This window comes from Pseudomonas sp. B16(2017) (assembly GCF_002113205.1).
Taxonomy (GTDB): Bacteria; Pseudomonadota; Gammaproteobacteria; order Pseudomonadales; family Pseudomonadaceae; genus Aquipseudomonas; species Aquipseudomonas pharyngis.
Genome location: NZ_NEKA01000009.1, coordinates 113,145 through 167,660, shown reverse-complemented (window position 1 = coordinate 167,660; position 54,516 = coordinate 113,145). Strand labels below are relative to the sequence as shown.

Annotated in this window: 59 protein-coding genes and 2 tRNA genes (2 of these 61 running past the window's edge); 26 read left to right on the top strand and 35 right to left on the bottom strand. The window is 61.2% G+C overall.

Annotated elements, in window-relative coordinates:
- The 7 genes in view from CAG25_RS17535 to pdeM are tightly spaced (at most 59 nt apart) and all read left to right on the top strand, a layout consistent with a single transcriptional unit that may run on beyond the window.
- Nucleotides 1–592, top strand: the 3' portion of a protein-coding gene (locus CAG25_RS17535) for a transporter substrate-binding domain-containing protein (protein ID WP_011332769.1). Its footprint begins 191 nt before the window's first position; the window shows 592 of its 783 coding nt (coding positions 192–783); its start codon lies off the left edge, out of view; the stop codon is at nucleotides 590–592.
- 56 nt (nucleotides 593–648) lie between these two features.
- Nucleotides 649–1,377, top strand: coding sequence for an ABC transporter permease (locus CAG25_RS17530; protein WP_064593908.1), 729 nt, complete (start codon nucleotides 649–651; stop codon nucleotides 1,375–1,377).
- Nucleotides 1,374–2,084, top strand: coding sequence for an ABC transporter permease (locus CAG25_RS17525; protein ID WP_085612349.1), 711 nt, complete (start codon nucleotides 1,374–1,376; stop codon nucleotides 2,082–2,084). The genes CAG25_RS17530 and CAG25_RS17525 overlap by 4 nt, the downstream gene beginning before the upstream one ends.
- A 12-nt stretch (nucleotides 2,085–2,096) precedes the next feature.
- A complete protein-coding gene (locus tag CAG25_RS17520) occupies nucleotides 2,097–3,215 on the top strand; it encodes a succinylglutamate desuccinylase/aspartoacylase family protein (RefSeq protein WP_085612348.1) in 1,119 nt (372 codons plus the stop codon).
- A 13-nt stretch (nucleotides 3,216–3,228) separates the two neighbouring features.
- A complete protein-coding gene (locus tag CAG25_RS17515) occupies nucleotides 3,229–3,993 on the top strand; it encodes an ABC transporter ATP-binding protein (RefSeq protein WP_039771333.1) in 765 nt (254 codons plus the stop codon).
- 59 nt (nucleotides 3,994–4,052) lie between these two features.
- Nucleotides 4,053–6,539: a ligase-associated DNA damage response DEXH box helicase gene (locus CAG25_RS17510; RefSeq protein ID WP_085612347.1), complete on the top strand. Its 2,487-nt coding sequence runs from the start codon at nucleotides 4,053–4,055 to the stop codon at nucleotides 6,537–6,539.
- Nucleotides 6,539–7,195: a ligase-associated DNA damage response endonuclease PdeM gene (gene pdeM, locus CAG25_RS17505; protein WP_085612346.1), complete on the top strand. Its 657-nt coding sequence runs from the start codon at nucleotides 6,539–6,541 to the stop codon at nucleotides 7,193–7,195. The genes CAG25_RS17510 and pdeM overlap by 1 nt, the downstream gene beginning before the upstream one ends.
- A 39-nt stretch (nucleotides 7,196–7,234) precedes the next feature.
- Here the strand turns inward: pdeM and CAG25_RS17500 are convergent, their stop codons facing one another.
- Together CAG25_RS17500 and dcd are read right to left on the bottom strand one after the other, a co-directional pair.
- The gene (locus tag CAG25_RS17500; protein ID WP_085612345.1) at nucleotides 7,235–7,444 is read right to left on the bottom strand and encodes a hypothetical protein; all 210 of its coding nucleotides are present in this window, start codon (nucleotides 7,442–7,444) and stop codon (nucleotides 7,235–7,237) included.
- 106 nt (nucleotides 7,445–7,550) lie between these two features.
- A complete protein-coding gene (dcd, locus tag CAG25_RS17495) occupies nucleotides 7,551–8,117 on the bottom strand; it encodes a dCTP deaminase (protein ID WP_007954988.1) in 567 nt (188 codons plus the stop codon).
- Nucleotides 8,118–8,469: 352 nt separating this feature from the next.
- Between dcd and CAG25_RS17490 the strand changes: the two genes are divergently transcribed.
- Nucleotides 8,470–8,679 carry a cold-shock protein gene (locus CAG25_RS17490; RefSeq protein WP_002554837.1) on the top strand — a complete coding sequence of 70 codons (210 nt, stop codon included), beginning with the start codon at nucleotides 8,470–8,472 and terminating at the stop codon, nucleotides 8,677–8,679.
- 118 nt (nucleotides 8,680–8,797) lie between these two features.
- Here the strand turns inward: CAG25_RS17490 and CAG25_RS17485 are convergent, their stop codons facing one another.
- Nucleotides 8,798–9,805, bottom strand: a complete 1,008-nt coding sequence (locus tag CAG25_RS17485; RefSeq protein WP_074691375.1) for a DUF481 domain-containing protein — start codon at nucleotides 9,803–9,805, stop codon at nucleotides 8,798–8,800.
- Nucleotides 9,806–9,982: 177 nt separating this feature from the next.
- On the opposite strand from CAG25_RS17485, the gene CAG25_RS17480 reads away from it, so the two are divergent.
- The 4 genes from CAG25_RS17480 to CAG25_RS17465 all read left to right on the top strand — a co-directional run bounded on the left by CAG25_RS17480 (nucleotide 9,983) and on the right by CAG25_RS17465 (nucleotide 14,729).
- Nucleotides 9,983–10,324, top strand: coding sequence for an MGMT family protein (locus tag CAG25_RS17480; RefSeq protein ID WP_011332761.1), 342 nt, complete (start codon nucleotides 9,983–9,985; stop codon nucleotides 10,322–10,324).
- Nucleotides 10,325–10,367: 43 nt separating this feature from the next.
- Nucleotides 10,368–11,927, top strand: a complete 1,560-nt coding sequence (locus tag CAG25_RS17475) for an AmpG family muropeptide MFS transporter (protein WP_011332760.1) — start codon at nucleotides 10,368–10,370, stop codon at nucleotides 11,925–11,927.
- A 115-nt stretch (nucleotides 11,928–12,042) separates the two neighbouring features.
- Nucleotides 12,043–13,758, top strand: a complete 1,716-nt coding sequence (locus tag CAG25_RS17470) for a proline--tRNA ligase (RefSeq protein WP_039771325.1) — start codon at nucleotides 12,043–12,045, stop codon at nucleotides 13,756–13,758.
- 17 nt (nucleotides 13,759–13,775) lie between these two features.
- On the top strand, nucleotides 13,776–14,729 hold the full coding sequence (locus tag CAG25_RS17465) for a hypothetical protein (protein ID WP_039771323.1): 954 nt from the start codon (nucleotides 13,776–13,778) through the stop codon (nucleotides 14,727–14,729).
- Nucleotides 14,730–14,776: 47 nt separating this feature from the next.
- Here the strand turns inward: CAG25_RS17465 and dinB are convergent, their stop codons facing one another.
- Nucleotides 14,777–15,838, bottom strand: coding sequence for a DNA polymerase IV (gene dinB / locus CAG25_RS17460; RefSeq protein WP_085612344.1), 1,062 nt, complete (start codon nucleotides 15,836–15,838; stop codon nucleotides 14,777–14,779).
- A 280-nt stretch (nucleotides 15,839–16,118) separates the two neighbouring features.
- On the opposite strand from dinB, the gene CAG25_RS17455 reads away from it, so the two are divergent.
- The 5 genes from CAG25_RS17455 (at nucleotide 16,119) to CAG25_RS17435 (ending at nucleotide 21,578) form a co-directional block, all read left to right on the top strand.
- A tRNA-Met gene (locus CAG25_RS17455) sits at nucleotides 16,119–16,195 on the top strand.
- A 204-nt stretch (nucleotides 16,196–16,399) separates the two neighbouring features.
- Nucleotides 16,400–16,476 (top strand) — tRNA-Met (locus CAG25_RS17450).
- Between the two features lie 279 nt (nucleotides 16,477–16,755).
- Nucleotides 16,756–19,395, top strand: coding sequence for a bifunctional lysylphosphatidylglycerol flippase/synthetase MprF (gene mprF / locus CAG25_RS17445; RefSeq protein WP_085612343.1), 2,640 nt, complete (start codon nucleotides 16,756–16,758; stop codon nucleotides 19,393–19,395).
- Nucleotides 19,395–20,690: a virulence factor family protein gene (locus CAG25_RS17440; protein ID WP_064593891.1), complete on the top strand. Its 1,296-nt coding sequence runs from the start codon at nucleotides 19,395–19,397 to the stop codon at nucleotides 20,688–20,690. Before mprF ends, CAG25_RS17440 begins: the two co-directional genes overlap by 1 nt.
- 561 nt (nucleotides 20,691–21,251) lie before the next feature.
- On the top strand, nucleotides 21,252–21,578 hold the full coding sequence (locus tag CAG25_RS17435; RefSeq protein ID WP_085612342.1) for a DUF3077 domain-containing protein: 327 nt from the start codon (nucleotides 21,252–21,254) through the stop codon (nucleotides 21,576–21,578).
- 65 nt (nucleotides 21,579–21,643) lie between these two features.
- On the opposite strand, the gene CAG25_RS17430 is transcribed toward CAG25_RS17435, so the two are convergent.
- On the bottom strand, nucleotides 21,644–23,485 hold the full coding sequence (locus CAG25_RS17430) for a potassium transporter Kup (RefSeq protein WP_371857728.1): 1,842 nt from the start codon (nucleotides 23,483–23,485) through the stop codon (nucleotides 21,644–21,646).
- 347 nt (nucleotides 23,486–23,832) lie between these two features.
- Between CAG25_RS17430 and rimO the strand changes: the two genes are divergently transcribed.
- From rimO to tsaA, 6 genes are all read left to right on the top strand, one after another.
- Complete coding sequence (rimO, locus tag CAG25_RS17420) at nucleotides 23,833–25,170, top strand: 30S ribosomal protein S12 methylthiotransferase RimO (RefSeq protein WP_085612340.1); 1,338 nt, start codon at nucleotides 23,833–23,835, stop codon at nucleotides 25,168–25,170.
- Between the two features lie 111 nt (nucleotides 25,171–25,281).
- Nucleotides 25,282–25,755 (top strand): GNAT family N-acetyltransferase, encoded by a 474-nt coding sequence (locus CAG25_RS17415; protein ID WP_085612339.1) that lies wholly within the window; start codon nucleotides 25,282–25,284, stop codon nucleotides 25,753–25,755.
- Nucleotides 25,756–25,838: 83 nt separating this feature from the next.
- On the top strand, nucleotides 25,839–26,549 hold the full coding sequence (locus CAG25_RS17410; protein WP_011332751.1) for an rRNA pseudouridine synthase: 711 nt from the start codon (nucleotides 25,839–25,841) through the stop codon (nucleotides 26,547–26,549).
- A 74-nt stretch (nucleotides 26,550–26,623) separates the two neighbouring features.
- Nucleotides 26,624–27,091, top strand: coding sequence for a DUF1456 family protein (locus tag CAG25_RS17405; protein WP_085612338.1), 468 nt, complete (start codon nucleotides 26,624–26,626; stop codon nucleotides 27,089–27,091).
- A 127-nt stretch (nucleotides 27,092–27,218) separates the two neighbouring features.
- Entirely contained in the window at nucleotides 27,219–27,989 is a 771-nt protein-coding gene (locus CAG25_RS17400; protein ID WP_085612337.1) for an SDR family oxidoreductase, read from the top strand.
- 158 nt (nucleotides 27,990–28,147) lie between these two features.
- Entirely contained in the window at nucleotides 28,148–28,846 is a 699-nt protein-coding gene (gene tsaA, locus CAG25_RS17395) for a tRNA (N6-threonylcarbamoyladenosine(37)-N6)-methyltransferase TrmO (protein ID WP_178076478.1), read from the top strand.
- A 69-nt stretch (nucleotides 28,847–28,915) separates the two neighbouring features.
- Here tsaA and fpr read toward each other — a convergent pair whose 3' ends face one another.
- Nucleotides 28,916–29,695, bottom strand: a complete 780-nt coding sequence (gene fpr, locus CAG25_RS17390; protein ID WP_007908723.1) for a ferredoxin-NADP reductase — start codon at nucleotides 29,693–29,695, stop codon at nucleotides 28,916–28,918.
- Between the two features lie 144 nt (nucleotides 29,696–29,839).
- Here fpr and CAG25_RS17385 point away from each other — a divergent pair, with 144 nt between their 5' ends.
- The gene (locus tag CAG25_RS17385) at nucleotides 29,840–30,766 is read left to right on the top strand and encodes a LysR family transcriptional regulator (RefSeq protein ID WP_011332748.1); all 927 of its coding nucleotides are present in this window, start codon (nucleotides 29,840–29,842) and stop codon (nucleotides 30,764–30,766) included.
- Here CAG25_RS17385 and CAG25_RS17380 read toward each other — a convergent pair.
- From CAG25_RS17380 to CAG25_RS17370, 3 genes are all read right to left on the bottom strand, one after another.
- Complete coding sequence (locus tag CAG25_RS17380) at nucleotides 30,763–31,125, bottom strand: diacylglycerol kinase (RefSeq protein ID WP_003222276.1); 363 nt, start codon at nucleotides 31,123–31,125, stop codon at nucleotides 30,763–30,765. The genes CAG25_RS17385 and CAG25_RS17380 overlap by 4 nt on opposite strands.
- A gap of 75 nt (nucleotides 31,126–31,200) precedes the next feature.
- The gene (gene erdR / locus CAG25_RS17375) at nucleotides 31,201–31,851 is read right to left on the bottom strand and encodes a response regulator transcription factor ErdR (protein ID WP_007954938.1); all 651 of its coding nucleotides are present in this window, start codon (nucleotides 31,849–31,851) and stop codon (nucleotides 31,201–31,203) included.
- A gap of 224 nt (nucleotides 31,852–32,075) precedes the next feature.
- On the bottom strand, nucleotides 32,076–32,819 hold the full coding sequence (locus tag CAG25_RS17370) for a tRNA-uridine aminocarboxypropyltransferase (RefSeq protein ID WP_085612335.1): 744 nt from the start codon (nucleotides 32,817–32,819) through the stop codon (nucleotides 32,076–32,078).
- A 189-nt stretch (nucleotides 32,820–33,008) separates the two neighbouring features.
- On the opposite strand from CAG25_RS17370, the gene CAG25_RS17365 reads away from it, so the two are divergent.
- Nucleotides 33,009–33,434: a PA3611 family quorum-sensing-regulated virulence factor gene (locus CAG25_RS17365; RefSeq protein WP_011332746.1), complete on the top strand. Its 426-nt coding sequence runs from the start codon at nucleotides 33,009–33,011 to the stop codon at nucleotides 33,432–33,434.
- On the opposite strand, the gene CAG25_RS17360 is transcribed toward CAG25_RS17365, so the two are convergent.
- Nucleotides 33,435–33,629 carry a hypothetical protein gene (locus CAG25_RS17360; RefSeq protein WP_011332745.1) on the bottom strand — a complete coding sequence of 65 codons (195 nt, stop codon included), beginning with the start codon at nucleotides 33,627–33,629 and terminating at the stop codon, nucleotides 33,435–33,437.
- A gap of 352 nt (nucleotides 33,630–33,981) precedes the next feature.
- On the opposite strand from CAG25_RS17360, the gene CAG25_RS17355 reads away from it, so the two are divergent.
- Nucleotides 33,982–35,100, top strand: a complete 1,119-nt coding sequence (locus CAG25_RS17355; protein WP_085612334.1) for a TIGR00730 family Rossman fold protein — start codon at nucleotides 33,982–33,984, stop codon at nucleotides 35,098–35,100.
- A 78-nt stretch (nucleotides 35,101–35,178) separates the two neighbouring features.
- Here CAG25_RS17355 and recX read toward each other — a convergent pair whose 3' ends face one another.
- The 25 genes from recX to CAG25_RS17230 all read right to left on the bottom strand — a co-directional run.
- A complete protein-coding gene (gene recX, locus CAG25_RS17350; protein WP_039771298.1) occupies nucleotides 35,179–35,649 on the bottom strand; it encodes a recombination regulator RecX in 471 nt (156 codons plus the stop codon).
- 8 nt (nucleotides 35,650–35,657) lie between these two features.
- Nucleotides 35,658–36,716, bottom strand: coding sequence for a recombinase RecA (recA, locus tag CAG25_RS17345; protein ID WP_003222269.1), 1,059 nt, complete (start codon nucleotides 36,714–36,716; stop codon nucleotides 35,658–35,660).
- A gap of 83 nt (nucleotides 36,717–36,799) precedes the next feature.
- Nucleotides 36,800–37,300, bottom strand: a complete 501-nt coding sequence (locus tag CAG25_RS17340; RefSeq protein ID WP_085612333.1) for a CinA family protein — start codon at nucleotides 37,298–37,300, stop codon at nucleotides 36,800–36,802.
- 68 nt (nucleotides 37,301–37,368) lie between these two features.
- Complete coding sequence (locus CAG25_RS17335; RefSeq protein ID WP_085612332.1) at nucleotides 37,369–37,899, bottom strand: lysis system i-spanin subunit Rz; 531 nt, start codon at nucleotides 37,897–37,899, stop codon at nucleotides 37,369–37,371.
- Nucleotides 37,881–38,444 carry a glycoside hydrolase family 19 protein gene (locus tag CAG25_RS17330; protein ID WP_085612331.1) on the bottom strand — a complete coding sequence of 188 codons (564 nt, stop codon included), beginning with the start codon at nucleotides 38,442–38,444 and terminating at the stop codon, nucleotides 37,881–37,883. The genes CAG25_RS17335 and CAG25_RS17330 overlap by 19 nt, the downstream gene beginning before the upstream one ends.
- Before the next feature lie 33 nt (nucleotides 38,445–38,477).
- A complete protein-coding gene (locus CAG25_RS17325; protein ID WP_085612330.1) occupies nucleotides 38,478–38,732 on the bottom strand; it encodes a hypothetical protein in 255 nt (84 codons plus the stop codon).
- On the bottom strand, nucleotides 38,732–39,892 hold the full coding sequence (locus tag CAG25_RS17320; RefSeq protein ID WP_085612329.1) for a hypothetical protein: 1,161 nt from the start codon (nucleotides 39,890–39,892) through the stop codon (nucleotides 38,732–38,734). The genes CAG25_RS17325 and CAG25_RS17320 overlap by 1 nt, the downstream gene beginning before the upstream one ends.
- 18 nt (nucleotides 39,893–39,910) lie before the next feature.
- Nucleotides 39,911–40,357, bottom strand: a complete 447-nt coding sequence (locus tag CAG25_RS17315) for a phage tail assembly chaperone (protein ID WP_085612328.1) — start codon at nucleotides 40,355–40,357, stop codon at nucleotides 39,911–39,913.
- A complete protein-coding gene (locus tag CAG25_RS17310; RefSeq protein WP_085612327.1) occupies nucleotides 40,358–41,254 on the bottom strand; it encodes a phage tail protein in 897 nt (298 codons plus the stop codon).
- Between the two features lie 40 nt (nucleotides 41,255–41,294).
- Complete coding sequence (locus CAG25_RS17305) at nucleotides 41,295–41,762, bottom strand: phage tail assembly chaperone (RefSeq protein WP_085612326.1); 468 nt, start codon at nucleotides 41,760–41,762, stop codon at nucleotides 41,295–41,297.
- Nucleotides 41,762–42,688, bottom strand: coding sequence for a hypothetical protein (locus CAG25_RS17300; RefSeq protein WP_085612325.1), 927 nt, complete (start codon nucleotides 42,686–42,688; stop codon nucleotides 41,762–41,764). The genes CAG25_RS17305 and CAG25_RS17300 overlap by 1 nt, the downstream gene beginning before the upstream one ends.
- 22 nt (nucleotides 42,689–42,710) lie before the next feature.
- Nucleotides 42,711–43,277 (bottom strand): tail fiber assembly protein, encoded by a 567-nt coding sequence (locus CAG25_RS17295; protein WP_085612324.1) that lies wholly within the window; start codon nucleotides 43,275–43,277, stop codon nucleotides 42,711–42,713.
- Between the two features lie 7 nt (nucleotides 43,278–43,284).
- Nucleotides 43,285–44,379, bottom strand: a complete 1,095-nt coding sequence (locus tag CAG25_RS17290; protein WP_085612323.1) for a phage tail protein — start codon at nucleotides 44,377–44,379, stop codon at nucleotides 43,285–43,287.
- A 127-nt stretch (nucleotides 44,380–44,506) separates the two neighbouring features.
- Nucleotides 44,507–45,022: a phage tail protein gene (locus CAG25_RS17285; protein WP_085612322.1), complete on the bottom strand. Its 516-nt coding sequence runs from the start codon at nucleotides 45,020–45,022 to the stop codon at nucleotides 44,507–44,509.
- Entirely contained in the window at nucleotides 45,019–46,170 is a 1,152-nt protein-coding gene (locus CAG25_RS17280) for a phage tail protein (protein ID WP_085612321.1), read from the bottom strand. Before CAG25_RS17280 ends, CAG25_RS17285 begins: the two co-directional genes overlap by 4 nt.
- Nucleotides 46,171–46,184: 14 nt before the next feature.
- Complete coding sequence (locus tag CAG25_RS17275; RefSeq protein ID WP_011332730.1) at nucleotides 46,185–46,784, bottom strand: YmfQ family protein; 600 nt, start codon at nucleotides 46,782–46,784, stop codon at nucleotides 46,185–46,187.
- Entirely contained in the window at nucleotides 46,772–47,815 is a 1,044-nt protein-coding gene (locus CAG25_RS17270; protein WP_085612320.1) for a baseplate J/gp47 family protein, read from the bottom strand. The genes CAG25_RS17275 and CAG25_RS17270 overlap by 13 nt, the downstream gene beginning before the upstream one ends.
- The gene (locus tag CAG25_RS17265; RefSeq protein WP_007954906.1) at nucleotides 47,805–48,203 is read right to left on the bottom strand and encodes a phage GP46 family protein; all 399 of its coding nucleotides are present in this window, start codon (nucleotides 48,201–48,203) and stop codon (nucleotides 47,805–47,807) included. The genes CAG25_RS17270 and CAG25_RS17265 overlap by 11 nt, the downstream gene beginning before the upstream one ends.
- Nucleotides 48,203–48,712 (bottom strand): phage baseplate assembly protein V, encoded by a 510-nt coding sequence (locus CAG25_RS17260; protein ID WP_085612319.1) that lies wholly within the window; start codon nucleotides 48,710–48,712, stop codon nucleotides 48,203–48,205. The genes CAG25_RS17265 and CAG25_RS17260 overlap by 1 nt, the downstream gene beginning before the upstream one ends.
- Before the next feature lie 158 nt (nucleotides 48,713–48,870).
- Nucleotides 48,871–49,914, bottom strand: coding sequence for a phage baseplate assembly protein (locus CAG25_RS17255; protein ID WP_085612318.1), 1,044 nt, complete (start codon nucleotides 49,912–49,914; stop codon nucleotides 48,871–48,873).
- Nucleotides 49,915–49,917: 3 nt separating this feature from the next.
- Nucleotides 49,918–51,153, bottom strand: coding sequence for a DNA circularization protein (locus tag CAG25_RS17250; protein WP_039771262.1), 1,236 nt, complete (start codon nucleotides 51,151–51,153; stop codon nucleotides 49,918–49,920).
- Nucleotides 51,140–53,035, bottom strand: a complete 1,896-nt coding sequence (locus CAG25_RS17245; RefSeq protein WP_143492949.1) for a phage tail protein — start codon at nucleotides 53,033–53,035, stop codon at nucleotides 51,140–51,142. Before CAG25_RS17245 ends, CAG25_RS17250 begins: the two co-directional genes overlap by 14 nt.
- Before the next feature lie 130 nt (nucleotides 53,036–53,165).
- Nucleotides 53,166–53,462, bottom strand: coding sequence for a phage tail assembly protein (locus CAG25_RS17240; RefSeq protein WP_003222226.1), 297 nt, complete (start codon nucleotides 53,460–53,462; stop codon nucleotides 53,166–53,168).
- Complete coding sequence (locus CAG25_RS17235; RefSeq protein WP_085612317.1) at nucleotides 53,459–53,806, bottom strand: phage tail tube protein; 348 nt, start codon at nucleotides 53,804–53,806, stop codon at nucleotides 53,459–53,461. The genes CAG25_RS17240 and CAG25_RS17235 overlap by 4 nt, the downstream gene beginning before the upstream one ends.
- A 67-nt stretch (nucleotides 53,807–53,873) precedes the next feature.
- Nucleotides 53,874–54,516: the 3' portion of a phage tail sheath subtilisin-like domain-containing protein gene (locus CAG25_RS17230; RefSeq protein ID WP_064593835.1), read on the bottom strand. It continues 854 nt past the right edge of the window; 643 of the gene's 1,497 nt are visible here — the last part of the coding sequence; its start codon lies off the right edge, out of view; it ends in the stop codon at nucleotides 53,874–53,876.

Genomic DNA, 54,516 nt, shown 5'->3' with positions numbered 1-54,516 from the left:
GGTCAAGTGCAAATGGGTCGAAAGCGACTTCGACGGCATGATTCCGGGCCTCAAGGCCAATAAATTCGACGGCGTGATCTCGTCGATGACCGTTACCGAAGCCCGTGAAAAAGTCATCGACTTCTCCAGCGAGCTGTTCTCCGGCCCGACGGCCTACGTGTCGAAAAAAGGTTCGGGTATCACCGACGACGTCGCTTCCCTGAAAGGCAAAACCGTCGGCTACGAACAAGGCACCATCCAGGAAGCCTATGCCAAAGCCGTGCTGGACAAGGCCGGTGTGAAAACCCAGGCCTATCAGAACCAGGACCAGGTGTATTCCGACCTGACTTCCGGCCGTCTCGATGCGGGCATTCAGGACATGTTGCAGGCCGAACTGGGCTTTCTGAAGTCGCCGCAGGGCGCCGATTATGAAGTCAGCAAGCCGGTCGACAACCACTTGCTGCCAGCCAAGACCGCTGTCGGTATTAAGAAAGGTAACACCGAGCTGAAAGCGCTTTTGGATAAAGGTATCAAAGCGTTACACGATGATGGCAAATACGCCGAGATTCAAAAGAAACACTTTGGCGATCTGAATCTGTACAGCGGCAAATAATGCCCCGGCGCCCATCCTCGATGGGCGCCTTTTTCATTCAGTCAGGTTGCTGATTTATGTTCGAAAACCTCTTACAAAATCTGGGGCTCTCCGCCTTCAGCCTCAAGGGTTTTGGCCCTTTGCTGTTGGAGGGCACCTGGATGACCATCAAATTGTCGGCGTTGTCGCTGCTGGTGGCCGTGTTGCTCGGCCTGCTCGGCGCCAGCGCCAAGCTGTCAAAAGTCAAACTGCTGCGCCTGCCCGCCCAGCTCTACACCACGCTGATTCGCGGGGTGCCGGACCTGGTGCTGATGCTGCTGATCTTCTACAGCCTGCAAACCTGGCTGACGACGCTCACCGATTACCTGGAATGGGAATACATCGAGATCGACCCGTTCAGCGCCGGGGTCCTGACCCTGGGCTTCATTTACGGCGCGTACTTCACTGAAACCTTTCGCGGGGCGATTCTCGCCGTGCCGCGCGGTCAGGTCGAAGCCGCCACCGCCTATGGTCTCAAGCGTGGCCAGCGCTTTCGCTTCGTGGTATTTCCGCAAATGATGCGCTTCGCCCTGCCGGGCATCGGCAACAACTGGATGGTGATGCTCAAGGCCACCGCGCTGGTTTCGATCATCGGCCTGGCCGATCTGGTCAAGGCCGCGCAGGATGCCGGCAAGAGCACCTATCAACTGTTTTACTTCCTGGTCCTCGCCGCGTTGATCTACCTGCTGATCACCAGTGCCTCGAATTTCATCCTGCGCTGGCTCGAACGCCGTTACGCCGCCGGTGCCCGGGAGGCCGTACGATGATCGAACTCCTGCAGGAATACTGGAAAGCCTTCCTTTATACCGACGGTCAGAACATCACTGGCCTTGCGATGACGATGTGGCTGCTCAGCGCCTCGATCTTCTTCGGTTTCATCGTGTCGATTCCGCTGTCGATTGCCCGTGTTTCCTCGCACTTCTACATTCGCTGGCCGGTGCAGTTCTACACCTACCTGTTCCGTGGCACGCCGCTCTATATCCAGCTGCTGATCTGCTACACCGGGATCTACAGCCTGGCCGCCGTGCGCGCGCAGCCGCTGCTCGACAGTTTCTTTCGCGATGCGATGAACTGCACGATCCTGGCCTTCGCCCTCAACACCTGCGCCTACACCACGGAGATTTTCGCCGGGGCGATCCGCAGCATGAACCACGGCGAAGTCGAAGCGGCCAAGGCCTACGGCCTGACCGGCTGGAAGTTGTATGCCTACGTGATCATGCCGTCGGCGCTGCGCCGTTCGTTGCCGTACTACAGCAACGAAGTGATCCTGATGCTGCATTCGACCACCGTGGCCTTCACCGCGACCATCCCCGACATCCTGAAAGTCGCGCGGGACGCCAACTCGGCGACCTTCCTGACCTTCCAGTCGTTCGGCATCGCCGCGCTGATCTACCTGACCATCACCTTTGCGCTGGTCGGCCTGTTCCGCCTTGCCGAACGCCGATGGCTGGCGTTCCTCGGCCCGACCCACTAGGACCCTTTAGAGATGCGTCATCAGATACACGACCTGCTGACCCCGCTGCCGGGGACCGCACGACAGATCCACAGCTTTCACTTCGGCCCGGACAAGGCCCAGGGCAAGATCTACATCCAGTCCTCGCTGCACGCCGACGAACTGCCCGGCATGCTCGTGGCCTGGCACCTCAAGCAGCGTCTGGCGGAGCTGGAAGCCGCCGGCCGCCTGCGCAGCGAAATCGTGCTGGTGCCGGTAGCCAACCCGGTCGGCCTCGAACAGGTGCTGATGGACGTGCCGCTGGGCCGCTACGAGCTGGAGAGCGGGCAGAACTTCAACCGCTGGTTCGTCGACCTCAGCGAAGAAATCGGCAACGAAATCGAAGCGCAACTGAGCGATGAGCCGCAGCGCAACCTCGAGCTGATCCGCGCCAGCCTGCGCAACGCCCTCGCCCGCCACACCGCCACGACTCAGCTGCAATCCCAGCGCCTGACCCTGCAACGGCTGGCCTGCGATGCGGACATGGTGCTCGACCTGCACTGCGATTTCGAGTCCGTGGTTCACCTCTACACCACGCCCGAGGCCTGGCCGCAGGTCGAGCCGCTGGCGCGCTATATCGAATCCCAGGCGAGCCTGCTGGCCACCGACTCCGGCGGCCAGTCGTTCGACGAGTGCTTCACCCTGCTGTGGTGGCAATTGAAGGAGCGCTTCGGCGAACACTTCGAGATACCGCTGGGCAGTTTCTCGGTCACCGTCGAGCTGCGCGGTCAGGGGGATGTCACCCATCCGCTGGCCAGTCGCGATTGCCAGGCGCTGATCGATTACCTGATCCACTTCGGCGCCATTGTCGGCGAACCCAAAGCCTTGCCGGCCCTGCCACATCCGGCCACACCGCTGGCCGGTGTGGAACCGGTGGCCACTCCTGTCGGCGGGCTGCTGGTCTTCAGCGCCACGCCCGGCCAGTTTCTGGAAGCCGGGCAGAAAATCGCCGAAATCATCGACCCGATCAACGACCGGGTTACGCCAGTCCATTGCACCGCTTCCGGTCTGCTCTATGCCCGCTCGCTGCGGCGCATGGCCACCGCCGGGATGGTGATCGCCCACGTCGCGGGCGCCGAAGCCTATCGCAGCGGCTATCTACTTTCGCCTTGAGGATGCCTGTCCCATGTACAAATTGACCGTTGAAGGCCTGCACAAAAGCTATGGCGACCATCAGGTGCTCAAAGGCGTGTCGCTCAAGGCCAGGACCGGCGACGTGATCAGCCTGATCGGCGCCAGCGGCTCGGGCAAAAGCACCTTTTTGCGCTGCATCAACTTTCTCGAACAACCCAACGACGGCGCGATGAGCCTCGACGGCCAGGCGATCCGCATGGTCACCGACCGCCACGGCATGCACGTCGCCGACGCCGATGAACTGCAACGCCTGCGCACGCGGCTGGCGATGGTGTTCCAGCATTTCAACCTGTGGAGCCACATGACCGTGCTGGAAAACATCACCATGGCCCCGCGCCGGGTGCTGGGTTGCAGCAAGCAGGAAGCCGACGACCGCGCGCGACGTTATCTGGAAAAAGTCGGTCTGCCGGCACGGGTGGCCGATCAGTACCCGGCGTTTCTCTCCGGCGGTCAGCAACAGCGCGTGGCCATCGCCCGGGCTCTGGCGATGGAGCCGGAAGTCATGCTGTTCGACGAACCGACCTCGGCGCTCGATCCGGAGCTGGTCGGCGAAGTGCTCAAGGTGATTCAGGGCCTGGCCGAGGAAGGCCGGACCATGATCATGGTCACCCACGAAATGAGCTTTGCGCGCAAGGTGTCGAGCCAGGTGCTGTTCCTGCATCAAGGGCTGGTGGAGGAAGAAGGCGCGCCGGAAGAGGTGCTGGGCAATCCGAAGAGCGAACGCCTGAAGCAATTTCTCAGCGGCAATCTCAAGTAAAACTATTGCCCGGTCGGCGCGGTCATTGAAGGAACATCTTCAGAGCACACGTCGCCGGCATGGGCACTTCCACCGACTTCGCCAAACACTGGTTCAGCGCCCGCGACTGGAAGCCGTTCGCCTTTCAGAAACAGGTGTGGGCCGCGGTCAAACGTGGCGAGTCCGGCCTGCTGCACGCCAGCACCGGTGCCGGTAAAACCTACGCGGTGTGGTTTGCCGCGCTCAATCGCTTTGCCCGCTCCGGGCCTGTTGCTGAAACCACCCGTAAACGCAAGCCGCCCGCCGAACCGCTGACCGTGTTGTGGATCACCCCGATGCGGGCGCTGGCCGCCGACACCGCGCGCGCCCTGCAAGCGCCGCTGGACGACCTGCAGATTCCCTGGAGCGTCGGCCTGCGCACCGGCGACACCGGCAGCAGCGAGCGCGCCCGGCAGAACCGACGCCTGCCCACCACGCTGATCACCACCCCGGAGAGCCTGACCCTGATGCTCGCCCGGGCGGACGCACAAACGGCGCTGTCGACGCTACGCATGGTCGTGGTGGATGAGTGGCACGAATTGCTCGGCAACAAGCGCGGCGTGCAATTGCAACTGGCCCTCGCCCGCCTGCGGCGCTGGCACCCGGGGCTGATCGTCTGGGGCGTTTCCGCAACGCTCGGCAATCAGTCCCACGCCGAACAGGTGCTGATCCCACAGGGCGGTGGCGTCAGTATTCAGGGGCAAAGCGAAAAGTCGCTCAAGGTCGACACGCTGCTCCCACCGGCGATCGAACGCTTTCCCTGGGCCGGGCACATCGGTCTGAAGATGTTGCCGCAGGTGGTCGCCGAACTGGACGTTTGCGCCAGCAGCCTGGTGTTCACCAACACCCGGGCGCAATCGGAAATCTGGTATCAGGCCTTGCTGGAAGCGCGGCCGGACTGGGCCGGATTGATCGCCCTGCACCACAGCTCGCTGTCCCGTGACACTCGCGACTGGGTCGAACAAGCGCTGAAGAACGGCCAACTCAAAGCCGTGGTCTGCACTTCCAGTCTGGATCTGGGGGTGGATTTCCTGCCGGTGGAGCGGGTGCTGCAGATTGGCTCCGCCAAAGGCGTGGCGCGGCTGATGCAGCGTGCCGGACGTTCGGGGCATGCGCCCGGCAGAACGTCGCGGGTCACCCTGGTGCCGACCCACAGCCTGGAGCTGATCGAAGCTGCAGCCGCCGGCGATGCCGTAGCGCAGCGGCGGATCGAACCGCGACTGTCCCCGCACAAACCGCTGGATGTGCTGGTGCAGCATCTGGTCAGCATGGCCCTGGGCGGTGGCTTTGTTCCCGATGAGCTGTACGAAGAAGTCCGTGGTGCCTGGGCCTATCGTGACCTGACGCTCGCGGACTGGGCCTGGGCGCTGGCGTTCGTACGCCACGGCGGGATGTCGCTGACGGCGTATCCGGATTACCGCCGGGTCGAGCCGGATGAACACGGGATCTGGCGCGTCCCCGACGCCCGCCTGGCGCGCCGTCATCGGATGAGCATCGGCACCATCGTCAGCGATGCCAGCATTCATCTGAAGTTCTGGAGCAAGGGCGGTGGCGGCAAACAACTGGGCAGCGTTGAAGAAGGCTTTATCGCACGCCTCAAACCCGGCGATGGGTTTCTGTTCGCCGGTCGCTTGCTGGAGCTGGTGCGGGTGGAAAACATGACCGCCTATGTCAAACGCAGCACGGCGAAAAAAGCCGCGGTGCCGCGCTGGAACGGCGGGCGCATGCCGCTCTCCAATGAATTGGCCGAAGCGGTGGTCAGCCGTTTCAGCGCGGCGGCGCACGGTGAGTTTGCCGGACCGGAAATGCAGGCATTGCAACCGTTGCTGCAAACGCAGATGCGCTGGTCAGGCCTGCCGACCGTCAACAATCTGCTGGCCGAAGTGTTGAAATCCCGCGAAGGCTGGCACCTTTTCCTCTATCCGTTTGCCGGACGTCAGGTGCATCTGGGGCTGGCCAGCCTGCTGGCGTGGCGGGTCAGTCAGCGCGTGCCTGTGACCTTCTCGATTGCGGTCAACGATTACGGACTGGAATTGCTCAGCGCCACGCCCATCGACTGGTCCTCGCAACTGGATCGCGCCCTGCTCAGTCCCGAGGGTTTGTTGAGGGATGTGCTGGCCAGCCTCAACGCAGGCGAACTGGCGCTGCGCAGGTTTCGGGAAATTGCGCGGATTGCCGGACTGGTGTTTGCCGGCTATCCCGGTGCGCCAAAAAGCACTCGTCAGGTCCAGGCTTCCAGCGGGCTGTTCTTCGAAGTGTTCAAACAATACGACGCCGACAATCTGCTGTTGGCGCAGGCTGGGGAAGAAGTCCTGCGGGAAGAACTGGATATTCGTCGACTGGAACAGACACTGGAGCGAATCAACCGGATGAAACTCGATATGCACTTGATCAAACGTCCGACACCGCTCGGCTTTCCATTGCTGGTGGAACGCATGCGCGAAAGCATGAGCTCGGAAAAACTCGCTGACCGGATCCGGCGTATGGTCGGCGATCTGGAGAACACCGCCGACAAGGGTCAATCCTGATGAACGCGCCTTACCCCGTGCGTCTGGCAGGCGAAGACCTCTGGTTGCTGCCGGAAAAGGCGCTGTACTGGCCGGCGCAGCAGACGCTGCTGATTGCCGATGTGCATTTCGGCAAAGCGGCCGCTTATCGTCGCCTGGGACAGCCGGTGCCGCAGGGCACTACGACCAGCAACATTGCCGTGATCGAGCAGTTGCTGGCGAAACTGCCATGTCGGCAATTGATCTTTCTTGGGGACTTTCTGCACGGGCCCGGCTCCCACGCCACGGGCACCTTGAACGAATTGGCTCGGTGGCGCGAACGGCATAAGGATCTGCCCATCACGCTGATTCGCGGCAATCATGACAAGCGGGCGGGCGATCCACCGCAGTCGCTGAATATCCGGGTGGTGCCGGAGCCCATGCTGCTGGGCCCCTTCTCGCTGCAGCACGAGCCGGATCCGCACCCTGAACGGCATGTCCTCGCAGGGCACATACACCCGGTTTATCGATTGATCGGCAAGGGGCGCCAGCGTTTGCGGCTGGCGTGTTTCAGGCTGGGGGAACGCATCAGCCTGTTGCCGGCGTTCGGCGCCTTCACCGGCGGTTATCCGGTAGAGAAGGAAGACAGCAGTCGGATCTTCGTCATTGGCGACAACGAAATATGGCCCGTCGGCTGACGTCCTGTTCAGGATTCAGCCGACGGGCCATACGTTCAATCAGGCGACGGGCGCGGGGGGCGGTTTGTCCGGCAACGTAGGTTCGCCGGGCTCGGTCGGTTCTTCGTTGGGGGTATCGGGATCGGGCTGGTGAGGGATTCCGCCGGCCGTGGTGATGGGGGGGGGTGCCAACAACGACCAGGCCATTACGCCAACCTGATTGGGCTCGAGCCTTGCCAGTTCGGCAGTGATTTGCGGATCGATCTTCATGGAGCACTCCTCGGCGAAGGCCCGTCCCGCTGTTCGCGAAACGGGCAGTACACCCCATAGAGTGTCTACCCGCCGAAGAATTCCCGGTAACTGCCGGATGGACGGATCAGGTGCGCGGCAGGGTCACGCCACGCTGGCCCTGGTACTTGCCCGCACGGTCCTTGTAGGAGACTTCGCATTCCTCGTCGGATTCGAGGAACAGCATCTGCGCCACGCCTTCGTTGGCGTAGATCTTCGCCGGCAGGTTGGTGGTGTTGGAGAACTCCAGGGTCACCTGGCCTTCCCACTCGGGTTCGAGCGGAGTGACGTTGACGATGATGCCGCAGCGAGCGTAGGTGCTCTTGCCCAGGCAGATGGTCAGGACGTTGCGTGGAATACGGAAGTATTCAACGGTCGTGGCCAGGGCGAAGGAGTTCGGCGGAATGATGCAGACGTCGCTGTGGACATCAACGAAGCTGCCGGCGTCGAAGTTTTTTGGATCGACGATGGCCGAATTGATGTTGGTGAACACCTTGAAATGATTGGTGCAACGCACATCGTAGCCGTAGCTCGACACACCGTAGGAGATCACACGGCTGTCGTCGCTGCCACGTACCTGACGCTCGACGAACGGCTCGATCATGCCGTGTTCCTGCGCCATGCGGCGAATCCACTTGTCCGATTTGATGCTCATGGCGGGTGTCCTGAATAGCGAGGTGGAAAAATCTGTCCGGCATCTTACCGGGCGCGCCGCCGGGTTCAAAGTGCGGGGTGCAATTCTCGCCGAACGTGCGGGATTTACGCGGCTTCGCGACGAACCGTCACACCGTCGATCCCTAAAACAGAGAAACCTTCGCAAGAAGCATTGGCACGTTCCGGAAAAAGGGTTAAGGTGGCGCCACTGTGCTGCTTGTGTCACTGAGAATCTCTACACGATATGTTGAATTTCGATCCAACCATCTACAAGAATTTTTCCTGCTCTTTGCACTCAGTCTCGGCCAGGGTTCTTCCTGAGTCGCAGTTATCTTTGTTCAAGGAGTTACACCATGTCTAATCGCCAAACCGGTACCGTTAAGTGGTTCAACGATGAAAAAGGCTTCGGCTTCATCACTCCACAATCCGGTGACGACCTGTTCGTTCACTTCAAAGCTATCCAATCCGACGGCTTCAAAAGCCTGAAAGAAGGCCAACAGGTTTCTTTCATCGCTACCCGCGGTCAGAAAGGCATGCAAGCTGAAGAAGTACAAGTTATCTAACTTGTAGCTTCTTTAGAAAAAGGCCCCGCCCTCAAAAGCGGGGCTTTTTTGTGGGCGTCTGTTTTTCCGGGCGCAAAAAAAGATCGCAGCCCGTGAAGGCTGCGATCTTTTGCGTTGCTTACCAGGCCACGCCGAAACCGGCGGTGTAGCGGGTCTTGCTCAGGTCCGCATCCTCGGTGCCGCTGATGATGTCGCGTTCGGCCTTGAGGTTGAGCGAGGCCCACTCGGTGACTTTGTAGCGCAGGCCCATTTCCGCATCCAGCGCATAATCGGCTACGCCGGAGAGTGGCTTGCCGACTTCGCCATTGGTGAAGAACTCGACCTTCTTGCCGATCAGGTAGCGGTTGTAGTCCCACTTCATGGCGACCGAATAGAAGTTGTCCTTGCTGCCATCGCGGTACTCGTAATCGGTTCGGTTGAGCAGCGAACCCAGGGAGAACGCTCCCAGCTCGTCATCCCAGAACTGGTAACCCGGGCCGGTACCCACCACGCGCTGGCGCGCCAGCTCTTCGATGTGATCGCGCTTGTAGTTCAACCGCCCCTGCCAGAACCATTGATCAGTGAGGAAGCGGTCGAGCGAGTACTCGGCGCGCCAGTTGTCGGTGGTGGTCACGTCGTCCTGCACTTCGCGGTTGTATTCGCCCTCGGCGATATGGCGCCAGCGGCCGTGACGAGCAGTGGTCTTGAAGCCGACATCGTAGTCGTCGGTATCTTTCTCGGCGCGCTGGTAGTCGAGCGCCAGATCGACGTTGCCCTTCCACACCAGATCCTCGACCACCGGCTTCGGCTTGAGAATCTGCTGAATGCTCGCCAGCTCCACGGTTTTCGGCGCCTCGCCGTTGGCCAATGTGACCTTGCCCTCTTCGGCAGCACTCAGGGACTTGGCCTTCTCGCCGTTGTAGGCGTCCTGCTTGACCAGCAATTCCTGATCGCTCTCCAGGGTCTTGACCTGCTTCCAGTCGATGGTGACGGCCCCGGCGTACTGGGTCTGGACCAGCAACTTGCCGCCGTCGAACAGCGTGATTTTACCGCTCAGCTTGTCACCGTTCTTCAACCAGACGGTGTCGGCAAGCAAAGGTGTGGACGCACTGAAGACAGCAAGGCACAGCAGGGTTCTGGACAACATAAGCGAATCGAAGACTCAAGTTTGCGAAAAAAGGGTCGGCATTATCCGTAGGAATAATTCCCTGACAAGGAGTGACCCGGCTAATTCTGTTGAGTTCATTTCTCAATTGCCCATCCACCGATTACGCTTAAGCACATAACGCGATCAAGTTCAGGAACCGCGCACGTGACAGACCCGATGCATGCCTGCGAAAACGATCCGCAAATCCGACGCACGGCACTCTATTCCACCCTCGCCCAAGTGCCTGAGGGCAAAGTCGTCAGCTATGGTCAGTTGGCCGAACTGGCGGGGTTGGGGCGCGCCGCCCGCTGGGTCGGTCGGACCCTGAGCCAATTGCCCGGCGACACCAAACTGCCCTGGCACCGCGTGCTCGGCGCCGGCGGTCGGATCAGCCTGCCGGCGGGCAGCCCGTCCGGGGACGAACAGCGGGCGCGATTGCGTATGGAAGGCATCACCGTCCTGAACAATCGTGTGGATATTCGGCGCCATGGCTGGCGTCCGGTAGAGCACAGCGGTTAGAGTGCGCGCTTTGTTTTCGCAATCTTGAGGCAGACTTCAGCCCATGCCCCGTAAAACCTGGCGCGCCGCGCTCGCCGCCTATGCCAGTCCTTCGACGCTCGTGCTGTTGTTGCTGGGTTTCGCCGCCGGCCTGCCGTACATGCTGGTGTTCTCGACACTTTCGGTCTGGCTGCGTGAAGCCGGTGTAGCCCGCGAGACGATCGGCTACGCCAGCCTGATCGGTCTGGCTTATGCCTTCAAATGGGTCTGGTCGCCCCTGCTCGACCAGTGGCGCCTGCCGCTGCTGGGCAAGCTGGGGCGCCGTCGTTCGTGGCTGGTGCTCTCGCAGACGCTGGTAATCCTCGGCCTGATCGGCATGGGCTTTTGCGACCCGCAGAAACACCTGTCCTGGCTGATAGCCATCGCCGTGGTCGTGGCGTTCGCTTCCGCCACCCAGGATATCGCGGTCGACGCCTATCGCCTGGAAATCGCCGAAGACAGCCGTCAGGCCGCGCTGGCCGCCAGCTATATGTCCGGCTATCGGATCGCCGCCCTGCTCGCGACCGCGGGTGCGCTGTTCTTCGCCGAGGGCTTCGGCTCTACAGGCTTCAAGTACCAGCATTCGGCCTGGACCGGCACCTACGTGCTGTTCGGTGCCCTGATGGTGCCTGCCCTGCTCACCACCCTGCTGATGCGCGAGCCGCCGGTGCCGTTGCGCACCCAATTGCAGGCGGGGCGTTACACCTTCATGCATCAGTTGATGTCGGTGTTCGTGCTGATCATTTTGCTGGTCTCCGTGCCGGCCATGTTCACCCAGCTCTACAACACCGATTTCGCCAGCGTGCTGTTTGGCGACATGAGCCCGCTGGACCTGCTGCTGGAAGACCGGGCGTTCCTGCGCGCAATTCTCTACACCACGCTGACCTGCCTGTGCCTCTCGGCCATGGGACGTCGCGGTCTGGCGCCAGTGCTGACGCCGGTCAACGACTTCATCCTGCGCTACCGCTGGCAGGCGTTGCTGCTGCTTGGCCTGATCGCCACCTATCGGATGTCCGACACGGTGATGGGCGTGATGGCCAACGTGTTCTATATCGACCAGGGTTTCACCAAGGACCAGATCGCCAGCGTCAGCAAGATCTTCGGCCTGATCATGACCCTCGTCGGCGCCGGCATGGGCGGTCTGCTGATCGTGCGCTTCGGCATCCTGCCGATCCTGTTCATCGGCGGCGCCGCGTCGGCGGGCACCAATCTGCTGTTCCTGATGCTGGCCGACATGGGCCCGAACCTGCAGATGCTGGTGGTGACGATCTCCCTCGACAACTTCAGCTCCGGCCTGGCCACCTCAGCGTTCGTCGCCTACCTGTCGAGCTTGACCAACCTGAAGTTCTCCGCCACCCAGTACGCGCTGCTCAGCTCGATCATGCTCCTGCTGCCACGCCTGATCGGCGGCTACTCCGGGGTGATGGTGGAGAAGTTCGGTTATCACAACTTCTTCCTGATCACCGCGCTGCTCGGCGTTCCGACCCTGGTGCTGATCGCCCTGCACTGGTTCCAGGAAAGCCGCCGCGAAGGCCCGACGCCGACCCCGGAACCTGCACCGACCTCCGTCGTGGAAGAATCGTAAGACATCTCGCACCCGGCGAGAGGGTTTGCGCCGGGGCTGCACTTCTGTACGCCGGCGGATCTCGCCGTTACACTGCTCCGTCATTTCCAGTCATAGCAACCGACAACGGCCAACCATGCGCACCAGTCAATTTTTGCTCGCCACACAGAAAGAAACGCCTTCCGACGCGGTCGTGATCAGCCATCAGCTGATGCTGCGCGCCGGCATGATCCGCAAACTCGCCTCGGGCCTGTACACCTGGCTGCCGATGGGCTTGCGAGTGATGCGCAAGGTGGAAGCCATCGTTCGTGAAGAAATGGACGCCGCCGGCTCTCTGGAAGTGTTGATGCCGAGCACCCAACCGGCCGAGCTGTGGCAGGAATCGGGGCGCTGGGAAGAATACGGCCCTGAGCTGCTGCGCATCAAAGACCGCCACGGTCGTGATTTCTGCGCGGGCCCGACCCACGAAGAAGTGATCACCGATCTGATGCGCAACGAATTGAGCAGCTACAAACAGCTGCCTATCAACCTGTACCAGATCCAGACCAAATTCCGTGACGAAATCCGTCCACGCTTCGGCCTGATGCGCGGTCGGGAATTCATCATGAAGGACTCCTACTCGTTCCATGCGGATCAGGCGTCGCTGCAGATCACCTATGACCGCATGCACGAAGCGTACTGCAACATCTTCACCCGCCTGGGCCTGAAATTCCGTCCGGTGGAAGCCGACAACGGTTCGATCGGTGGTGCCGGCTCCCACGAATTCCACGTACTGGCCGAGTCCGGCGAAGACGATATCGTCTTCAGCAACGGTTCCGACTACGCAGCGAACATCGAGAAAGCCGAAGCCGTGCCGCGTGAAACCTCGCGCGCCGCGCCAAGCGAAGAGCTGCGTCTGGTCGATACGCCAGACACCAAGACCATCGCGGCCCTGGTGGAAAAATTCAATCTGCCGATTGAAAAGACCATCAAGACCCTGATCGTGCACGCCGAAGAAGAAGGCAAGCTGATCGCCCTGATCATTCGCGGCGACCACGAGCTGAACGAAATCAAGGCTGCCAACCAGCCAGGCGTTGCCAGCCCGCTGGTCATGGCCTCCGATGCCGAACTGCGTGACGCCATCGGCGCCGGCGCCGGCTCCCTCGGCCCGCTGAACCTGCCGCTGCCGATCATCATCGACCGTTCGGTGGAGCTGATGAGCGACTTCGCCATCGGTGCCAACATCGACGACAAGCACTACTTCGGCGTGAACTGGGAGCGTGATCTGCCGGTTCCGACCGTGGCCGACCTGCGCAACGTCGTGGCCGGCGACCCGAGCCCGGACGGCAAGGGCACCCTGGAAATCAAGCGCGGCATCGAAGTCGGGCACATCTTCCAGCTGGGCAACAAGTACAGCAAGGCGATGAAGTGCGAAGTGCTGGGCGAGAACGGCAAGCCGGTGACCCTGGAAATGGGTTGCTACGGTATCGGCGTGTCCCGCGTGGTGGCTGCCGCCATCGAGCAGAACAACGACGAAAACGGCATCATCTGGAGCGACGCCCTGGCACCGTTCCAGATCGCTCTGGTGCCACTGCGCTATGAAACCGAGCTGGTGCGCGAAGCCACCGACAAGCTGTACGCGGAACTGACCGCGGCCGGCTTCGAAGTGCTGCTGGACGACCGCGACAAGAAAACCAGCCCGGGCATCAAGTTCGCGGACATGGAGCTGATCGGCATTCCGCACCGGATCGTGGTCAGCGACCGCGGCCTCGCCGAAGGCAACCTGGAATACAAGAGCCGTACCGAAGGCCAGGCGCAAGCGCTGCCGGTTGCCGACGTGCTGTCCTTCCTTCAGGCCCGTATCCGCCGCTGAAACCAGATAGAGACGTCATGTTCAAGCGAAACACCTTAGGCCTCGGTGGTGCCGCCCTGTGCGGCACCCTGCTGGTCAGCGGCTGTGCCAATCACATGTCACAACGCAGCGAGCACGAGGAACGTGTCGAGCGCAAACTGCTCGATCACAGCCTGCAGATCGATGTCGGCGAGCCCAAGGTGCTTGAGCTGCCGCAACGGCGCGTGAAGATCAACGAACAGAAGACTTTCGAAGTCACCGAGTTCGAGGTCACCCGCCATTACGACCGTTACACGCCTTACCAGCCATGGCGGGAGATCTACGAGATTCCGCTGGGCGCGGTGGCGGTGGTCGGCGGCGTCGGCGCGAACGTGGTCAACGTGTTTGCCCTCGGCAATCTGCCCGACAGCGTGACACGGGACTGGCTCAGCTACGGTTTCGCCGGGCTCAACCCGTTCATGAACGTGCAATCCAATGGTCGCGCGCAACAGAACCTGGCCGGCATCGATGAAGTCCAGCGCGACAAGCGCACGGAATATTCGAGCCTGCCGTGGAGCGAGCGCCCGGTTCAGGTCAAGGCCGGCAAGCAGACCTTCGACATGACCACCGATCGCAACGGCGTGTTGCGTCTGAACCTGCTGGACAGCCCGTTCGCCGAAAACGACCTCAATCATGTAGGCAAACTGCAGATCAGCGTCGAAGACGGCAAGGATGACGTGCATTCCGACTCGTCTCTGGCGATCAGCAGTCACCTGCGCGGCAAGCTGCTGGAAGCTCACGGGCTGATCTACGACGATCTGGAAGACGACGAAGTGAGCCAGTGGGTGCACCGGGTCAAGCGTCTGTCGGAACTGGGTCTGGAAGAAGAAGCCAGTGAACTGGAACAAAGCCTGATTGAACTGACCCGCAACGATCCTGAGTTGCAGGCCGAATTCCTCAAGTCCCTGACCCGGGATGCGGGGCGTCTGGTGGCGGATCCGGGGCCGAACTGAACCCCTGAAAAAATGCCCGAACCTGCTTCGGGCATTTTTTTGTCCGCTTATCGCTCGAACAGCTCCATTTGTTCGAACCCGCCGCGTAAATCCTCCAGCCGCACGCCTACTCCCAATAGCCGCACCGGTTTGCCACCTCGGTTGAACGCCTGGGTCAGCATCAACTGGTAACTGCCCAGATCCCGCCCTGCCCCGGCCTGCTCCAGTGTGGTCTGGGTGAAATCGTGAAACTTCACTTTGACGAACGGCTTGCCCGGCCGGTAGCTGCTGTCGATCCGCGCCATGCGGGTTTTCAGGGTTTCCAACAGTTCCGGAAGCTTGTCGAGGCAACTGCGCAGATCCGGCAGATCGACGTCGTAGGTGTTTTCGACACTGATTGACTGACGACGACTGTCGTTGTGCACCAGCCGCTCATCGATCCCACGGGCCAGACTCCACAAACGCTCGCCGAAACTGCCGAATTCCCGCACCAGCGCCAGCTTGTCCCACTCGCGCAATTGCAGACAGTCACTGATACCGAGCTTGCTCAACTTGTCGGCCGTGACCTTGCCCACCCCGTGCAGCTTGCTCACCGGCAGGCCACTGACGAAGTCTTCGACCTGATCCGGGGTAATCACGAACAAGCCGTTGGGCTTTTTCCAGTCGCTGGCGATCTTGGCCAGAAACTTGTTCGGCGCCACGCCGGCGGAGACGGTGATGTGCAACTGATTGGAAACCCGGCGGCGAATGTCCTGGGCGATCCGCGTGGCGCTGCCGCCGAAGTGCGCGCTGTCCGAGACGTCGAGATAGGCTTCGTCCAGGGAAAGCGGCTCGATAAGGTCGGTGTAGTCGCTGAAGATCGTATGAATTTCCTTCGACGCCTCGTGATAGGCGTCCATTCGCGGCTTGACGATGGTCAGGTCCGGGCACAGCTTCAAGGCATGTCCGGACGACATCGCCGAGCGAACGCCATAGGCCCGCGCCTCATAGTTGCAGGTGGCGATCACCCCGCGCCTGTCCGCCGAGCCACCCACCGCCAACGGCTTGCCGGCGAGGCTCGGGTCATCCCGCATCTCGATGGCGGCGTAGAAACAGTCACAGTCGACGTGGATGATTTTTCGCTGAGTCATGACAGAAAAGGAAACATGGCGAGCCGGACCGGCAGTATCTCACTGACACCTGTATATAGCACCAGTGGTATGAATGTTCTTTTCAGTTTGTAGGAAACCGCCTTTGAATTTATTTTCTCAATCGAAAAGCAACCTCCAATAGAGCTAAAACCCTTGTCCTGCCTGACCTGCAGCCGAGCAAAAGACCGTCCGTCAGCGCTAACCAATTGAAGCTGAACAGGTTTTATCCGAATTGAAGGTTGACACTCCGGCGTTCCTCTGTAGAATGCCGCCACACAGACGCGGGATGGAGCAGTCTGGTAGCTCGTCGGGCTCATAACCCGAAGGTCGTCGGTTCAAATCCGGCTCCCGCAACCAAACATCAAAAAAGGCCAATCGAAAGATTGGCCTTTTTTGTGCGCGTCGGTTTTTCGGATCCAGTCGCGCCAAGCGGAAATCGTTCGGATTCCGAAACTTAGCGCTCCCCCTGCGACCGTTTGCCGCGATTGCACACTTATTTGACCCATCACGGGATTATCGGTTGACACCTCGCCGTTCGCCTGTAGAATGCCGCCACACAGACGCGGGATGGAGCAGTCTGGTAGCTCGTCGGGCTCATAACCCGAAGGTCGTCGGTTCAAATCCGGCTCCCGCAACCAAACATCAAAAAAGGCTACTCGAAAGAGTGGCCTTTTTTGTATCTGTGGAAAAAGTCCTTTCGCAACAATGATCTGTCACTGTGCAGTGAACCGTTCAGGATCTGAAGATTCGCCGAGTTGCGACTATGCTTGAGTCGCGGACAAGGCATCTGCAATCCAAGACCTGCCCTCGCCGATACCCGGTGAGAGGCGTAGTATTTTGTGATTATTTTTTTCTACAGGGATTGGTAACTTGGCTGGATACCTCCATCCTGTCGCGCACAATCCAAGAGGTGATTGATGCGCGCCAACTCGTCTGATTCACAAGACACCGTCACAGCGACCCCACCGATCAAGCCTGAGCGTCTGCGCCTGCTGGATCGGATCAGCAAATACCGCCAGCCGATCGGTCTGGCGGTCACACTGCTGTTGTTCGCCATTGCGCTGATTGCCTGTCGCCATTTGCTCAGCGAACTCGATCTCGACGCACTGCACGACTCGATTCTGGAGGTGCCGAAACCGGCCCTGCTCGGCGCCCTCGGCGCGACGGTCGTCGGCTTCATCATTCTGCTCGGCTATGAATGGTCGGCCAGTCGTTACGCCCGCGTGACGCTGGCACCGAAAGTTCTGGCCCTTGGCGGCTTCACCGCGTTTGCCATCGGCAACGCCATCGGCCTGTCGATGCTGTCCGGCGGTTCGGTGCGTTACCGTTTATATGCACGGCATGGCCTGGGCGCTTCCGAAGTTGCGCACATGACCCTGTTCGCCAGCCTGTCGCTGGGCTGCGCCCTGCCGCCGCTGGCTGCCCTTGCGACCCTGAGCAACCTGCCTGCTGCATCGCAGGCACTGGGGTTGTCCGAGACCTTGTTGGGGACGATTGCCGGCGTGGTGCTGCTGCTCGGCGCGATCCTGGCTATCGGCATCTATCGCCGTCGCCTGCCGGAACAACCTTATCCGGACAACCTGCTGGTCCGGGCCGGTCGTCGTACCCTGCGCCTGCCGGGTCGCCGCCTGACCTTCCTGCAACTAGTCATCACCGCCCTCGACGTCGCCGCCGCTGCGACCGTCCTTTATCTGCTGCTGCCGGAAGCGCCGCCCTTCGGTGCGTTCCTGCTGGTTTATCTGCTGGCGTTAGCGGCGGGCGTACTCAGTCACGTTCCGGGTGGCGTGGGTGTCTTCGAAGCGATTCTGCTCGCGGCGTTCGCCGACAAGCTTGGCGCCGCGCCACTGGCCGCTGCCCTGCTCCTGTATCGCCTGATCTATGTGGTGCTGCCGTTGCTGGTGGCCTGCGTGCTGTTGCTGCTCAACGAAGGCCAGCGTCTGTTTCAGTCGCAGACGATGCGTGCAGCCTCCGGTCTGGCGGCACCGATTCTCGCGGTGCTGGTGTTCCTGTCCGGCGTGGTGCTGCTGTTTTCCGGCGCGACGCCAGAGATCGACACCCGTCTGGAACACATCGGCTTTCTGATTCCTCACCGCCTGGTCGACGCCTCGCACTTTGGCGCCAGCCTGATCGGCGTGCTGTGCCTGATGCTCGCCCAGGGCTTGCGTCGCCGGTTGTCGGCGGCGTGGATGCTGACCACCATTCTGTTGCTGGTGGGCGCCCTGCTCTCGCTGCTCAAGGGTTTCGACTGGGAAGAAGCGACCCTGATGACCCTCACCGCCGCGCTGCTGGGGGTGTTCCGTCGCTCGTTCTACCGCCCGAGCCGTCTGACCGAACTGCCGTTCTCGCCGCTGTATCTGGTGGCCAGCCTGTGCGTACTCGGTGCTTCGACCTGGCTGTTGCTGTTCGCTTATCAGGACGTTCCGTACAGCCATCAACTGTGGTGGCAGTTCACCCTCGACGCCGACGCCCCGCGCGGTCTGCGCTCGCTGCTCGGCGCCGCCGTGTTGCTGCTGGTGATCGCCCTGACCTGGCTGCTGCGCACCGCTCGCCCGGTGATCCATCTGCCGACACCCGATGAGCTGGAACGCGCCTCGAAGATCCTGATGGCCTCCTCGCAACCGGACGGCGGCCTCGCCCTGACCGGTGACAAGGCGCTGCTGTTTCATCCCAACGACGAAGCCTTCCTGATGTACGCCCGCCGCGGCCGCAGTCTGGTGGCCCTGTACGACCCGATCGGCCCTGGCCAGCAACGGGCCGAGATGATCTGGCAGTTCCGCGACCTGTGCGACATCCATCACGCCCGTCCGGTGTTCTATCAGGTGCGCGCCGAAAACCTGCCGTACTACATGGACATCGGCCTGACCGCGATCAAGCTGGGCGAGGAAGCCCGGGTCGATCTGCATCGCTTTGACCTGGAAGCCAAGGGCAAGGAGATGAAGGACCTGCGCTACACCTGGAACCGTGGCACTCGCGATGGCCTGTCACTGGAAATCCATGAGCCGGGCCAGGCGCCAATGGATGAGCTCAAGGTGATTTCCGATGCCTGGCTGACCGGCAAGAACGTGCGCGAGAAAGGCTTCTCCCTCGGCCGTTTCAGCGACGATTACCTGAAGCATTTCCGCATCGCGGTGATTCGCTTCGAAGGCCGGCCTGTAGCGTTCGCCAACCTGCTTGAGACCTACAGCCATGACCTGGCCAGTCTCGACCTGATGCGCGCGCACCCGGACGCCCCCAAGCTGACCATGGAATTCATGATGGTCGGTCTGATTCAACACTATAAGAGTCACGGATACGCGCGCTTCAGCCTGGGCATGGTGCCGCTGTCGGGGTTGCAACCCCGGCGCGGGGCACCACTGACCCAGCGTCTGGGCTCGATGGTTTTCCGCCGTGGTGAGCAGCTGTACAACTTCCAAGGCTTGCGCCGCTTCAAAGACAAGTTCCAGCCTGACTGGGAACCCCGTTATATGGCCGTGCCCGCCGGACTGGATCCGCTGGTGGCGCTGGCCGACACTGCTGCCCTGATCGCGGGCGGCTTGACTGGATTGGTGAAACGCTGATGATTCAACGCTCCCTGAAGTACATCCTGGTCGCACTGCTGGTGCTGGCCGCGATTGCCGGTGGCGGTTTCTGGTACCTCAAACGCCCGGCACCGGAACCGACCCTCGAACAGCTCACCCCGGCCGATGGCGCCGCCATGACCCGGGTCATCCCCGGTACCAAGCCCAAGGCTCAGGTGCTGGTGGCGGTCAACGACGACCAGAAGCTCAGTGACAAGCAACTGAGCACCCTGAGCCGCAGCGCCTCGGCGCAGATCGTCCAGGTGATCCTGCCCAAGGACTGCCTGCTGCAAAGCCGCGCCCTGCAAGCGGGCCTGCGTGAACTGAACGGCCCGGCGACCCTGGTCAGCGGCATCGGCCCCGGCGCCGTCCTGGCGTGGCGCTGGCTGTCCGAGCAGAAGGACGACAAGGCCCAGGCCGTCTCCGTCGACCTGGCCCTGGAAAAACCCGGCTGCACTCACCTGCTGCCAAAAGCCGCCGCCCACGGCCACTGGCTGGTGGCGTGGAACGATAACCCGGACGACACCAGCGCCGGTTTCGTGCGCGACCAACCGAACGCCGAAACCAGCATCAGCGACTACGACATCAACCTGCCGCAAGTGCTGAACAACGAACTGCGCAAGATCCTCGTCGGCGGCGACAAGGCCAACGGCGGCCTGCAGATCCCGGTGGTGGAAGTCCCTGCCGGCCAGGCCAAGGACACCGTGACCCTGTTCCTGTCCGGTGACGGCGGCTGGCGCGATCTGGACCGCGACGTGGCCGGAGAAATGGCCAAGATCGGCTACCCGGTCGTCGGCATCGACACCCTGCGCTACTACTGGCAGCACAAGAGCCCGGAACAGAGCGCGCTGGACCTGACCGAACTGATGCAGCATTACCGCCAGAAGTGGGGCACCAAACGTTTCATCCTGACCGGCTACTCGTTCGGCGCCGACGTCCTGCCGGCCATCTACAACCGCCTGCCGGAAACCGAGCAGCAGCGCGTCGACGCAATCATCCTGCTGGCCTTCGCCCGCACCGGCAGCTTCGAAATCGAAGTCGAAGGCTGGCTCGGCAACGCCGGCAAAGAAGCCGCCACCGGCCCGGAAATGGCCAAGCTGCCACCGGCCAAGGTCGTGTGCATCTACGGTGAAGAAGAAACCGACGAAAGCGGCTGCACCGACAAGACGGCCGTAGGCGAAGCGGTGAAGCTTCCTGGTGGTCACCACTTCGACGAGAACTACCCAGCACTGGCCAAGCGCTTGGTGGACTTGATCGAGAAACGCCAGAACACGGCGCAGGTGGCGGAAGAGTGATCTGAAGCGCACCAACGAAAAGCCCCCGCAGCCTTATGGTTGCGGGGGCTTTTTCATTCAATGCTTGACTCTTCATGAAACTGAAAACGCCAGGTGTCCACGTTCCATAAAACGTGGACACCTGCTTGATTGGCCTTTTCGAGTCGTCAACTCCACATTCATCTGCCGCACCAAAGCCGCGCAAAACCGCCATCAACGTTTAGTTTCGTTTACGTCTGGTGTCGCAATATCAGATGACGTCCGCATACCTTGTAGGCAAACTCCTAATCTCGTGTTTGGGCACTTTGCCGCCCTGTTGCACTGTTTTTTGACGGGATACTCTCCAGAGGTCGCTGACCCATTCAGTGATCGGGTGTGGTAACCCGGCAAGGCAAAGCGCAACAGCATTCCCAACACGACTCAGGTGTTTTTACGCCTGTAATTCCGAGTCATGGCGGCTGTGCGTGGGAGACCTTTGGGTCTGCCGGTTTCTTTGCTCTCCCGGTTTACCACCCTGCGTACAGCTGCCACCCATTCGCGTGGTAACGAATGCGGCAGCTCCTCGTTTTATGGAGCGAAACAATGAGCAAACAAAGTTCTTCATCACCTTCAGACCTGACAACCATCGGCTTCACCTCTTTCCTCTACAGCTCGGATCAGGCGTTACTCAACGTTCGCTCCGGCGTCCCCATCGTCGAAGCACTGTCCCAGGCTTCAGACCTGTTGTTCCTCGCCAAATCCTTCGCCGAGGACGCCGCCTACGACAAGGAAAGCGACCGCCACGCCTGGGCCGCGCATTACCTGACGATAATCGGCAAGGCCTTGGTCGACGACGTGATGAAGGCCCTGATGCCGCGACCTGCGCGAACGAAGACCGAATCTGAGGCAGAACTGCCAGAAAGCATGTAACAGCACAAAAACGAAAAAGCCCCCGCCAGTCACTAGGCTGACGGGGGCTTTTTGATGACGCCGGGTTACATCTCCACCTGCGTCCCCAACTCAATCACCCGGTTCAGCGGCAGATTGAAGAAGCGCAGGTTGCCGTTGGCATTCTTCAACATGAACGCAAACAGCGCTTCACGCCAACGGGCCATGCCTTCGAGTTTCGAGGCGATGACCGTTTCGCGGCTGAGGAAGTAGGTGGTGCGCATCGGGCTGAAGTCCAGATCATCCAGATGGCACAGCTTCAGCGCCTGCGGCACGTCCGGTTCGTCAGTGAAGCCGAAGTGCAGGATCACCCGGAAGAAGCCTTCGCCGTGGGCTTCGACTTCGAAGCGGCGCGATGGCGGGACGCGCGGGATGTCTTCGTAAACCACCGTCAGCAGCACCACTTGCTCATGCAGCACCTGATTGTGCAGCAGGTTGTGCAACAGCGCGTGCGGCACCGCGTCGGAGCGGGCGGTGAGGAACACGGCGGTGCCCTGGACGCGGTGCGGTGGCTGGACGCGGATGCTGCTGATGAAGATCGGCAGCGGCAGCGCGCCTTCGTCGAGGCGCTCGACCAGCAGTTGCTTGCCGCGTTTCCAGGTGGTCATCAGCACGAACAGCGCGATACCGGCGATCACCGGGAAGGCACCGCCCTGGACGATCTTCGGCACGTTGGCGGCAAAGTACAGACCGTCCACCAGGAGGAAGCCGAGCAGCACCGGCACCGCCAGAATCGGTGGCCATTTCCACAGCAGCAACATGACTGCCGACACCAGAATCGTGGTCATCAGCATGGTGCCAGTGACAGCCACGCCGTAGGCCGAGGCCAGGGCGCCGGAGGATTCGAAGCCGATCACCAGCAACACGACGCCGACCATCAGCGACCAGTTCACGGCACCGATGTAGATCTGGCCCTGCTCGTCGCTGGAGGTGTGCTGGATGTACATGCGCGGGATGTAACCGAGCTGGATCGCCTGACGGGTCAGGGAGAACGCGCCGGAAATCACGGCCTGGGAGGCAATCACCGTAGCCAGGGTCGACAGACCGACCAGCGGAATCAGCGCCCAGCTCGGGGCCAGCAGGTAGAACGGGTTGCGCGCGGCGTCCGGGTTCTCCAGCAGCAAGGCGCCCTGACCGAAGTAGTTCAGCACCAGCGCCGGCAGCACCAGCAGGAACCACGCACGGGCAATCGGCTTGCGACCGAAGTGGCCCATGTCGGCGTACAGCGCTTCGGCACCGGTCAGCGCCAGCACCACGGCGCCGAGGATCGCCACGCCCATGCCCGGATGGACGGTGAAGAACCGCACCGCCCACACAGGATTCATCGCGTGCAGCACTTCCGGGTAATGGCTGATGCCGTAGACGCCGAGGGCACCGAGCACCAGGAACCAGGTGACCATGATCGGCCCGAACAGAATACCGATCCGCGCCGTGCCGTGCTTCTGGATCAGAAACAGCGCCACCAGCACCACCAGCGACAGCGGCACGACCCAGTGGTCGATGCCGTCGAAGGCCAGGCCCAGACCTTCAATGGCCGAGAGCACGGAAATCGCCGGGGTGATCATGCTGTCGCCATAGAACAGCGCCGCGCCGATCAGCCCGCAGACCACCAGCAGCGTGCGCAACCGCTTGCGCCCCGCCGCTGCCCGCCGCGCCAGCGCGGTGAGCGCCATGATCCCGCCTTCGCCCTGGTTGTCGGCGCGCAGGACGAACATCATGTACTTGATTGAAACGACCCAGATCAGCGACCAGAAAATCAGCGACAGAATGCCGAGCACCCCGTCGTGATTGACGGGCACGCCATAAGCGCCGGAAAACACTTCTTTGAGGGTGTACAACGGGCTCGTGCCGATGTCGCCGTAAACTACCCCGACCGCCGCGACCAGCATGCTCAGCGGCTTGGTGGCCGAACCTTCGGCGCCTGCCGCGTGACTACTTGCCTGACCCATCCAACACTCCTGATTCCCAGACCGGCTTCTTATATGAAGCACTATGCTTTGTGTGCAGCATGCGCGTTTTTACGCCCTGTAACAGACGTTTTCTTGACTGTAAAAATTCAGTAAAGCGCAACGGCGCGAAGCATAGCGCAGCACTCGTCGTATTTCCCTGCATAAAGCTGGTCAAGTGCGCTGCTCGTCGCTAGAATTGCGCACTTTTTGATCAGAGGCGCGCCTTAAGCGCCCGTCCGTCGGTTCCTGAATCAGGTAATCGATGTCACAAAACACCGAGGTTAGACATGTCCACCACTCCTGCGCCGGCCAATCCAAAGGTTGGCTTCGTTTCTCTGGGTTGCCCGAAAGCACTGGTCGACTCCGAGCGCATCCTGACCCAGCTGCGCATGGAAGGCTATGACGTGGTGTCCACCTATCAGGACGCCGACGTGGTCGTGGTCAACACCTGCGGCTTCATTGACTCGGCCAAGGCCGAATCGCTGGAAGTCATCGGTGAAGCGATCAAGGAAAACGGCAAGGTCATCGTGACCGGCTGCATGGGCGTGGAAGAAGGCAACATCCGTGACGTGCACCCGAGCGTGCTGGCCGTCACCGGTCCGCAGCAGTACGAGCAAGTGGTCAACGCCGTGCACGAAGTCGTGCCGCCGAAGCAGGATCACAACCCGCTGATCGACCTGGTGCCGCCGCAAGGCATCAAGCTGACCCCGCGTCACTACGCGTACCTGAAGATTTCCGAAGGCTGCAACCACAGCTGCAGCTTCTGCATCATCCCGTCGATGCGCGGCAAACTGGTCAGCCGTCCGGTGGGCGACGTGCTCGACGAAGCCCAGCGTCTGGTCAAGTCCGGCGTGAAGGAATTGCTGGTGATTTCCCAGGACACCAGCGCCTACGGCGTTGACGTCAAATACCGCACCGGTTTCTGGAACGGCGCGCCGGTGAAAACCCGCATGACCGAACTGTGCGAAGCGCTGAGTACCCTCGGCGTCTGGGTCCGTCTGCACTACGTTTACCCGTACCCGCACGTCGACGAACTGATCCCGCTGATGGCCGCCGGCAAGATCCTGCCGTACCTGGACATCCCGTTCCAGCACGCCAGCCCGAAAGTCCTCAAGTCGATGAAGCGCCCGGCGTTCGAAGACAAGACCCTGGCGCGGATCAAGAACTGGCGCGAAATCTGCCCGGACCTGATCATCCGTTCGACCTTCATCGTCGGTTTCCCGGGCGAAACCGAAGAAGACTTCCAATACCTGCTGAACTGGCTGACCGAAGCCCAGCTCGACCGCGTCGGCTGCTTCCAGTACTCGCCGGTCGAAGGCGCGCCGGCCAATGACCTGAACCTCGACATCGTTCCGGACGACGTCAAGCAGGATCGCTGGGAGCGCTTCATGGCGCACCAGCAGGCCATCAGCTCGGCGCGCCTGCAAATGCGCATCGGCCGTGAAATCGAAGTGCTGGTGGACGAAGTCGACGAGCAAGGCGCGGTCGGCCGCTGCTTCTTCGACGCCCCGGAAATCGACGGCAACGTGTTCATCGACAACGGCAGCAACCTCAAGCCCGGCGACAAGGTCTGGTGCAAGGTGACCGACGCCGACGAATACGACCTCTGGGCCGAACAGATCTAAGCGCGAAAAATACAGAAAGCCCCGCTCTCTTTTACGAGATGCGGGGCTTTTTTACGGCTAGAGTTTGTGAGGGGAAGGACTCCCTCATCCATGACAAAGAGGCTATCGGGCATGCGTCAGCATTCGGTCATCCACACGCCGAAACTCAGCGATTACCAGGAACTGACCCGGGTCTGGGAGGCCTCGGTCCGTGCGACTCATGATTTCCTGCCGGAATCCTACATCGAGCTGCTGAAGAGTCTGGTGCTGACCCGCTACCTCGATGCGGTGATGCTGATCTGTACCCGGGACAGCCGCCAGCGCATCACCGGGTTTGCCGGTGTCGCGGCGGGCAAGATCGAAATGCTGTTCATCGACCCGGCCCATCGCGGCCAGGGCCTTGGCAAGAAACTGCTGAAGTACGCCATGGAACACCTGAACGCCGACGAACTGGACGTCAACGAGCAGAATCCGCAGGCCCTGGGGTTTTACTTCAAGCAAGGGTTCGAGGTGATTGGCCGCTCGGAAGTCGATGGCATGGGCCAGCCGTATCCGTTGTTGCATATGCGTCTGAAACAACCGGAGCAGCGCGCGATACGCGGCTAAAAGCCACACGGCGCAAATGCAATCGGGCTTAACCGGCCCCAGGCAGGTACAATGCCCACCCCTTTTTTGTTACGGCCCCTGTCATGACTGACCCGATTCGCCTCTCCAAACGCCTCATCGAGCTGGTCGGTTGCTCCCGCCGGGAGGCCGAGCTGTTCATCGAGGGCGGCTGGGTCACCGTGGACGGCGAAGTCATCGACGAGCCGCAGTTCAAGGTCGGCGACCAGAAGGTCGAGCTCGACAAGGACGCCAAGGCCACCGCGCCGGAGCCGGTGACTATCCTGCTCAACGTGCCGGCGGGCATGGATGTCGACAGCGCCATGCAGTCGCTGAACGCCGAGACCCTCAGCGAAGAACACCGCTACGGCAAGCGTCCGCTGCGCGGGCATTTCCTGCGCCTGACCGCCAGCGCCGACCTGCAACCCAAGGCCAGCGGCCTGCTGGTGTTCACCCAGGACTGGAAGGTGTTGCGCAAGCTCACCGCCGACGCGGCCAAGATCGAGCAGGAATACGTGGTCGAAGTCGAAGGCGACATGGTTGCCCACGGTCTCAACCGACTGCAGCACGGCCTCACCCACAAGGGCAAGGAGCTGCCGCCGGTCAAGGCCAGCTGGCAGAACGAAAACCGTCTGCGCTTCGCCATGAAGAACCCGCAGCCGGGGATCATCGCCCAGTTCTGCGAAGCGGTCGGCCTGAAGGTGATCGGCATCCGCCGCATCCGCATCGGCGGCGTGTCCATTGGCAAGGTGCCGGTCGGACAATGGCGCTACCTGTCCGGCAAAGAGAAATTCTAAGGCTCGCAAGCCACCCTACATTTCCGGCATCGCGTCCGCGCGATGCCCACAGCGAAAAGATCAGGATTGCACACATGGTTCACAACGACGTTCTGCGCAGCGTGCGCTACATGCTCGACATCAGCGACAAGAAAGTGGTCGAGATCATCAAACTCGGCGGCCTGGACGTCACGCTGGCTGATGTCGTGACGTACCTCGACAAGAAGGAAGAAGACGAAGAAGGTTTTGTGCGCTGCCCGGACGAAGTCATCGCGCACTTCCTCGACGGCCTGGTGATCTTCAAGCGCGGCAAGGACGAAAGCCGTCCGCCGCTGCCGATCGAAGTGCCGGTGACCAACAACATCATCCTGAAAAAGCTGCGCGTGGCCTTCGAACTGAAGGAAGACGACATGCACGCGATCCTCAAGGCTGCCGAGTTCCCGGTGTCCAAGCCTGAGCTGAGCGCATTGTTCCGCAAGGTCGGCCACACCAACTACCGCCCGTGCGGCGATCAGTTGCTGCGCAACTTCCTCAAGGGCCTGACCCTGCGCGTTCGCGGTTGACCCATTCGATCACGGCGACTTCGGTCGCCGTTTTCATGCATGCCCCTCCATTCCTTCCAAAAATAGTGGCTCCGCTTTTCGCGGCCGGCGACTAGGGTGTACTGAACCCTAGCCCTCAGGATTCGCCATGCACCCGTATTTCTCCCTGCAAGGCCGCACCGCCCTGGTGACCGGCGGCACCCGCGGTATCGGCAAAATGATCGCCAAGGCCTTTGTCGAAGCCGGCGCCCGCGTGTACGTCTGTTCCCGTGACGCGGAAGCCTGTCATCAAACCGCTGAAGAACTCAGTGCTCTGGGCGCTTGTCAGGGCATGGCGGCGAATCTGGCGACCGAAGAAGGCGTGAAAGAGCTGGTTGCGCGAATGGGCGAGCAGATCACTCATCTGGACATTCTGGTGAACAACGCCGGCACCACCTGGGGCGCACCGCTGGAGAGCTACCCGGTCAAGGGCTGGGAGAAAGTTATGCAGCTCAACGTGACCTCGGTGTTCAGTTGCATCCAGCAATTTCTGCCATTGCTGCGCAAATCCGGATCGGCGGCCAATCCGGCGCGGATCATCAACATCGGTTCGGTGGCGGGGATTTCTTCCTTTGGCGAACAGGCCTATGCCTATGGGCCGAGCAAGGCGGCCCTGCATCAGCTGTCGCGGATTCTCGCTCGGGAACTGGTGAGCCAGCACATCAACGTCAATGTCATCGCACCGGGGCGTTTCCCGAGCAAGATGACCCAGCACATCGGCAGCGACCAGCAGGCGCTGGCCGAAGACACCGCGCTGATTCCGATGAAACGCTGGGGTCGCGAAGAGGAAATGGCGGCGCTGGCGATCAGCCTGGCGAGTACTGCCGGGGCGTACATGACCGGGAATGTCATTCCGCTGGATGGCGGGTTTAGCCTCTGATATCGGCGGTGCGGCTATCGCGAGCAGGCTCGCTCCCACATTTGGAATGCGTTCCCCTGTGGGAGCGAGCCTGCTCGCGAAGAGGCCAGATCTATCAGCACCAGACTTCAAGCCTGCCGGGTTATCATGCCCGCCCTGCTCCGCTTCGAATGCACACCATGACTTACAGCGTCTCCCCCATCGGCTTCGTCCGCTCCTGCTTCAAGGAGAAGTTCGCCATCCCGCGCCAGCCGCAACTGGCCCCCGCCGCCCGTGGCGTGCTGGAACTGGTGGCGCCGTTCGATCAGGGCGATGCGGTGCAGGGACTGGAGCAGGTCAGTCATGTCTGGCTGCTGTTCCTGTTCCATCAGGCGCTGGAAGACAAGCCGCGCCTCAAGGTTCGCCCCCCGCGCCTCGGTGGCAACAAGTCCATGGGCGTATTCGCCACTCGCGCCACGCATCGGCCGAACGGCATCGGCCAGTCAGTGGTGAAACTGGACAAGGTCGAGGCCAATCGCCTGTTCATCTCCGGCATCGACCTGCTGGACGGCACGCCGATTCTCGACGTCAAACCCTACGTGCCGTACGCCGACATCATTGCTGACGCCTCCAACAGCATCGCCAGAGCCGCGCCGCACCTGATCGACGTGCAGTGGACGGACGCGGCGCTACAACAGGCGCATACGCACGCTCAGCGCCTGGCCGAGCCCCTGGTCGAGCTGATCGAGCAATGCCTGGCCCAGGATCCGCGCCCGGCCTATCAGACGCCCGCGCCCGAACGCGAATACGGCGCGCAGTTCTGGGATCTGGATGTGCGCTGGCACTACCCGACGCCGGAGCAGATCCGCGTCCTGGAAGTGATTCCCGCCGCTGACTGAATCGCGAAAACGAAAAAGCCCGCGCTGCCTTCTCAGGCAACGCGGGCTTTTCTATCGGCATCGTCGGGATTATTTCTCGACGAATGCACGCTCGATCAGGTAGTCACCCGGCTCGCGCATGCGCGCCGAGATCTTCAGGCCGAAGCTGTCGAGCACTTCGCTGGTCTCGTCGAGCATGCTCGGGCTGCCGCAGATCATCGCGCGGTCGTCCTGCGGGTTGATCGGTGGCAGACCGATGTCGCTGAACAGCTTGCCGCTGCGCATCAGGTCGGTCAGACGGCCCTGATTTTCGAACGGCTCGCGAGTCACGGTCGGGTAGTAGATCAGCTTGTCACGCAGCGCTTCGCCGAAGAACTCGTTCTGCGGCAGGTGCTCGGTGATGAATTCGCGGTAGGCGACTTCGTTGACGTAACGAACACCGTGAACCAGGATCACTTTCTCGAAGCGCTCGTAGGTTTCCGGGTCCTGGATCACGCTCATGAACGGCGCCAGACCGGTGCCGGTGCTCAGCAGATACAAATGCTTGCCCGGGTTCAGGTCGTCCAGCACCAGGGTGCCGGTCGGTTTTTTCGAGATGATGATCTCATCGCCTTCCTTCAGGTGCTGCAGCTGGGAGGTCAGCGGACCGTCCTGCACCTTGATGCTGAAGAACTCGAGATGCTCTTCCCAGTTCGGGCTGGCGATCGAGTAAGCGCGCATAAGCGGGCGGCCGTTTGGCTGTTGCAGGCCGATCATCACGAACTGACCGTTCTCGAAGCGCAGGCCCGGATCGCGGGTGCACTTGAAGCTGAACAGAGTGTCGTTCCAGTGATGAACACTGAGGACACGCTCGTGGTTCATGTTGCTCATGTACGTGGGACTCCTGGAGATTGATCTGCGCCTGCCCGGCTCATGTTGAAGAATGCCGACGGTGCGCAATTGCATTGCATTCTAATAGCGCCGACAATATCTGTTAACTGGATTATTAAGATAAGGGTTATCGGTTATATCGATATGCGATTTACTCTTCGTCAACTGCAAGTCTTCGTCGCCGTCGCCCAGCAGGAAAGCGTGTCCCGTGCTGCGGGTCTACTCAACCTGTCGCAATCGGCCGCCAGCACATCCATCACCGAACTGGAGCGCCAGTCCAGCTGCCAGCTGTTCGATCGCGCCGGCAAACGCCTGAGCCTCAACGCCCTCGGCAAACAGTTGTTGCCGCAAGCGGTGGCCCTGCTTGATCAGGCCAAGGAAATCGAAGACCTGCTCAACGGCAAATCCGGTTTCGGCTCGCTGTCGGTGGGTGCGACCCTGACCATCGGCAATTACCTGGCGACGCTGCTGATCGGCGGTTTCATGCAGCGCCACCCGGAAAGCCAGGTGAAGCTGCATGTGCAGAACACTGCCAATATCGTGCAACAGGTTGCTCATTACGAAATTGATCTGGGTCTAATCGAGGGCGATTGCAGCCACCCGGACATCGAAGTACAGAGCTGGGTCGAGGATGAATTGGTGGTGTTCTGCGCCCCACAACATCCGTTGGCCAAACGCGGCAGCGCGACCATGGAGGAACTGACCCATGAAGCGTGGATTTTGCGGGAACAGGGTTCGGGGACGCGCCTGACGTTCGATCAGGCGATGCGGCATCACCGCAGCGCGCTGAACATCCGGCTGGAGCTGGAACACACCGAAGCGATCAAACGCGCGGTGGAATCAGGTCTGGGGATTGGCTGTATTTCGCGTCTGGCGCTGCGTGACGCCTTCCGGCGCGGCAGCCTGGTGCCGGTGGAGACGCCGGATCTGGATCTGGCGCGGCAGTTCTATTTCATCTGGCACAAACAGAAGTACCAAACCTCCGCCATGCGCGAATTCCTCGATCTGTGCCGCGCCTTCACCGCCGGGGTGCAACGCAGCGACGAGATCGTTCTGCCGAGCATCGCTTAAAGCAGAATCACCGCCCACACCAGCGCGATCATGCTCAGTGCCACGAATTGTGCGGCACTGCCCATGTCCTTGGCGTTCTTGGACAGCGGGTGCAACTCCAGCGAGATGCGGTCGATAGCCGCCTCCACCGCCGAATTCAACAGCTCGACGATCAGCGCCAGCAGGCACACCGCGATCAGCAGCGCCTGCTCGACCCGGCTGACATTGAGGAAAAACGTCAGCGGAATCAGCACCACGTTAAGCAGTACCAATTGGCGGAAAGCGGCTTCGCCGGTGAAGGCGGCGCGCAAGCCGTCCAGCGAATAACCGGATGCATTGAGGATGCGTTTCAGGCCCGTCTGGCCCTTGAAAGGTGACATAAAGTAGATAACCGACCGAAAGGAAGTGGGGAAGCTAGAGCAACGAAAGTCAAAAAAGCGTGAAGACGCCAGTGCTTACTGGCTCGGAATTGACTCAAGTTGTTGCAGCAGTAAAGCTGCCTGGGTCCGGGTCCGCACGTTCAACTTGCGGAAAATCGCCGTGACGTGGGCCTTGATGGTCGCTTCCGACACACTCAGCTCGTAGGCGATCTGCTTGTTCAGCAAGCCTTCGCAGACCATGGTCAACACCCGGAACTGCTGCGGTGTCAGGCTCGCAAGGCCATCGCTGGCGGCCTTGGCTTCATCCGAAACGCTGACCGCCTCGAATGCCTGGGGCGGCCAGAACACGTCGCCATCCAGCACTTTGCGCACCGCTTCCTGAATCACGCTCAGGTCGCTGGACTTGGGAATGAAGCCACTGGCGCCGAATTCCCGGGACTTGACCATCACCGAGGCTTCTTCCTGGGCCGAAACCATCACCACCGGAATCTGCGGGTATTGGCCGCGCAGCATCACCAGCCCGGAAAACCCGAAAGCACCCGGCATGTTCAGGTCCAGCAGCACCAGATCCCAGTCAGCCTTTTCGGTCAGGCGGGTTTCCAGCTCGGCGATGCTCGCCACTTCTACCATGCGTACATCCGGGCCAAGGCCCATCGTCACCGCTTGATGCAGTGCGCTACGAAAAAGAGGGTGATCATCGGCAATCAGGATGTCGTATGTGGCCATTTTTCAAATGATCCTGTTTTTGATGGCAGGCCCGCGCATTCGGGTCGTGCCAAAGCAAATCCAGATACCGCCCGGCAGCGGCATCCACAGGGGCACGTTCAACGCCAATCACGAACAAAAGCGGCGTTTCAAACCTTGGCCGCACCCCAATCGGCGCCAAGCATGACCAGCGAAGCCGGGGTGGTCAAGCCGCACGGCCACTGCTTTAGCAGTATGGGCCAGGATCAGGCCGGTACTGGCGCCGCGTTTCGGATATAGGGCAGCAATTCGGCGTGGGCCGGCGTCGACACATTGACGTCCAGTTGCTGCTTGGCCCCCAGGTAATGCTGGCTGAACACATCGAAATAGGCATCCAGCGCCGACGCCGCGTCCGAATCGCCGGCCAGTTCCAGGCACAATGCCGCCACTTCGGCGGTGCACAGGTGCTCGCTGCGGGTCGAACGGCGCAGGCGATAGCGCGACAGTTTGTCGGGCAACAGGCTGAGGATCGGCAAACGGTCGAAATACGGGCTCTTGCGGAAAATCTTCCGGGCTTCGGTCCAGGTCGCGTCCAGCAGAATGAACAGCGGGCGCTTGCTGCTATCGAGATCCAAGGTGTTGGTCACCCGCGAAGGTTCGACGTACTCGCCGGGAAACACCAGATACGGCTGCCATTGCGGGTCGTTCAGCAGCGCCAGCAGTTGCTCGTCGGGCTCGGTCCGCGACCAGATAAAGGCATGGTTGTCGCGCACGATGTCGGCGATCAGCCAGCCGGTATTGCTGGGTTTGAACACTTCCTTGCCGGTCATGATCAGACAAACGCCCGAGCGCGCATCGACCGTCGGCCGCCAGGCACACAGGCAATGGCTGATGATCACCCGGCAATCGCGGCAGCGCGGGGAGCGAAAACCACGGGCCTGGATCGGCTTGATGCCTTCATCCTCGCGCTGGTCGCGCAGGCGGGCCACGGCGTTGGGGACATGATTCATCGCAGGCGGCACCGGCAGACAGGAAAACTCGACACGAACGACACTCGGCAGGGCAATAAAGGGCGGCAGTTTACCAGAGCGACGGGCACAAGCCTGTACCCTCCCGACCGGCTCCCCTATAATTCGCCGCCACTGAACGCACAGTCACGTGGCTGGTCGAACCACCAGTCACTGAACCAGGAGAGTTTCATGCTGCGCCTTATCGTTCCCACCGCTGCCATTCTGCTGGCTTCGTCCTTCAGCGCTCAGGCTGCATCCCTGAGTGAGCAGAATCTGAACCGAGAGCTGCGCAATGTCGCCGCACAAAGCAGCGTCGGCACGCCACGGGCGATCAACGAAGACATTCTTGATCAGGGCTACACCGTCGAAGGCACCACGCTGGTCAATCACCTGAGCGTGCAAAAGAGCCACGCCGACAAAATGCGCGCCGATCCGAAAGCCGTGTATTTCCAGCTGGGCGCTTCGGTCTGCAACAACCCGTCGTACCGCAAGCTGATGGCCAAGGGCGCGATCATGCGTTACGACTTCACCGAAGTGAAAACCAACAAGGCGATCGGCTCCGCCAGCTACCAGGAATCGGATTGCCCGAAAGCGGCTCCAGCGAAGAAGAAGTAATCATCTCGACGTGGCGCGCCGCTGTTCATCCTCGGCGCGCAGTTCGGCCAGCAAGGCCTGCAAGTAACGCGAGCGGCGCTCCCCTCCCGCCAGGCGTCGGCAGCACTCCTCTTCGAGACTCACATGGTTGGTCTCGGCCGATGCTTTCAACAATCGATACAGCTGCGCATCGATCTCCAGAATGACTCTGGTCATGTGTCCCGCCTCCTTGCCACCCGCAAATCCTTGAATAGCGTGCACCTTGCGTACGCTCGTTGACGCAAAGTTGTCGTACGGCGCCTTTAACTTAGTAAATCAGAGCATTCAGCCCTCGACGCTGCATCGGACGAGCGGTGAAAACACTTCGCAAAGCGGCAATAAGCAGTTGCCAGCAAAGACTTTGCGGCGCGATGCTCAATGAGCGAAAAATGCATTGAGGGTCTAGATTCAACGTATTCCCGATCTTTTATTAACGGCAGGAAAGGAGCTGCCGGCTGTTTGTTTTCTTGCAGCGCGGTACTGACGTCGCACGTCAGGGCCGGAAGCTCTGTGCAGAAGGAGAAGTTGCATGCCTTACCAACCGAATGACCTGCTCAGCCGTCATTTTCAGGAAAGCGGCCACGACCTCATCAGCAAGGTCGAAGAACAACTCAACCTGGTGTCACCCAACAGCCCGAATTCCCCCATCTACCGCGACATGATTCTGACCGTGCTGCGCATGGCCCAGGAAGATCACAACCGCTGGAATGCCAAGATCACCCTGCAAGCCCTGCGCGAACTGGAGCAGGCGTTTCGCACGCTTGAACAGTTCAAGGGGCGACGCAAGGTCACGGTGTTCGGCTCGGCTCGTACACCGGTCGAACATCCCCTTTACGCCATGGCTCGGGAACTCGGGGCCTCGCTGGCCCGCTCGAACATGATGGTCATCACCGGTGCCGGCGGCGGCATCATGGCCGCCGCCCATGAAGGGGCCGGTCGCGATCACAGCCTGGGCTTCAACATCACCCTGCCCTTCGAGCAACACGCCAACCCCACCGTGGACGGTACCAATAACCTGCTGCCGTTCCATTTCTTCTTCACCCGCAAGCTGTTCTTCGTCAAGGAAGCCGATGCGCTGGTCTTGTGCCCAGGCGGGTTCGGCACCCTGGACGAAGCTTTGGAAGTGCTCACGCTGATCCAGACCGGCAAAAGCCCCCTGGTGCCGGTGGTGCTGCTGGACGCACCGGGCGGAACGTTCTGGCAAGGCGCACTGGACTTCATCCGCCAGCAACTGGAGGAAAACCGCTACATCCTGCCAACCGACATGAAGCTGATGCGCCTGGTCTACAACGTTGAAGAGGCGGTGGAGCAGATCAACCAGTTCTATGGCAACTTCCACTCCAGCCGTTGGCTCAAGCGCCAGTTTGTCATTCGCATGAATCACAAACTTAGCGATCAAGCCCTCGACCATATGCAGGAGGCTTTTGCCGATCTGTGCCTGAGCGATCAGTTCCATCAACACGCCTACGCTGGCGAAGAACACGACGAGGCTCAATTCAGTCACCTGACGCGCCTGGCATTCGCGTTCAATGCCCGGAATCACGGGCGTCTGCGGGAACTGGTGGACTACATCAACCTGCCGGAAAACTGGGCCCAGTCAAAACCCCAGACCGCGCAACGCACCCGCGAACCGTCGAAGGTAACGTGAAAGCAAAAAAAAGGCCCGCTATCGAAATAGCGGGCCGTTTTTATTTTTCAGATGAAGCTGAGCTGAAGCTGGAGCGATTTAATCGTCCATCCCTCTGCCGCTGAACAAGCGGTTGATCATCTCCATCGAGAATCCCCGGTACGCCAGGAATCGACCTTGTCTGGCGCGTTCCTTGGCATCGCCGGGAAGCTGTCCGGAGAACTTCCGTTGCCACGTGTCCGTTAGCTGCTCCTGCCAGTTGATACCGCTCTCACGCAAGGCGAGTTCGATATCGGCGCGTTGCAAACCGCGCTGGCTCAGTTCTTCGCGAATCCGCAGAGGGCCGTAACCGGAGCGGGCGCGATAGGAAACAAAGCTTTCAAGATAACGGGCTTCGGAAAGCAGCCCTTCTTCCGTCAAACGGTCGAGGGCGGTTTCGATCATCTCGGGGGGAGCGCCACGCTGACGCAGTTTGCGCGTCAGCTCGACTCGACCATGCTCGCGACGTGCGAGCAGGTCCATGGCGGTTCGCCGCACCGCGACGAGGGTATCGAGTACGGCGGTTGTCATCGGTGCTATCAGATGTCAGCGTCAGCCAGGTCGTCTTCGGTCTCTTTGACCGCAGAAGCCTTGGAGTCAGCAATCACGGCTGGCGACAGCAGCTTGTCACGCAGCTGCTTCTCGAGCTTGGCCGCGACTTCCGGGTTGTCCGCCAGGAACTTGGCCGAGTTGGCCTTGCCCTGACCGATCTTGGTGCCTTCGTAGGCATACCAGGCGCCGGACTTCTCGACGAAACCGTGCAGTACGCCCAGGTCGATCATCTCGCCGTTCAGGTAAATACCCTTGCCGTAGAGAATCTGGAACTCGGCCTGACGGAACGGCGAAGCCACCTTGTTCTTCACAACCTTGACGCGGGTTTCGCTACCGACCACTTCGTCGCCTTCCTTCACCGCGCCGGTACGGCGGATGTCGAGACGGACCGAAGCATAGAACTTCAGCGCGTTACCACCGGTGGTGGTTTCCGGGCTGCCGAACATCACGCCGATCTTCATGCGGATCTGGTTGATGAAGATCACCAGGCAGTTGGCGTTCTTGATGTTGCCGGTGATCTTACGCAGCGCCTGGGACATCAGACGGGCTTGCAGGCCCACGTGCATGTCACCCATTTCGCCTTCGATTTCAGCCTTCGGTACCAGCGCGGCCACGGAGTCGACGATGATCACGTCAACGGCGTTGGAGCGCACCAGCATGTCGGTGATTTCCAGGGCCTGCTCGCCGGTGTCCGGCTGGGAAACCAGCAGGTCGTCGACGTTGACGCCCAACTTGCCGGCGTACTCAGGGTCGAGGGCGTGTTCGGCGTCGACGAAGGCGCAGGTCGCACCGGCTTTTTGAGCCTGGGCGATCACGGACAGCGTCAGCGTGGTTTTACCGGAAGATTCAGGACCGTAGATTTCAACGATACGGCCTTTGGGCAGGCCGCCGATGCCGAGTGCGATGTCCAGACCCAGAGAGCCGGTGGAAATGGCCGGGATCGCCTGACGGTCCTGATCGCCCATACGCATTACGGCACCCTTGCCGAATTGACGTTCGATCTGACCCAGGGCCGCAGCCAAGGCTTTCTTCTTGTTGTCGTCCATTAAAGTCCTCACGTAATCAATAAGGCCTGACGGCCAACACCTGTATAAGTAGCCAGTATTATTCCACAGCGTTCACGGATCGCCTACCCCTGATTTTCGATTTCTCGTGCCGCTAGTCGCAGCAAGCCCTCTAGCGCGGCCTTCACCGTTTGTCGGCGGACGTCGTCGCGGTTGCCGGGGAAGTGCTGGATCTCGCTGGAAACCTGGTCGCCCACGCCCCACGCCAGCCAGACGGTACCCACCGGTTTGTTCGGCGAACCACCGTCCGGACCGGCCACGCCGCTGACCGCCACGGCAAACCGCGCCAGGCTTTTTTCCTGGGCACCGCGCACCATGGCCTCGACCACCTCGCGACTGACTGCGCCCACGGTGCCGAACAGCTCCGTCGGTACATTCAGTTGCTGGGTTTTCTGGCGGTTGGAGTAGGTCACGTAACCCGCCTCGAACCACGCCGAACTCCCAGGAATGCGGGTAATGGCTTCGGCAATCCCGCCACCGGTACAGGACTCGGCCGTCGTGACGTGAGCGTTAAGCAATTGCAGACGTCGGCCAAGTTCGGCCGCCAGTTGAGTGATTTCTTTCACGGCGCGCTCCGGATCGGATGGAATAGGTACCACCGTACACGAGCCGGTTGCGCTTTCAATACACAAGCTTATTCAAAATGTGCGGGCGCCAGCGCTCTGATATAGGCCTGACAGGCCTGCAAGGCAATCAGTCCGCGGTCGCCTTCGCCGGTGATGGCGACAATTCGTCGAGCATGCGCCGGGTCAAGTCGGGCGCGTACGGTTGCATGATCCACGCCGCCGGTGCCGGAGGCGGCTGGCACACCACAGCCTTGGGCAGCGTCGCCTGCGTCGATGAGGACTGACAGGCGCAGATCAGCAGTGGCAAGACGATCGCGCAGGCGATCCTGATCACGTTGGGCATCGTTCAGAGCTCGGTAATGGGTTTGTTCACTGGCCGTGAGCCGTTGCTCCAGGGCCAGACGCTTGTCCTGTTCGGCCTGTTGCGCGGTGGCAGCGGCCGAAGTCAGTTGATTGAGGGTCTCGGCCTGCAGCCGGGCCTGTTCGGCCAGTTGGCGGCCGTAGCGCCAGTCCTGAAACTGCCAGGCCAGCGCCGCCGACCCTGCGGCCAGCAGCATCAGGCCGAGCAGCCGCCAGACGCTCAAACCGAAGGCTGGCATAGCACCGCCCTCGCCCGCCCCCAAAGCTCCAGTCGATCCTGCAAACCGTTCAACCCGCCGTTGATTCGCCGAGTGATGCTGTTGAACTGATCCTGATCCGCCAGCTCGTTCAGGCCGTTCTGCGCCCAGAACCACGCGGCGGACTCGGCCGCCCATTGCGGTTGCTCCAGCAGTTCCGGCAGCGCCAGCAGACGTTCATCGCCGAACAGCCCGAGACTGCACTGGCGGTAATTGCTGCGACCGGTGATCTGGATCAGTCCACGACCGCGATACTTCTGCCCGTCGCCATCGGCCTCGGGCGTGTTGCCCAGACGCAACGCCAGCGTACCGGTGTCGTATTTGCTCAGGTATTGGTTGTTGCCCAGTTCACGCACGTACTGCAAATGCCCCGACTCGTGTCCGATCTGGGCGAGAAACGCGGCCACGCGTTTGGGCGTGTCGATGCGATGGCGCGCCATCGCATCGTTGAGCGGTGAAACAAAAACGCCCGCTTGGCGGCGGGCGTTGGGCATGATGTTGAGTAGGTTGTCTTCAGTGATTTGCATAATGCTCGATCCTCCCTGGATGCTCCGATTGAATCACGACTGGCGGCCGAGACCAGTCAGCCATTTCTTTGCCAGGGTTTTCAGGGTTCCCTCCGGGGCACTTTCTTCCGGCGACGAAAACACCCAGCCAAGGGTGCCGAAGTTTGCCGACCAGTCGATCTGTGGCGCGGGCGTGACGTCGGTGATGTCAACCCAGAGCAGATCCGGATGAAACATCTCGACCATGTTTCCATCGGTCGAGAACAGCTCGACCACTGTGTTTTCAACAACGCGTGCGTAGTTTTTCATCAGGCGTACTCGTAAATGATCACGACGCCGGGGGCGCCAGAACCGCCGGGTCTGCCCGGTTGGTTGAGGGCGTTGGCAATGCCGCCGGCGCCTGCCCCGTAGCCGGTTCCTGGTGCTGCAAGACTCAGGGCCACGCTGCTACCAGAGCCACCGCCACCCAACGGAGAGTTCCCGCCATGCCCGGCCAGAATTGAGCCAGTGACGTTGATCCCCGGACTGCCGGCCGCACCCGAACTGTTAACAATATTGCCGCCGGTAGCGCTCGTGCTCGGAAAGCCACCGACGAACAAGCCAAAATCAGTGACATTGATGACTCCGAGAGAGGGAGATCCGCCGCCGCCCGGTGCAGACACCAAGGAGCCGAAGGAGCTGGTCCCACCTGGGCCGGCACTTGCTGCAACAGCTCCGGCTGCACCTTTTGCACCCACGGTAATGACTTGGTTCGCACCTATGACGGCTGAAGAAATCCATGCTTCGGCATAACTTCCGGAAGCACCGCCACCGGCAAGTGAAACCTGGCTGCCGTTGGTCGCGGCTATTCCACCACTGCCACCGCCGCCACCCAGCACCTTGACCAGCACATTTTTCATCCCCGTCGTCGGTACATAAATTCCCGACGAGGTGAACGTCTTGATCCCCAGCAATCGACCGCTGTTGGCGTTGCCGCCACTGGCGTAAACCAGCAGCCAACTGTCCAGCAAAGCGCTGTAAACCACAGAGCAAACACTGCCTGCGACAATCTCCGCTGGGCGCAATGCACTCTGCGCCAGACTCAAAAGCGGCTTGGGCAGCAAGCCATTCGGCGCAAAGGTACTCGCTCCGGTATTGGCATTGCCTGCCGTGAAGCGCAGCGCCAGCCCGTCCTTCAACGTCGTGATGGCCGGCACGTAGTTGGCCATGTAGAGATTGGCAGCGCCGATATCCGCGGCGTGTTTATCTTCACCGGCCTGGCTTATCTTTTTGATTGCCAGGAGCAACTGCGTCGCATCGTTTTCGCTCGGCTCAAGGCCCGCAGACTTGACGACATTCAACAACTCATCGGTGACACCGTTGCCCCAGGTCGCGGGAATCAACGATCCCGGCAATCCACCTACGACGTCTTCATTGACGAACTTGCCGTTCACCAGCCCGATGCCGGGAACGCTTTTCGGGTAATCCATTTCCGTTTCCTTTATCTGCTAGAGCGCCGAGGCCAACCAGCGCGGCGCTACAGGACGATGCTCGCTGAACGGAAAAAACGAGGCCTGGGGCCAGTCGCGCAGCGCTCGCCGAAAGGTTTGCAGTTCGGCGTATTGCTCGGTGGTCAGCGTGGTGCCACCGCCGTCCTCCAGCTCATCGCGATCACGGGCCACCAGGCCATCGGTCGCGGCCAGTTGCGCCGTACGCCACTGGCGTTCGATATCGGCTGCTTCTTCGGGACTCGGCGGCGGCGGATCCACCAGAATCGGAAACCCGTTACCGTTATTGACGCCAATCACCTTTGGCGAGACGGCCAATTGCTGCAACAGGGAGATCCAGTACGCCTGAGGAATTTCGATCACATCCTCGGGAATATCCGAGACGTTGATACCGGGTACATAAGCGCCCCGGGTACTTGCGCTGAACAACACATTGAACGGGTTCATTCAGTAGCCCTTTGCAAAATAATTGATGCCCCAGTTTGGCGAGACGGTTCCGTTGTAGCTGCGGACTCTCAAACGGCATCCGGTTTTGCTTCCCGATCCCGCGTACTGAATGACCATGGCTGCATCGCCCCCCGAATGCATGGCGACGATCGATGAAAATGTGGTCGGGAATGCGATGGGAAAGGTGACGTAGACATCACCGTTGGCATCGGTCGTGCCTACTCCCCATTGATCGATGTTGCCGCTGGGAAAGCGCTGGTAGCCGACATTGCCATAGACGCCGGAATGAGCTGCCGCGTATCGGTCACTGATCGAGCCTCCATACAGGCGCCATTGCCCGCTCAGTTTGACCAGTTGTGCCGAATCACCGATGCCGAGACTGAGTGCCCCGAACGTGCCGTTACTCGTTTCAATGACTTCAGAACCAAACGGATTGATCGTCAGGACACCATTGCCGGCATTGGCGATATGCAAAGTGCTGGCATGAGCGATTCCGGCAATGGTCGGCAAGGTTGCGGTAATGGGCGTCGCACTGGCGAAACTGACGATCCCCCCCACGTTGGCCGCCGTCAGAGCGGTGCTGACCGCATACGACACGAAACCGGAAAACTGCATACCGCTGCGACTCACGAATCCGGTGGTGGCCACCGACTGACTGTTGTCGAACTGCGGCGCGGTCGCAAACAGTTTATTGCTGCGCAATGCCGTCAGCACTTGATCGGTTCGAGTCTCGGACGGCGTGAGGCCAGCGGTCTGAATGACGGTCAGCAGCTCCTGAGTGATGCCGTTGCCCCAGCTGGCCGGGATCAAGGATCCCGGCTTGCCGGTGACCGGGTCTTCATCGACAAACTTGCCGTTCACCAGACCTGCGCTGGGAACACTATTGGGGTAGTCCAAGATTTATCTCCTTATCTGAATACATGGTTGCGTGAGGGCCTCAGCCAATCTGGCCGACCAACCACTGCGGCACTGAGGGCCGTGAAACGGATGACGGAAATGCGCCGGCACCTGGCCAGTCGCGCAACGCCTGGCGGTACTCAAGCAGCTCCAGATATTGCTGGGCCTTGAGCGTTGTTCCGCGTCCCAGTTCCTGCTCGTCGCGGTGGCGGGTGACTTGCCATTCGGTGGCTGCGAGCGCGGACTGGCGCCAGGCTCGCTCTGCCGCCAGAGGCTCCTTGTCCTCGACCATTGGGGGTTGAGCGATGACAGGACTTTGCGGTTCCCGCAAAGGCTCGATAGCGCGAGCCGCCTCGGGCATCGGCGCGCCGATTTCGACGCTCACACCCTCGGGCACCTGCACCATCGCAGCGACAAAAGCAGGCGCGAAGAGTTGGTCGATCGCGTAGTCACCGGTGTCGATCACTTCGACCGCGACACCGTTTTCAATGCGTGCATACATGACCATTACGCGTACTCCCAGATTTCACAGAAAGCGTTGCCACCGGCACCGCTCATAAACGACACAGACGTGTTGTTGGAGCAGGTACCTCCACCTCCGGAACCACGAACCCCCGCATAGCCATTGCCGTTGATACCGGTGGACGACGCACCGCCATCAAACGGGCTGGCCCCTCCGGTACCGGAAAGCACGCCCCAATTGTTGTTGAACATCGCGAAACCGCCGCTCATGCCGCGGGCGTTGGTCAGATTGCCGCCTGTGACCACCTGACCACCGGAGCCGCCCTGGACGAAGCCGTTCGCCGTGGGTCCCACGGCGACAGCCAGAATCTGTCCGCCAGCGCCGCCGGCTGCACTCATCAAAGAGCCGAACGAGGCACCGCCCCCCGCCAAGCCAGCCACAGTGCGGGACGCGCCACCAGCGCCCAGCGTGACAGGCACGCCGGCGAGCATGTCCGTTGTCACGTCGTACAGACCTTCCGCATAGGCACCGGCGCCACCGCCTCCGCCAATTCGCAGAGTGCTCACCTCGACAGGTGCACATCCCCCCCCGGAACCACCCGCGCCGACCAGCCGGACGCGAATCCTTTTCGCATTGGGGTTGGGGCGGTAAACCGTGATCCCTACTGTCTCGATCTGTCTGACCGCCAACAAACGTCCCACTGCATCGGTGATGCCGTAGCCCGCCAGCGTGGTCGGGGTGTTTTTCAGTTTGGTGAAGTCGACCAGAGCGCCAATGGCCGTTGCCAGCTGGTTGGTTTTGTTCTCGTCCGGCGTCAGTCCGGCCGCCTTGATGGCGTTGAGAATTTCTTGCGTGACACTGTTGCCCCAGGCGGCGGGGATCAATGAACCCGGTGTGCCGGCAACCGGGTTTTCATCGACAAAACCGCCGTTGACCAGGCCGACGCCGGGGATGCTGTTTGGATAATCCATTGCACGGTTCCCTGTGCTGCAGTCAGTTGGTTACGGTTGCGCCGGGCACTGCCGGCCAGATGACTTCGCCGGGGAAGCCGGCCTGTTTTTCGATACGGTTCAGCTCGACGCTGTAGAGCTTCCATTCGAGCAATTGCAGTTGCTCTTCATGGCTGGCGTCGCCGATGTCTTCGGCGTATTGCAGGGGGGCGATGCGCAGGACGGCGTCGCGCAGCAGCGTGTCGCGCTGTTCCAGCATCTGCTGGCGGATGCTGAGCAAACGGGCCTGCTCATCCACTTGCCAGGCGTCGCCGCGCCAAACATGAAATTCCCCCGGCCAGGGCTGCGTTGTGAGGGTATCGGGCAACTCCCCCAACTCACTCCAGATCTGCTGCCCGCCGCCGTCCTTGCGAAAAACCGGACCGCGCCGGTCAATCACCTCTCGCGGTACACCGTTGATCAGGGCCCAGGTACGACCGGCTTCTGGCGCGGGCAACTCGAAGGACAACTCCACCGCATTGCTGGGCAGTTGAATACCGATGCCCGGGGTCACAAAAAACTCGACAGGCCCGGACAAGGCACCCGAGCCGTCAAACAGATAATTGAACATAAGCACCTCAGATGAGCTTGATACGGCCGGGATAGGCGATGTTGCGAGGGCGGGACTTGAACGCCAGCAGCAGGGCATTGGCGGCATCCCGCTGATAACTCGTACCGGCAGGGAAGACCGGGCCACCGTTGTACAGCCCGGACACGTATTGCGGTTCTTCACGAGTATCGGCACCAAAACTCGTCAGGCTGTCCGACCACCACGCGCCGACCGCTCCAGCACCATTGGCGCCCATGGCATACGAATGCGTCGAGCCCACCTGAAAAGAACCCATCGCACGTGCCGCATCCACGCCCCGCCCCTCGTCCAGCACTCGCAGAAACTCGCCGCGCCCTTCAGGGCCTCGGAAGGTTGCGGCACCGTCACCCGACGTCCATTTACCTTCGTTGCCCGCACGCGCGGCCTCGGTGCCCAACATTCCGGAAAGCTGGGCGTGGTCCCACAACCAGGGCCACTCGGCACGTTTCATGACCGTGCCATTGAGCGCACCGTAACCACCGGGACTGAGCAAGGTGGTTGTCTCGAAAAACGGTCGGCCGAGTGGAGTGTTGTCAAACCGACCGACCGGCCACCAGCTACCGGCGGCATCGCTGCGCAACTGCCACCAGTCCCCGCCGCCCATCAACACCAGAAACGGATAACCGCTGGGTGAAAGATGCGTGTGAAAACGAATGCGGTCGGAACCCGATGCCTGAACGATCAGCCGGTTGCCACTGTTATCCATGCGCCGAACAATCACATCGCGCACACCCAGCGCCGCGTTTGCCGGCGGCAACGTCACCGTCACGGCACTGGATCCGCCATCGATCAGCACCAGCCCCAGCTCCGGATCGGTCAGCGCCTTGGATGCAGTCAGCCGCGTTACTACCGAACGCATCGGACTGCCATTGCCGACAATCGATTGAATGGCTTTGAGCAACTGACCGGTATCGGCCTCGGCGGCTGTCAGCCCGGCGCCGGTAATCACGTTGACAATCTCTTGTGTAACGCTGTTACCCCACACCGCCGGAATCAAAGAACCCGGCGTTCCCGCCACCGGGTTTTCATCGACGAAGCGGCCATCGACCAGGCCGACGCTGGGGACACTTTTTGGGTAATCCATGGGTGTTCGTTCCTCTGTAATGACAAATGAAACGTGGCCGCACGCAAGCTTTCGCCGCGACGCAGACGTCTCTGTTCCTGAAAATAAAAAGCCCACAACGAAGTGGGCTTGGGTGACGCGACTGCGGTTACGAGGCCGGGTTGGCGGTCAGTTCACGAATGGCCTGCAGCGCCTCATCGGCGGCAGCTCGGGCCTGATCCATCTGACCTTTGCCTGCGCAAGCACGAATCTGGGTCTTGGCCTTCAGGCGCAAGGTGCGCAGGGTCAGCAGGCTGTCGCTGAGCTGGGCGGCCTTGTCGAGAATCTGCTCGGCCGACTGTTTCGCCGAACGGCCCTTGGCAACCCAGGCGGCGACGGACAGCGGCACTTCCTTTTTCGGGTAACCGGCGTCCTGAAAGGCCTGAGCGTCAATGGCAGCCTGGGCGTATTCCAGGGCTTTGAGCGGGTCGCCGGCCAAAGTCGTGCGTGCACTGTCGGCGGCGGCATCGACCCGGTCGCAAAGGCGTTCGGTTTCCTGCTGTTCCAGTAACGCGGCTTTGTCAGCGCTGGCAAGCCATTGCTCACCGTCCCAGTCATGGGCGGCAGAAGGTGGTACCGGACGCAAGCCGTCTTCGAATTGATGCAGTTCCTGAATGATGTTCATCGGATCAACTCCCAAGACAAATGCACATTCACGGCCGCCGTGAAATTGACTGCTATGCCGTTCGAATAATCGGTTTGAGAAAAACTTTTGATCCCCATCCCGAATAGCAATTCGTCACTGGCGGCATTCCCTGCGTTCCAGGTGTGCTCGGCTTGGTACACCTGCCACAGCGAACGCAGTTCCGAGTGATCGAAACCGGCCGTCAACGTTGAAAGCGTGGTGTCGTTGACGACGTTACTGGTGAAGATTCCCACCGATGCGCCTGCCGTTCCCCAACCGTCCCAATTATTGGACGTACTGATAGTCGGATTGAGGAAACAGTAATTCCCTCCCAGCCAGCCGCCCGGTGCAAACGACACATCAGTGATAGCCGTCGGGTGTGGGGTCGGATTCCCGACCACCAGACGCGCTGTTCGCGCATGAGGGTCAAGCGGCAGATAGACCACGCCATTGCCATTGACCACTTGAGTCCAGGACAACCGGTTACGGTTGTAGATCTGCCGGACAATCGGCACAGATCCTGGACCCGCCGTGACTACCCACGCGAGACAGATATCCAGCGGTGTCGACTGGAACCCACCCCCCGCCGCACCATTGACCGTCCCCTTCAAGCCATCAGGGCTGGCGTCATAAATCGTCCCGCGCTGCATGTAAAACGTCAGTGCACCACCCACCACCTGCGCTCGCAGAAAGTAACCCGAACTCGGCAACAGATCGGCGCTGCTCCAGGCCTGAGTGGTGAACGTACGCGAACGTCCCAACTGCCCCGCCACCACTTCCTGACCGATGCTGACGTAAACACCCGCCGGCACCGACACTCGCCCGCCACTGGTCGATGCGGCCGCTGGCGTAATCGGCATCCGCGCATCCGTCGTGGCAACCGTTGGCAACGGCAACGCTGCCAAAGGCAACGCCAGATCCTGATTCCAGCCCTTGGCCGAAACGCTCTGAATCGCCTGCAACAACTGATCGTATTTCTTCTCGTCCGGGGTCAGATCCCCAGCCTTGATCACATTGATGATTTCTTGCGTAACGCCGTTGCCCCAGTCAGCGGGGATCAGCGACCCCGGCGTCCCGGTCAGCGGGTTTTCATCGATAAATTTCCCGTTCACCAGACCGGCGCTGGGGACACTCTTTGGATAATCCATCCCGTCACTCCTTCCTAGTCATAGTTGATGTGCACCTTGGTGTGCGCCGGTGCCGCCCGATGAATCAGGCATTCCAGCGCCGAGCCCGGATTCACGCCGAAGCGCTCGCCCCAGTAACTCGCGCCATAACGCCGGCCGAGCAGCAAGCGGCCGCCGGTGTTGAGCGTCCACATGAACTGCGCTTCCCAGGTGCCCCAGTGCGCCGCGCCGAAACGCGAACGGCCCATGCGCGGGGCTTCGAGTTCGGTGATGGTGGCGTTGGGGTAACCCTGGCTTTTGGCGATTTCCAGGTAGTAGCCGACGGCCTGGCTGCCGACCGCCAGCAAGCGGCGGCGCACGGCGAGGCGACGGTCGTCGAACAGCGGCGTGGCGCCGAGGCACGGGTCGGGCAGGTTCATCACCTGTTCCCAGTCCGGCACCAGTTCGCTGACGCCGGCCGGGTCCATCTCGTTGAGCAGGTCGGCGGCGCGGGCGTCGAGGCGCGCCAGTTCGACGGCGACGCCTTGCAGCACTTCCTCGAGTTCCGGCACGCGCTCCGGATCCCATGCCGGACCGCTCGGCAGCAAGGCGCGCAGTTGCGCCTGGTATTGCGCGGCGGTTCTTATGGCAGCCATACGCAACCCCCGAAGGTGAGCAGTTCGCTGTCACCCGCGGCCACGTTCGCCACCGGCGCCGACAGCACGTGATCGGTTTCACCCGCCGCGCTGCTGATCGCTTCGCGGATGTGGCTGATCAACAGATCTTCGCCTAGGTCGGCTTCACGGTTATGCAGGTCGCGCAACTGGGTTTCGACGGCGGCACGCACGGCGGTGGTGTCGGGGGTCAGCTTCAGTTGATAGGTCACCGGTTTCTGCACCGGCGGACGTACATGCACTTCGGCGGTCACCGGGCGCAGCGGCTCAATGTAGGCCTGCACTTCGGCCAGTTGCTCGGCATTCGGCACCGGTTGCGGATCATCGTCGCGCATGATGTACACGCCGACGGTGCCCGGCCCGAGGAAGCCGCCTCGGCACCAGGCACGAGTCACGCCCGGCACTTCCAGCGCCCAGGTCTCGTAGTCGCTGGCAGAACCGCCGTGAGGGATCACGCGATAAGAACGAATCACCCGCGAGCGCAACGACTCCAGGCTTTCCCGCGCCACACCACCGTTCAGTCCCGGCGCCAGCACCACAAAACTGTTGCCGACCACGCCGGTGATCGGCTGCACCGGCGTCAACGCCAGCCCGGCCTCGGCATTGCCCAGGCTGCCGGCCTCCAGCGCGGCGATGCTGGTGCTGTTGACGCCATTGACGGTGGTGCGGGTGGCGGTGACTTTGAAGGTGCGACCGTCACTCGACTGCAGCAACGTATCGACGTCCAGCACCGCGCCCGCCGTCGCGTTGAAGCTGACGTTGCCGGTGGCGACCTGCGCCGGTTTGCGCGGCTGGTTCAGGCGCAGTGCGGCGATGCGTTCCAGGGTCGATTCATCGGCGGTGTCGGGCAGGATCTGCTCGGCAATCCAGTCGAGGTAGCCGTACAGGCCATAAGCGGCGCCGCCGAGTGTGCGGGCCAGGACTTGCGCATCGGACTGGCGCAGCGAATCGCCGGCCAGGTCGCTTTGGGTGCGCTTGATCAGCACCGGCAGCGAAGGGGTTTCAAACGGCATAGATCACCTGCCAACTGTTATCGGGGTTGATGTCCAGGCGTTCGCCGTCGGCCAGGGTCAGGACCGTGCGCAGGTTCAGGCGCTGGGCGTCGAGGCGTTCGCTGATGATGTCGATGGCGCTGCAATGGCCGTCATCGATCAGCCATTGCAAGGCTTCGCGGGCATAGAACTCGGCGTCCATCTGGGTCTGGCGGGTCAGCTTGACCCGGCGCAACAGCCACAGCCGCGAGCCGATACGATCGTCGGCCACGGTGGGAAAGGTGTCGCCCCACCAGCCGAAACGCTCCTCGTCATCGAGGGCATCGTCGTCGGCGGCACGGCGCCAGGTGAACAGGCTGATCAGCACCGCACGGGTCAGCGCGGCGTGGAGGTTCTGACTGAAAAGCATCACTGACCTCCCGCCGGCGCGCCGGTCTGGCCATTGCCGGCCTGCACGCCAACGTGCACGTGTTTGATCTGGCTGATGCCGCCGGCCAACTGATCGCCGGTGGAGACGATCTTGCCGGTCTGGTTGATCACCGGCGTGTCGAAGTTCACCGCGGTGCTCGCGCGGATGTTGAGCGTGGCGGTTTCGATGTCGATGATCCGCCCCCGCTTGAAGTGAATTTTGTCGCCCTCGTCGGTGTAGATCGCCACCTCGCCGGCCGCCAGCGATTGCAGGCGGTAACGGCGGTCGGCGACCACCAGGGCGATGGCGTGGGAACGGTCGCCGCCGAGAAACGTGACGACGCCTTCGGCACCGGCCAGCGGATGGCTGGTGAAGCCGTAGGGTTCGAAGTGCTCCATGTCGTCGTTCACTTCACCGGCGGTGAGGCGCATTTGCAGCGATTGCAGCTTGGATGCCGAATTGGCGAGCACGACAGTGCCGCGCGCCAGCAGGCGTGTCAGTAGGCTCATGAATTGTCCTCAGGACTTTGCCAACACAAAACCTGTGGGAGCGGGCTTGCCCGCGATGGCGGTGTGTCAGGCAAAGTAGTGTTTGCGGTAACCACCGCTATCGCGGGCAAGCCCGCTCCCACAGGGCCAGGTGATGCCAGTCAGGTTCGGCGTCAGGCTCAGGTTTTTTTGGGGGGCGTCGGGTCCGGATCGAAGGTATGCGGCGGCGCCACTTGCAGCGTGGTCACCGAGCCTTGTGCCGACAGCGAATACGTCACCTTGGAGATCAGCATGTCGCCATCGAAACCGAGTACCGGATCCTTGACCTTCACCAGCGTGTTGTGGCGCCACAGATCGCCGTTGGACTGGCGCCAACCCTGCACCTGATACGTGGTGGTCAGCGCCCGGCCCATGCGCGTGGCGCTTTCCCACTGGGCCCGCTGCTGGGCCAGTTCGAACGTCAGTTGCGAACCTTCGTTGATGATCGTGGTGCGCCGACGCTTGAAGCTCAGGTCGGTGGCGCTGGATTCAACCTCGCTGACCGCCGCCCCGCTCTTCTTGTCGTTGCCCTTCTGCTGGCCGATCACCCGGTATTCGGAGAACACCTGGCTGTGATCCATCGGCGCATTGGCCGAGAGAATGTTCTTGCCCAGCTCCAGCGCATCGCTCGCGCGGCCGCCGCTGCCCGGTTTGGCCAGCACCAGCCGACCTTCGGCGTCATCGGTGGAAAACACCCGGTACAGCGAGAGCAAACGGTCGATCGACTGAAACACCGTTTCACCCGGAACGATGGTGTGTTTGCTCAGGCGTGCGGTCTCGGGAATCTCGTTGACCACAAACTGCGAGTATTCCCCGGCCAGGGCCTGGACGATATTCAACAGCGGCTGTTCCTGCCATTGGCCGGGGATATTTCGCGCCGCACAATCGACCAGATCCTGGGTCTTGGAACTGCCTTCGATGCTCAGGCTGATCTGCCGCCCGTCATAGCTGATCGGGGCCTTGAACACATAACCGGTGAGCACCAGATCCTGGCCGATCCGCACTTCGCACGGGTCGCCGGCCTTGATCCGCTGATCCACGGTCTGCCCCGGCCATTGCCAGGTGATGTCGAGTTTGAAGGTGCGGAACTGGCGCTCCAGGTCCGCGGTGATCTGCACGCTTTTCCAGCCGCCGTATTCCATGTTGTCGACGGTCAGCGTGACGCGGTTGTCCATCTCGCTCATGGCTCACTCCCTGGAAACTTTGACTTCGTTGGGTGGGAAGCTCGGATGAGACAGACCGTTGCGCTGAATGACCTCGGTCACACGGGTGGCGTCGCCAAACTGTTTGTAGGCCACGACCACTGCCGGAAAGGTTTCCTGAAAGGTTTTGCTGACCAGTCGCACACCGGACGAAGCCACGGCCTTGAGGTGCGCGATCAGCGCTTCCTTCACATCGGCGATGGCCTGGTAGTGCGCGGGGTCGGCCTTGTCCTGAGCCTTTTGCAGCGCTTCGTTCAACTCTTTTTGCAGCGTTTGCAGATCGTCGGTGACCGGCACTTCCTGGCGCGTGACCGGCTGCTTCGATTGCTGGTCCAGCGAAGGTGTCGAGGTCAGTTTCACCGGCGTCGACGCCACCGGCATCGAGGCCACCCACTGCGCCACTTTGACGATCAGGGTGTCCTGCACCAGGTTGGCCATCGCTTGCGCCGCGGCGTTGGTGTCCTTGCCGGTGGTGATTTTCGGCGCATCGGCTTTGCGGATGGCTTCGATCTGTTGGGACACGTCGGCAATCACGCCACGGTAGCCCTCCTTCGCGAATGCCTTCAGCTCCTTGATATCGCCGAGCAACCCCTTGAACTCCGCCGCCACTTCCTTGGGCAGTTCCTTCACGGCTCTGACCAGCTCGGTGATCTGCTTGTACTGCGCGATCAGCGGTTTGAGCTGCTCCTTGATCACGTCGTACACGCCGGTGAGGCTGTTGCGCAGATTGGCGATGCCGATCCGCGCGGCCTTGATCAGGGTCATCGCCTGTTCGAAACGCGCCACCGCCGAGCCGAGTAAACCTTCGGCCTTGATCAGCAGGACTTTTTGCGTGCTGACCGTCGCCGTCGGAAACGGCAGCGGCCGGTCGGGGTAGAACTTCAGGCTGAACGTCACCATCCCGCCGTCCTGGCGGGTGTGGGTCATGTCGCACTCGCCGACCTTGACCTGCAAGCGTCCCAGCCACGGATGCACCAGTTCGCCACTGCCCTGCTCCAGGGCCTGGAGCAGCTTGTCGCGCTGCTCCAGGCAATCGGCACCGATGATGAACGCCGTCAGGTCGTGGGTCTTGGCCTGCTGGCCGAGGTCCTCGAAAAACGGCAGGTCGCGTTGCGGATATTCGTGCAGCTGCCCCTTGCGACCGACCGGGGTTTTCGCCTGGTCGATCCAGAAACCGACACCGCGAAAGGATGCCGGCAACAAACGGTCACGCCAGTTCATTGGAACCTCCCATGGAGAGCGAGCGATAGCCGATGCGCGAACTGAGCGCCAGCCCCGGTTGATTGGTTTGCGGTTGATCGGTGCGTAGCCCCGCCGGCGCGTTTTCGAAGCGTACTGTCAGGCCGCCTTCGAGTTGCGTGCGGTTGTTGGCGGCGCTTTGCTGGATCAGGGCGCCTGAGGATTGCGGCAACGAACCGCCCTGCAACGCACTGCCACCCTCGGATTTCGCACTGGCACCGAAGAACGCTGGCGCCAGTTCGCCCTTGCCTTCGGCATTGGTCTGGCGTTGCGCTTCGGTCAGGGTTTCGACCTTGCCGGTGACCTTGGCGATCAGCCCGGCGAAGCCACCGTCGAACAGTTCCTTGATCGGTGCAATGACGGTTTGCAGCTTTTGCCACAGCTCGCCGAACCACCCGACAATCGGCCCCCAGCTCTCGATGATCTGATCCAGGGGTTTCCATTCGAACAGGCCGTGCAAAAAATCCACGACCGGCGCGGACAGCGCCAGCACAACACCCCACAGCGCCGAGAAAACCTCACCGATGGGCTGCCAGTACTGCGCAATCTGCTCCAGCGGCGACCACTCGAACAGACCGGTGAAAAAACCTTTGACCTGTTGCACTGACGTTTGCAGTGCCGTCCAGATCGGTTCGAAGAATCCGACGACACCACCCCAGGCGCTGGTGATCATTTCCATCGGGAAAAAATCGAACAGTGCCCGCAGCGTATCCCGGGTGATTTGCACGGCCGATTGCAGCGTCGTCCACACCGGCTGAAAGTACGCAACAACACCGCCCCAAGCGCTGGTGATCATCTGCATCGGCGAGAAGTCGAACAACGACACCAGGAATTCTTTGGCCGGTTGCGCGGCTTTTCGCAGGCTGCTGAACATCGGTTCGAAGAACCGGACCACACCGCCCCATGCACTGTCGATCATCTGCATTGGCGAGAAGTCAAACAGGTTTCTGAGGAACGCCATCACCGGCACACTCAAGGCCTTGAGCAGTTCCCAGATCGCCGAAAACAGACCGGTCAACGGCCCCCAGTTTTCCAGGATCAGGCCTGCGGGCGACCACGAGAAAACCGACTTGAAGAAGTCGATCACTGGCGCGGTCACAGCCTTGACCTTGTCCCAGATTCCCGAGAAGAAACCGGTGACCGGTTCCCACAACGCCGCCAGTGCATCCAGCGGCCGCCAGTCGAGCACCGAGCGCAACGTCGCCATTGCACTGGCTCCGGCGTTTTTCACGCCCTCCCACAATCCGGTGAAGAACGCGGAAATCGGTGTCCAGTTGGCCACGATCAGACCGGCCGCCAACGCAACGCCCATGGCGATCAGCATGATCGGATTGGTCTTGAGCACCATGCTCATGACGTCCATCACCTGGGTCATGCCGGTCACGGCGGTTTGCATGGCGGAAAACGCAATCGCCCCCGCTGCCAGGCCTTCGACCAGTTTCGGGTTGTCGGCCAGCAGGCTGCCGACCTGGGTCAGCATCGGCTCCAGCCCGACCACCAGCGCACCCACGGCAGGTACGAGTGCGGCATCCACCGCAGCGGAGACCTTTTCCATCGACGCGCTGAACACGTTCATGTTCTGCGCGGCGGCTTTTGGCGTATCCGGCAGGTCGACGGTTTTCGCCGTCTCGCTGACCTCGGCAAGCTTGCCCTGAAAGGCTGCGGCGGATTTGATGCCGTCCACGAACGGCGTAATCACGCTGCCGCCCTTGAACAGACCGCTGATGTCCAGTTTGCCGAGGCCGGTCTGTTCGAGGTTTTTCTTGAAGTCATCGACCTTCACTCGCAGGGCGCCGAGTTTGGGTGACAGTTCGTCGATGCCGGTAAGCAGCACCGACGCTTTAGCTTTGGTTTCTTCTGCCATCACTGCACCTGCTGCATCGCATTGATCCGTTGCGCGTGCTCCAGCGATTCGCGAAGCACATCCAGTGGCCTGGCCATCATCTGTTCGGGGTCAACCTTCCAGAACCAGGCCAGGTCATAGGCGACCGAAATCAGGTCGGTGATGGCTCCGACGCCGCACTCATGAAAAAACTCGCAACAGCCCAGCTCAGCGCGTTGAGGTCAGCCAGGTCCAGCTGGTTGACCGACGACGGCGGAATGCCGGCGCACACGGCGATGTATTTGGCCGCCACGTCCATGTCGAGGCTGACCTCTTCGCTCTTGTCGATCTTGTACGGCAGCGCCTTGATCGCTCGCACTTCCTGCACCGTCGGACGGCGCAGGACGAGTTCGGTCAGGGGCTCGCCGTGAGCTTCGATCGCAACCTGAAGCTTCACGGCGCCGCTCATTGCCAGGTCCCCTTGATGCCTTCGAATATCAGTTCGATGGTGGCGTCATCGCCTTTGGAGACTGGCTCTTCGACCAGGTAGGCACCGGCCAGTACGTAGACTTTGCCGTTGCTGAATTCGCAGGTGACGGTGATGTCGGTGCCTTCGATCAGCTTCTTCAGCGGGAAGTCGGCGGTGTGCAGCGCGGTCACCTTGAACGATGGCGCGATGTCGGTTTCCTTGTAGAAACCCGGCACGACGGTTTCGCGTTTGACGGCCATCAGCGGGGCTTCGCAGCCGCCATTGATAGTCAGTTGTGCACCGTCGACCTTGACGTAGCAGGTGCCTGCAATCAGTTGACCCATGGTGTTACTCCCTTCAAATAAAAAGCCCACGCAAGGTGGGCTGAAATCACAGTGTCAGACGGGCCGATCAGGCGACGTCGTCGTACTGCAGGCGGAACTGGTTGAGCAGTGCGAACACGCGCAGACCGTTGATGTAATCCGGCGGGAACAGCACGTTCACGCGGCTCGGGTCCTGCACGTCGCGCTCGACGATCAGGTGCTCGGCGAACAGCTCGGCGTTTTCCACGTGGCCTTCGAGTTCGAGCTTGGCGTACTGGGCGATCAGCTCGCCGCGAATGGTCGCCGGGGTGACGATCGGCTGGCCGGCGCCGAAACGGGTGCCGTCGGAAGCCAGTTTGTGGCGACCGTACTTGCTGGTGATCACGCTTTGCAGACGACGCACGATGAACGCCGACTGGTGCATGGTTTCGCTGTCCAGGTACGAGTTGTCGGCCTGGCCGTAAGCGTTCTTCTGGTAGGTGGTGATCGAGCGCTGGATGCGCACGTAGCCGCCTTCGTAGTACGCGGTGGCGATGCCGTAGTTGAGCAGCGACTGACGCTCGGTCAGGGTGAAGCGCTCGCTCGCCGGGGCCGGATCGACGCCCGGCAGGCTGCCGCTCTGGGTCGGACGGCTGGCGTCGGCGGAGATGAACACCGCAGTGCGCGCGGCCAGTGCTGCAGCTTGTACCCACACCGGTTGCGGAACGCCCGGTTCCAGCGCCTGAATGGTC

Excerpts from the sequence above, each read along its gene's own strand:
- recX (WP_039771298.1), bottom strand. The coding sequence starts at position 35,649 with ATGACAACCGCCGTACTCGATACCCTCGTCGCGGTGCGGCGAACCGCC.
- tsaA (WP_178076478.1), top strand. The coding sequence starts at position 28,148 with ATGACTTACAGCGTCTCCCCCATCGGCTTCGTCCGCTCCTGCTTCAAG.
- CAG25_RS17430 (WP_371857728.1), bottom strand. The coding sequence starts at position 23,485 with ATGCTGGTCGCGGCGGTCGGGGTAGTTTACGGCGACATCGGCACGAGC.
- mprF (WP_085612343.1), top strand. The coding sequence starts at position 16,756 with ATGCGCGCCAACTCGTCTGATTCACAAGACACCGTCACAGCGACCCCA.
- CAG25_RS17355 (WP_085612334.1), top strand. The coding sequence starts at position 33,982 with ATGCCTTACCAACCGAATGACCTGCTCAGCCGTCATTTTCAGGAAAGC.
- CAG25_RS17385 (WP_011332748.1), top strand. The coding sequence starts at position 29,840 with ATGCGATTTACTCTTCGTCAACTGCAAGTCTTCGTCGCCGTCGCCCAG.
- CAG25_RS17510 (WP_085612347.1), top strand. The coding sequence starts at position 4,053 with ATGGGCACTTCCACCGACTTCGCCAAACACTGGTTCAGCGCCCGCGAC.
- CAG25_RS17280 (WP_085612321.1), bottom strand. The coding sequence starts at position 46,170 with ATGGATTATCCAAAGAGTGTCCCCAGCGCCGGTCTGGTGAACGGGAAA.
- fpr (WP_007908723.1), bottom strand. The coding sequence starts at position 29,695 with ATGAGCAACATGAACCACGAGCGTGTCCTCAGTGTTCATCACTGGAAC.
- CAG25_RS17290 (WP_085612323.1), bottom strand. The coding sequence starts at position 44,379 with ATGGATTACCCAAAAAGTGTCCCCAGCGTCGGCCTGGTCGATGGCCGC.
- CAG25_RS17485 (WP_074691375.1), bottom strand. The coding sequence starts at position 9,805 with ATGTTGTCCAGAACCCTGCTGTGCCTTGCTGTCTTCAGTGCGTCCACA.
- CAG25_RS17440 (WP_064593891.1), top strand. The coding sequence starts at position 19,395 with ATGATTCAACGCTCCCTGAAGTACATCCTGGTCGCACTGCTGGTGCTG.
- CAG25_RS17325 (WP_085612330.1), bottom strand. The coding sequence starts at position 38,732 with ATGAAAAACTACGCACGCGTTGTTGAAAACACAGTGGTCGAGCTGTTC.
- CAG25_RS17330 (WP_085612331.1), bottom strand. The coding sequence starts at position 38,444 with ATGCAAATCACTGAAGACAACCTACTCAACATCATGCCCAACGCCCGC.
- CAG25_RS17435 (WP_085612342.1), top strand. The coding sequence starts at position 21,252 with ATGAGCAAACAAAGTTCTTCATCACCTTCAGACCTGACAACCATCGGC.
- dinB (WP_085612344.1), bottom strand. The coding sequence starts at position 15,838 with ATGACTCAGCGAAAAATCATCCACGTCGACTGTGACTGTTTCTACGCC.
- CAG25_RS17300 (WP_085612325.1), bottom strand. The coding sequence starts at position 42,688 with ATGGATTATCCAAACAGCATCCCCGGCGTCGGCCTGGTCAACGGCGGT.
- CAG25_RS17370 (WP_085612335.1), bottom strand. The coding sequence starts at position 32,819 with ATGAATCATGTCCCCAACGCCGTGGCCCGCCTGCGCGACCAGCGCGAG.
- erdR (WP_007954938.1), bottom strand. The coding sequence starts at position 31,851 with ATGGCCACATACGACATCCTGATTGCCGATGATCACCCTCTTTTTCGT.
- CAG25_RS17410 (WP_011332751.1), top strand. The coding sequence starts at position 25,839 with ATGACTGACCCGATTCGCCTCTCCAAACGCCTCATCGAGCTGGTCGGT.
- CAG25_RS17475 (WP_011332760.1), top strand. The coding sequence starts at position 10,368 with ATGCCCCGTAAAACCTGGCGCGCCGCGCTCGCCGCCTATGCCAGTCCT.
- CAG25_RS17320 (WP_085612329.1), bottom strand. The coding sequence starts at position 39,892 with ATGGATTACCCGAAAAGCGTTCCCGGCATCGGGCTGGTGAACGGCAAG.
- CAG25_RS17250 (WP_039771262.1), bottom strand. The coding sequence starts at position 51,153 with ATGAACTGGCGTGACCGTTTGTTGCCGGCATCCTTTCGCGGTGTCGGT.
- CAG25_RS17260 (WP_085612319.1), bottom strand. The coding sequence starts at position 48,712 with ATGAGCCTACTGACACGCCTGCTGGCGCGCGGCACTGTCGTGCTCGCC.
- recA (WP_003222269.1), bottom strand. The coding sequence starts at position 36,716 with ATGGACGACAACAAGAAGAAAGCCTTGGCTGCGGCCCTGGGTCAGATC.
- CAG25_RS17465 (WP_039771323.1), top strand. The coding sequence starts at position 13,776 with ATGTTCAAGCGAAACACCTTAGGCCTCGGTGGTGCCGCCCTGTGCGGC.
- CAG25_RS17270 (WP_085612320.1), bottom strand. The coding sequence starts at position 47,815 with ATGCCGTTTGAAACCCCTTCGCTGCCGGTGCTGATCAAGCGCACCCAA.
- CAG25_RS17295 (WP_085612324.1), bottom strand. The coding sequence starts at position 43,277 with ATGTTCAATTATCTGTTTGACGGCTCGGGTGCCTTGTCCGGGCCTGTC.
- CAG25_RS17235 (WP_085612317.1), bottom strand. The coding sequence starts at position 53,806 with ATGGGTCAACTGATTGCAGGCACCTGCTACGTCAAGGTCGACGGTGCA.
- CAG25_RS17500 (WP_085612345.1), bottom strand. The coding sequence starts at position 7,444 with ATGAAGATCGATCCGCAAATCACTGCCGAACTGGCAAGGCTCGAGCCC.
- CAG25_RS17315 (WP_085612328.1), bottom strand. The coding sequence starts at position 40,357 with ATGAACCCGTTCAATGTGTTGTTCAGCGCAAGTACCCGGGGCGCTTAT.
- CAG25_RS17380 (WP_003222276.1), bottom strand. The coding sequence starts at position 31,125 with ATGTCACCTTTCAAGGGCCAGACGGGCCTGAAACGCATCCTCAATGCA.
- CAG25_RS17520 (WP_085612348.1), top strand. The coding sequence starts at position 2,097 with ATGCGTCATCAGATACACGACCTGCTGACCCCGCTGCCGGGGACCGCA.
- CAG25_RS17265 (WP_007954906.1), bottom strand. The coding sequence starts at position 48,203 with ATGCTTTTCAGTCAGAACCTCCACGCCGCGCTGACCCGTGCGGTGCTG.
- CAG25_RS17275 (WP_011332730.1), bottom strand. The coding sequence starts at position 46,784 with ATGGCTGCCATAAGAACCGCCGCGCAATACCAGGCGCAACTGCGCGCC.
- CAG25_RS17245 (WP_143492949.1), bottom strand. The coding sequence starts at position 53,035 with ATGGCAGAAGAAACCAAAGCTAAAGCGTCGGTGCTGCTTACCGGCATC.
- CAG25_RS17530 (WP_064593908.1), top strand. The coding sequence starts at position 649 with ATGTTCGAAAACCTCTTACAAAATCTGGGGCTCTCCGCCTTCAGCCTC.
- CAG25_RS17405 (WP_085612338.1), top strand. The coding sequence starts at position 26,624 with ATGGTTCACAACGACGTTCTGCGCAGCGTGCGCTACATGCTCGACATC.
- CAG25_RS17515 (WP_039771333.1), top strand. The coding sequence starts at position 3,229 with ATGTACAAATTGACCGTTGAAGGCCTGCACAAAAGCTATGGCGACCAT.
- dcd (WP_007954988.1), bottom strand. The coding sequence starts at position 8,117 with ATGAGCATCAAATCGGACAAGTGGATTCGCCGCATGGCGCAGGAACAC.
- CAG25_RS17335 (WP_085612332.1), bottom strand. The coding sequence starts at position 37,899 with ATGCCAGCCTTCGGTTTGAGCGTCTGGCGGCTGCTCGGCCTGATGCTG.
- CAG25_RS17480 (WP_011332761.1), top strand. The coding sequence starts at position 9,983 with ATGCATGCCTGCGAAAACGATCCGCAAATCCGACGCACGGCACTCTAT.
- CAG25_RS17255 (WP_085612318.1), bottom strand. The coding sequence starts at position 49,914 with ATGAGCGAGATGGACAACCGCGTCACGCTGACCGTCGACAACATGGAA.
- CAG25_RS17470 (WP_039771325.1), top strand. The coding sequence starts at position 12,043 with ATGCGCACCAGTCAATTTTTGCTCGCCACACAGAAAGAAACGCCTTCC.
- CAG25_RS17240 (WP_003222226.1), bottom strand. The coding sequence starts at position 53,462 with ATGAGCGGCGCCGTGAAGCTTCAGGTTGCGATCGAAGCTCACGGCGAG.
- rimO (WP_085612340.1), top strand. The coding sequence starts at position 23,833 with ATGTCCACCACTCCTGCGCCGGCCAATCCAAAGGTTGGCTTCGTTTCT.
- CAG25_RS17285 (WP_085612322.1), bottom strand. The coding sequence starts at position 45,022 with ATGAACATCATTCAGGAACTGCATCAATTCGAAGACGGCTTGCGTCCG.
- CAG25_RS17365 (WP_011332746.1), top strand. The coding sequence starts at position 33,009 with ATGCTGCGCCTTATCGTTCCCACCGCTGCCATTCTGCTGGCTTCGTCC.
- pdeM (WP_085612346.1), top strand. The coding sequence starts at position 6,539 with ATGAACGCGCCTTACCCCGTGCGTCTGGCAGGCGAAGACCTCTGGTTG.
- CAG25_RS17305 (WP_085612326.1), bottom strand. The coding sequence starts at position 41,762 with ATGGTCATGTATGCACGCATTGAAAACGGTGTCGCGGTCGAAGTGATC.
- CAG25_RS17415 (WP_085612339.1), top strand. The coding sequence starts at position 25,282 with ATGCGTCAGCATTCGGTCATCCACACGCCGAAACTCAGCGATTACCAG.
- CAG25_RS17400 (WP_085612337.1), top strand. The coding sequence starts at position 27,219 with ATGCACCCGTATTTCTCCCTGCAAGGCCGCACCGCCCTGGTGACCGGC.
- CAG25_RS17360 (WP_011332745.1), bottom strand. The coding sequence starts at position 33,629 with ATGACCAGAGTCATTCTGGAGATCGATGCGCAGCTGTATCGATTGTTG.
- CAG25_RS17490 (WP_002554837.1), top strand. The coding sequence starts at position 8,470 with ATGTCTAATCGCCAAACCGGTACCGTTAAGTGGTTCAACGATGAAAAA.
- CAG25_RS17525 (WP_085612349.1), top strand. The coding sequence starts at position 1,374 with ATGATCGAACTCCTGCAGGAATACTGGAAAGCCTTCCTTTATACCGAC.